The following is a 53,873-nucleotide window of genomic DNA, read 5'->3' as shown; positions in this document are numbered from 1 at the left end:
TCATGCGCCGCCAGAACTGCGACCCGTAGGTCCGCTCCAGTTCACCCTTGCTGTTGACCAGCTCGGTGATCCACTCGGTCCCGACGTTGTCCACATACTGGGGCTTCTGTTCCTGATTCCACATGACCTTGGCCCCGGCCAGCGGATCGTTGAGGTCGATATTGGGGAAGGGCACCCCGGCCACATAGTTGAACATCTCGCGCCCGTCGGGCGAGATCTCGACCTGGCCGGAGTATTTCTCGGTCGCTTCCTGGAACAGCTTGGGCAGCGGGATCTTGATCGTCTTGATGACCCTCAGCTCCATGCCCTCGTTGACGTACCAGGCGATCCCCGGGATGATCAGCTCGCCGGCTTCGGCCATATTGTCTTTGGTGAACACCTCGCCGGTATATTCGTGTTCAGGGCCGGTACATTCGACCAGGGTACATTGATCATAGGCGTTGACAGGAGCCGCCAGGCCCAACGCGCCAACGGCCAGCGCGGCGCAGGCGGTTCCCAAGAGTTTTTTCAGCTTCATGGTATTGCCCTCCCTGGAGGAGTCTGCGTCATTTCCTACAGCCAAGAGGAGGAGGAAGAGAGGTGACGACAGGGGAGGATAGAAGGCGAAGATCTGAAACGAGGAGATTGTGTCAAAGTCTTCTTACTTACGGGCTACCCTGTTCAACTTAGAGAGCGTGGTGGGGCGCGTTCCATGGCATCGTCTCCTTTCTGTCCAGACTGGACGGCTTCTTCGCTAGGCGGCCTGTTGGACCTTGTCTCTCAGCAGCTTGGCGATGATCTGGTCGATGACCTGGTCGGCCAGGCTGCGGACCTCGTCCCGGGTTTTGGGCTGGATCGGATGCTGGACCAGAATCGGCTCGTAGTCCGGCATGCCGAGCGCGGTGCACTGGGCGTGGGCCGCCCCGATGAATTCGGTGGTGGTTACATTGGCGGTCGGGATTCCCTGCTCTTCAAAGTAGACGACATCGTGCGAACTGCACGAAATGCAGCCCCCTCAATCGCTGAGGGCTTCGATGATGGCGTCACACTTCTGGCTGAGCTCGGCTTTCAGCGGCTCGGGCGCGGTCCGGGCGACCGTCGGCTTCATACGACGCAGGACGTCCTTTACCCCGTACTGCTCACGCAGGACTTCTTCCACTCGGTCGAGGAAGAAGGCGCCTTTAGCCTTGCTGATATCGAGCAGCCCGACCGTCTTGCCGGCCAGACTCTCCAGCCGCGGGGCGAAGGCTTTCCGCTCGCGTTCGACGACATCCGTCGGGTCAAGTAATATATCTCCCATTGAACACCTCCTTGTTCAGGTTTGAATTTCTTTGGTGGTGATACGGCTGCCGGCGTCAAACCCGGCCCAGCCCTGGACGGCTGCGGAAAAGCGACCGGCCGTGCCACCGGCCACAATGATAACAATGTTCTCCGGTTTGGGAAACTTGGGAAACAGCGTGTCGTCAGTCGGCGGCGGACGGTCTTTCTTGGGCGTCCTGAGCATGCTGACACCGGCTCCCTCGCCGCCATTCACGCCGGGGCGGAGTTCACGCAGCGGACGGCGGATGTTCTCGTACAGAAACTGGCGCAGATCGTGTTTTGACCAGCCGTCCTGGGCGAAGGTTTTGGCGTGCTCGGGGCAAACGACCAGAACGGTATCCGAAAAGAGCGGGTAGTTTTTATGGTTCCACAGTCCGGCCATGGTCCAGCCCAGGGACAGCGCCAACTGCTCGGCGCTGCGGCTGGCGTGATCGTTGATCTGCAACGGGGAGTGGCCGCCGAACAGGGTCACGGTGCTCTGCTCGGGGCGAAAGCCTTTTTCAACGTGCAGCGGCTCCCAGGGGCTCTCTTCCTCGTTTTCACCCACGCAGAAGGTGTACTGGGCGGGGTGGCCCATGGTTGCCTTGGTGATTTCGTGGGGCTTGGCGCCGCCGATGTTGATAATCATCAGCCGCAGGGCGCGGCCGATGGTCGCGTTGGCCCGGAAGCCGTGGCCCATTGCGTTATGCCCGCAGTTCACCCCGATCTGGTGACGAACCGGGCCGTTGATAATCGTCATTGGCGAGGCCGAGAAGGTCGTGACATTGATACCGTGAATGCAGAACTGCTCTTCACATATGGCCTCGACCGCAGCCAGAACCGTCGGAAAATACGACGGGTGACAGCCCGCCATGACCGCATTGATCGCAATCTTCTCCACACTTGCCCGGCCGTAATTGGGACCGATGGTGCCGATTTCCTCTTTCGGATCACGCGCTGTGGCGGCCAGCATGCGCGCCACCCGCTCCTGGGTGGGCGGGACAACCGGCAGGCCGTCCGTTACCCCCCGCCCATACAGCAGTTCAACTGGATCGTCTTCTTGGACCTCAATGCGTTGCGAGGCCAGGTGTGCTGAGGCTGCCATGCTGCGGGCCCTCCTTAGTTATTTGATGGCCTGGGGATTCACCGGCGAGCCGACCGCTCCGGTAATCGTCAGCGGCGGGGCGACAAACATGAACTCGTACATCCCGTCGGCCGCGCAGTCGTCGGCTAATTCTTCGAGGTCAAAAATCTCGCCCACCAGCATGCCGGCGTGCACAATCAGAATCATGTGCAGGGGTTGGAAGATATCGGGCGTTTCATTTGGAATGACCTCGGTGCCCCAGGTGTCGGTGGCATAGCCGGCGACCTGCTTGTCACACAGCCACGTCGCGCACGCCACACCCAGTCCCGGCGCATCGCCGCCGCTGTAGGTGCCCCAGTCGTTTTCGGCCCGGACCTGGGCAATCTGGCCGGTGCGAATAATGACGATGTCGCCGGTCCCGACACTCACCCGTCCCAGCGCGGCCGCGCCGTCGAGGTCTTCTGGTTGAATCGCTTCTCCGGGCTCCAGCCAGTTTTTGCCCTTATAGCGGGGGATATCAAGCAGCACGCCGCGAGAGATAATCTTGCTTTTGGCGTTTTCGATGCCGTTTCTTTTGGCTCCGCTGCTGGTCACGACCTCCGCCCCGTAGCCGTTGTACATCTTGTCTTTGTACAGGATATGGGCCAGGGCGTCCCACTGGGTGGCGCACTGGAGCGGCATGGTCACCGCGTCGTCGGTATATTGCAGATTGGGCAGATGTTTCTGGGCGCCGACCGCGATGTCACCCCCGTCCTGGAGCATGAAGTGAATGGGATTGAAGCGACCAAAGGCGCCGGTCTGGGGACCTTTATCGTCAAAGGGGATGGCCAGTGAAATGGTTTTGCCCTGGGTGACCAGTTGGGCGGCGCTGACCACTTTCTCGGGGGTGATGTAGTTCAGGGTGCCGAGCTGATCCTCAGAGCCCCATTTACCCCAGTTTTTGTACTTTTGGGCCAGGGCTTCGATGTCTGCCATTGAGTATTGTTGTCCCATATCCTGCGCTCCTTTTGCTCAACGCCTGTCTTCCCATATCTGACAGCCGTGCGTCAAGACACAGAGGCGCTCTGGGCGACCGGACAGACAGAGCATGCCGTCCGGCGGCTCAGGTGCCGAGCCGCGTACCGGGCGTTTGGGGCTGACCCTTGAGGAATTCGGTAATGGCCAGGCGTTTTTTTCCGGCCAGCTGCACTTCTTCGAGAGCCAGGACGCCCCGGCCGGTGGCGATCAGCAGCTGGTCCGGGGCGGACGGCACGACGGTCCCCGGCGCCACGCCCGAGACTGTAGACGGCATCACCCGGGCGGCGGAGATTTTGAGCAGCCTGCCCCGCAGGCTGGTATAGGCCGACGGCCAGGGATGGAAGGCCCGGATGCGTCGTTCGATGCTGAGCGCGTCCTGGGTCCAGTCGATACGGCCGTCTTCTTTTTTGATCGCCGCAGCGTACGTCACCTGGCTCTCATCCTGCGGTCGGGCGACGAGCCGGCCGTGCTTGAGCAGCTCCAGGGCCTGGTCGAGCGACTCGGCGCCGAGCACGGACAGTGTGTCGTGCAGGCTGCCGCCGGTTTCGGTGTCGGCGATGGGACAGGTCTTTTGCAGCAGAATAGCGCCCGCGTCCATGTGTTCATTCACCTGCATGATGGTGACGCCGGTCTGCCGCTCGCCATTGGCAATCGCCCACTGAATGGGTGCCGCCCCCCGGTACTTGGGCAGCAGAGAAGCGTGGACATTGATGCAGCCGTGGGGCGGCAGGTCGAGCAGACTCGTGGGCAGCAGCTTGCCGTAGGCCGCAATCACCAGCAGGTCGGGCTGCCAGTCGCGCAGCCGGGCCACGACCTCGGGCGGGCGCAGCTTGGCAGGCTGAAAAACCGGAATGTCGTGTTCGAGGGCGCAGGCTTTGACCGCCGAGGGACGTAGCGCCATGCCTCGACCGGCCGGTTGGTCGGGCTGGGTGACCACACCGACGAGGGTGTCTGGTCCCTCAATCAGAGCCCGCAGTGACGGCACGGCGAAGTCCGGCGTGCCCATGAAGACGAGACGCAGGGGTTTCACCGTGTCCGTAGAAGGGAACGATGCGTTCTGCCTGGCACGCTGGTCGTCATCGTTCGGTGTCAAATTGCTGCTTGAGCGGGCGACCTTCACGGATCAGCTTCTTGACCCGCCGGCTGTAGATGTCACGCTTGAGCCGGCTGATGCGGTCGATGAACAGTTTGCCGTCAAGATGGTCGATTTCGTGCTGCAGGGCCACGGCCAACAGGTCTTCGGCCTGCAGGGTGATTTCTTTCTGGTCAAGCGTCCAGGCGCTGACCTCGACTTTGGCGGCCCGTTTGACCTCGGCGGTATAATCAATGACGCTGAGACAGCCTTCTTCCCACACCACAGAGCCTTCCCTGGCGGTGACACGTGGGTTGACCAGCTTCAGCAGCTCCTTGCCGGGTTCTTCATGATTCACGTCGAGAACGACAACGCGCTGGGTTGTCCCGAGTTGGGGGGCGGCCAGACCCACACCCGGCGCGTCATACATGGTTTCCACCATGTCTTCGATCAGGCGCGCCAACTCGCCGTCCATGTGCTCGACCGCAGCCGAGGTTTTGGTCAGGCGCAGGTCCGGAAAATGCAGAATGTCTCGTATCATCAGGTCCCCATGGGTGAACGATGTTTGCTGATTTCTATAACATGCTATACGGATCGACATCAACGATTGTCCGTAGGCGTGGCTTGGCCGGACCGAATTCCTGGACGAGTGCGTGGCGAACCTGCCGGATCAGACCGTGCAGGGCGCGCGCCTGTTCACCCTTGAGCAGCAGCTGCCAGCGGACCCGGCCTTTCATCTTTTCAATCGGCGCTGGCGCCGGACCCAGCACCAGCGCCTCTGGAACGCGGTCTTGGATGAGAGCCTGCAGACACTCGGCAAAGCGCTCGGCATAGGCCACGACTGCTTCGCTATCGGCGCCCTCAAATCGAATATTCACCGCCCGGGCGAACGGCGGGTAGTCGAGCTGTCTGCGGTAGTCCAACTCCTGGTCGGCAAAACGGCTGAAGTCGTGTTGGAGCGCAGCCCGGATACTGTAATGGTCGGGCGAGTAGGTCTGGATGATGACCCGACCCGGCTCGTCTCCGCGACCGGCTCGACCCGCCACTTGAGCCAGCAGCTGAAAAGTCCTTTCGGCCGCTCGGAAGTCAGGCAGGTTGAGAGAGACATCGGCCAGCACGACGCCGACCAGGGTGACCCGTGGCACATCGTGGCCCTTGGCAATCATCTGGGTCCCGATCAGGACGTCCAGTTCTCCCGCCCGCCAGGCGCCTAAAATCCGCTCCAGCGCGCCGCGCCGGCGGATCGTGTCGCGGTCAAGACGACCGATCCGTGCGTCGGGCATCAGCTGGCCGAGGGCTTCCTCAACCTGCTGGGTCCCGACTCCGCTATCTTTCAGCGACGCACTCGAACAGCTCGGACAGCGCTCCGGTGGAGGTTTGGAGAAGCCGCAGTAATGACAGCGCAAGGCGTGGTGTGTGCGATGCCAGGTGAGCGTCACGCTGCAGTGCGGGCAGAGCAGCGCTTCCCCGCACTGCTGACACTGGAGGTAGTTCGCATACCCCCGCCGGTTCATGAACACCAGACTCTGCCGGCCGGCTTTGTGGTTTTCCACCAGGGCCTGCTGGAGGGGGGCTGAAAAAATTCGATCCGCACGGCTTGGCTGGGCGTCCGATTGCGGCCGACCCTGGCGGCGCAGGTCCACCACCTGCACCTCCGGGAGCGGACGTGAGGCAATCCGCTGGGGCAGACTCAGCAGGGTATAGCGCCCGGACTGGCTATGCAGGTAGCTTTCGAGCGATGGGGTGGCCGAGCCCAGGACCACCGGACAGGAGGATATCCTGCCACGGACCACGGCCAGGTCTCTGGCGTTATACCGGACCCCCTCTTCCTGCTTGTAGGCGCTGTCGTGCTCTTCATCGACTACGATCAGGCCCAGTTGGCTTACCGGAGCAAAAATCGCCGAGCGGGCACCGATAATGACCCGAGCCTCTCCGCGTGCGATGCGTTGCCATTCTGCCCGGCGCTGGCTGGACCGTATACTGCTGTGCACAACGGCGACCTGCGATCCAAAACGTTGTTGGGCGCGCTCGACCAGTTGGTGGGTCAGCCCAATCTCGGGGACCAGCATCAGCACCTGCTTGCCGCTGCGCACGACGGTCTGCGCGGCGTGGATATACACCTCGGTTTTCCCGCTGCCGGTTACCCCGTGCAGCAGAAACACCCGAAAAGTTTCGGATTCGAAGCCTGCGGTGATCTGTCTGCAGGCTGCCATTTGTTCGGCCGAAAGGCGTAAAAGAGGGGCGCTGGCCGCAGCCCCGGCCGGAGCCGCCGAAGCGGCTTTGGGCTGTCGTGTCCGCGGCATATGCTCTCGGACGGTGAGCAGTTGGTGGGCTTCGAGGCTGTGCAGAATTTTTCCTATCGGTAAGCCGGGAAAGCGTCGGCCGAGGGTCTTTGTGGTGACCCGTTTTTTGGCCAACACGAAATCCAACACCATTTTTTCTCCGCCACTCAGCTCTGGCGGGTTCGGCTCGGCAGCGGCTGAGGACCGCTCACGAACGTCCGAAGTATCTGAAAGGGCCAGGCTTTTGACTTTTGACGGTTTGACCGGGCTCACCACCCGGGTACTCTCGCTACGCAGGCCGCTGGGCAGCATCGTGCTCAGCATTTCCCCCAAGGCCACCATATAGTACTTGGCTGTCCACTGCCACAATTCCATCATCTCTTCAGAAAAAACAGGGACTTCATCAAGAACATCAAGAATATCCTTCAAGTCCTTGTCAGTTAAGTCATGCGACGTGCTGACCCGTGTCACCACCCCGGTCATTTTCCGACGACCAACCGGCACAAGAACCCGTATGCCAGGGGTGAGGCGAGCCCGAAACGCCTCGGGAATGGCGTAGGTCAACTCTTCGTGGTGACTGATCGGGGCGGTGACCACCACAAAAGCGAAAGTAAAAGATGAAGTTTTCGATTCAAGCATTTGACAATATGCTTTTTGTTTGCAATATTAAGTGCCTGAAAAGACTAGAACTTGGAACTTTTATGACGGCTCTTGTGAGCGGCATAGGGGATTTCTTTCAAAAAGTCCTCCGACCCGTTTCGGTTTCATTCCGAGGGGAGAAAACCTATCTGACCCTGGACATCGGGACAAGCGCGGTCAAAATGCTCGAAATACAGGACACCGATGGCGCCCTGCAGGTCATGCAGGCCGGTATTGAGCCCCTCCCGTCAGACACCGTCCAGGCCGGCCTGATTCACGATCCGGCCAGACTTTCCGCTTCTCTCCAGGGCCTGATAGAGGCGCATCAGATCAAAACCACCGATGTGGTCACGGCCCTGCCTGGCTCTGTCGTGGTCAGTAAGCGTCTGACTCTTCCAGCCCAGGAACCGAGCGAGCTGCACCAGAGCATTTTGTTCGAGGCCGGCAACGTCATCCCCGAGAGCCTCGAAGATATGAGCCTTGATTACCAGGTACTGAGTCGGACCGAAGACGCCCAGACTGTCGATGTTCTGCTCGTTGCAGTCCGCAAAGACGTGCTTGAGGGGTATGTGACGGCGATGCGTCAGGCCGGCCTCGTGCCGCGTATCGTTGATGTTGACTATTTTGCCCTCGAAAACGGGTTTGAACTTAACTACCAAGCCGAGCCCGACGAGACGATTGGCCTGATTGATATTGGCGCGCAGTCCGCTGCCATTCATATCGTCAAAGATGGGCAGTCGGCGTCTACCGCCGAGGTGCCAGTTGGCGGGCAGCACCTCACTCACTTCCTCACCCAGGAGTTGGGTATTGACCACGGGCAGGCCGAGAGGCTCAAGCTGGGTGCTGAAGATCAGGACGCCGTCCAGCCCCTTCTCGCCCGAGCAGCCCAGCACTTGGTGGATGAAGTCCAGCGTGGACTGCGCTTTGCCTGGTCGGACACGGGCCAGGACCAACTGCATACGATTTATGTCAGCGGGGCCAGCGCCCGTCTGCCGGGCCTCGTTCCGACCATGGCGGCACGTCTGGGGGTAAAGACCGAGATTTTTGCACCCTTCCGCCTGCTGGACGTGCATCCACACGTTGATGACGTATGGCTCGACCGCCATGCCGCCAGCTTTGCCATCAGTGTTGGGCTGGCCACCAGACGACCGGGGGACAGGTGAGTATTCGGATCAATCTTCTCGCCGATGTCGGCCAAGAGATCAGCCCTTCACACCGAACGGAGGGCGTCCTTGCCGGCGCGCTGCTTGTGGCAAGCCTGGGCACCTTTGGCTCAATGTACACCGCACAGTCGAGCCAAGCCCAGGCTCTCATCGCGCAGCAGGGCCGTCTGGAAAGCGAATTGGGTCCTCTGCGTGAGCATGCCGCGGCTCTCCTCAGCCACCGGCAAGAGCAAGCCCGGATGGAGGAGAAAATCAATCTTATTCAGGAACTTCTGTCCTCTCAAAGCCGGGCCAGGGCGGTGCGGATTCTGGACGATCTGAGCGTCCATACGCCTGAATTTGCATGGTTGACGGAGTTCGCCGAGCGCGCTGGCTCGGCCAGGCTTGAGGGGCGGGCGGTTGACAACCAGACGGTTGCCTCCTTCGCCCATAATCTGGCCCAGTCGGCCTACTTTGAGAACGTTGAGATCCGCGAAACGGTCCGAGAGCAGGTGCCGGCCGGAGCGCCGTCGCTCACCCGCTTTGTGATTGAGAGTGGGGTGACCGATGGGCGCAATACCTCGGCCGGGCTGGCAGCCGAGGCTGCTGAGCGGCCATTGACACAGGAAAAAGCCGATCAGCTGCGGGAGTTTATCGAACAGACACGCTGAGCGTGATGGGGCCATATGTTGGACGATTTTTTTGATCTGCGCCTGCAAACCCGCCTCTTGGTGTACGGTTTAGCCGTTGCCCTGCTGGCCGGGGGGTACCTGTCTGGCCTCCATTTCCCGCAGGCAGACCAGATCGCCCGTTACCACACGAAGCTCGCCGCCCTGCGGGCCGAGCGGCACCGCCTCCAGATCCAGGTGGCCCAGGACGGGACAATCCGGGACAATGTCGCCGCCACCGAGCGCCGCTTGACCGAACTCAGGACCCGGTTGCCCGAACACACTCAGACCGCACAGCTGCTGCGTCAGGTTGCGGGCCTCGTCCAGGCTGCTGGCCTGGAGGTGGTTCTGTTTCGGCAGCAGCCCGAGGTCAAAAAAACCGTATATGTCGAGATTCCTGTCGAGATGTCGGTCAGAGGCGGCTACCACCAGACCGCGCTGTTCTTTGACCGGGTCAGGCAGCTCGACCGGATCGTGCATATCGGCAGCCTGAGCATGAAAAAACCGGATCAGGAGACGGCTGGGGCCGGCGGTCAGGTTGAAACGTCCTTTTTTGCCACAACCTATCGCCTGCTCAGTGAAGACGAACTGGCCGAGCAGGCCACGCATGAAGAGCGGGCATAAGAGGGGGAAGGACAAAGTCGCCATGTGTGTGTCTTGGACCGAACCCGCCGTCGCCCGGAGCGTTGCGTGCCTGGGCGCAATCCTTGCCATGCTGATTTGCCCCGGTTGGGTGTGGACGCAGGTGGAGCCCCGACCGGCAGAACCCGCAGATGCGCAGGACGCTTACGATCCAAGGGGCAAACGCGACCCGTTTTCTTCCCCTTTTTCGCAGCTGAGCGAGTCTCCAGAGCCGAGTGCCGAGCTCCACAGCCCGCTGCAAGGGATTGAACTGGAGCAGGTCCGGCTGGTTGGCATTGTCATGAATACCGAACACGCCAGAGCCCTGGTCGAAGATCATACCGGCTCTGCCTACGTTGTGAGTCCGGGAACGCAGATCGGGCCACGGGGAGGCGTGGTGAAAACGATTGAACCACGCCGGATCATTATCGAGGAGTACGAGGCCAACGTGTCCGGCAAGCCGCAGCGCACCCAGCATGAACTCACACTGATGGCGGCTACGGCTGCCCCAGCCCGGGAGACACAGCGCTAGGCTGGCGGTGCCAGGGCGGCCACGGGTATGACGATGCGACAGGGATGGATGATACAGGCGTCAAGGACAGCGGTCGGAGTCTGTCTGGCTCTCGGCCTGGGCGCGTGTGCGGCCCAGGTGCCCGGCCCGACGCCGGCTGCTGTCCCAGCCATCACCGCGTCTGCCCGCCAGGTTGAACCGGCCGACCCGCTCCTGATCCAGGAAGTGCGCCTGACCGAAACGGCCGGACAGCGCCGCGTGCAGTTTCAATTTTCCCAACCGCCCCACGGCATCGATTATTTCCCCTTACGGGACCCGAGTCGTCTGGTGATTGATGTCCAAGGGCCGATTGCGTCCCAGCCCCAAGTCGAAACCTATGATACGCTGGACCAGCTGGTTTCAGCCGTGCGGATCAGCACCTACCAGGGCCGAATCCGTCTGGTCATCGATATGGAGAGCGAAGAGGTCCCCCCCTTTTCGGTCGACCAGCGCGAGAGTGTGATCACGGCCTATCTCGGCCACAAGCAGGACGTGTCTGCCACGCCCCAGATGTCGAACACCCAGGTGCTGATGGCTGCCGAAGACACCTCTGCCGATATTCCTGGAACGCCCGCCCCAGCGCGACAGCAGCCCCAGCCCTCCCAGCTGCCGGCCGATGCGGTACCCGAATCCGGACAGCGCAGCTCTGCCCTAATCGCTCGTGCCGAAGTCCCGGAACCGGCCTATACCGGAACACACATCTCGCTCGACTTCAGAAACGCCGATATTCACGATGTTTTCCGTATCCTGGCTGATGTCAGCGGTTTCAATATTATTGCCACCGATGATGTGCAGGCGCGGGTGACCCTGAAGCTCGTTGAGGTGCCCTGGGATCAAGCGCTCGACGTGCTGTTGCAGGCCAACGGGCTGGAGAAGATGCAGTCGGGCAATGTCGTGACGGTTTCTACCTCACAACGCCTGGAACAGGAACGCACTGCGCGTTTGGCGGCCAAACAGGTGGAACAGCAGCTCGCTGATCTTGAGACGGTCTATCTGACGATCAATTATGTCAAAGCGACCGAAGTGGTTGAATTGATCAGCCACGAAGCCGACTCCGACGGGGGTGGGGTGGCGCTGATGTCCCCACGCGGCACAATTGCTGCGGATTCCACCTCAAACGTTCTCATTCTGCGCGATACACCGGAGCATATTGTTGCCGTTCAGGAGTTGATAAAAAACATCGATATCCAGACGCCCCAGGTCATTATCGAATCGTATATTGTCACCGCCAGCGAAAATCTGGCGCGCGACCTCGGGATTCAGTGGGGCTCTCGTTATGCGACCGGTCCGGCGAGCGGCAATCCCACAGGTGTCAATTTTCCAGGTACCCTCGGCGTGGGTGGAGTTGGGGCGCTCGGAACCGGTGGCGTGCCGTTTATCGCCGATTTTCCGGCCGCGCTTGGTGCGCCGGCGCTGGATCTGTTCCTGGGTTCGCTCGACGGTTCGCAAGCCCTCAATCTGCGCCTCAGCGCGCTTGAAACCCAGGGTAAAGCCCGGGTCATTTCCCGCCCTCGGGTAGTGACGATCAACAACACCCCGGCCCAGATCCGGAATCGGCGCGAAGTCCGGGTTCCGATCATCTCCGGCAACACGGTGGTCGGCGGACCGGGGACGACTGGCGGAAGCGACGCGTTTGAGGAGTTTGATGTGGGTATTACCCTCGAAGTCGTGCCTCAAATTTCTTCGGATGGATATATCCTGCTGGAAATCAACGCCGAGAGCAGTGAGCTTGCCACCCCCAGCATTCCGGCCGGGTCGGGGTTTCCTCAGATCCCGGATGTGCTGACGCGGACGGCGAGTTCGAACATTCTGATCAAAGCCGGAGACACCTTTGTCTTGGGCGGCATTCTCCAGGATGACCTCAGACAGGACGAAACCGGGATTCCATACCTGCGCAATCTGCCTGGCTTTGGTTGGCTCTTCCGTGGCAAAAACCGGAGCAAAACCAAAGATGAACTGCTGGTTTTTACCACCCCGCGATTGACCGCTGGGGTGTCACCCGTCGGCTTGCCGACGGCTCAACAGCTGTGGGAGAAACGTTCCCGAAGACCGGGCGCGACTGCTTCGGATAGGCTGCCGCCGGCCGCTGGAACGGCCGCGGAGGGAGTGTGGCGGGAAGGAGGGCTGAGCGAAAGAGAGCGTGGCTGGGACACTCGGAGGCTTGACTGTTAGTGGTGAGGTGGGGCGGCGGAGTGGCGGAAGCGGGGGCAACACGCTTCTTAACTTCGAGCCTCCGAGTGTCCCTGTCGATGTGGTGGTTGGGTAGTGGTGGTTGTGGAATGACAGGGATGAGATAGGGGTGAGGAGGGGGAAACTTTCCCTTAAGTGTTGTCCTCACCCCTATCAGAAAAATTGCCTCAAGGCAAGATTACGACACAGGTGTGCCTACTCAAGAGGAAGGAAAACATCAGTGTTGAGGGGGAGTGGAGAGGTGGAACAGACCTCAGGTCAGGACGGTGGGCTGGCAAGGAATGGTGGTTGGGATTCCTGACCTGAAGGTCTGTCTGTATGCCGGACAACATCATACTGACCGGCTTCATGGGGACTGGCAAGACCCAGGTCGGCAGACGTCTGGCCAAGCGGTTGGGGTGGCGGTTCATCGACACAGACCTCATTATCGAGCAGGAACTCGGCACCTCTATCCGACAGCTCTTTGCAGAAAAGGGAGAAGCCTATTTCCGTGGGCAGGAACGGCGGGTGATCGCCCGGGTGTGTCAAGACCAGCGGTGCGTGATCGCCACCGGCGGTGGGGCAATTGTCGATCCGGCCAACGCCCAGCAGCTGCAAAACAGCGGTTTGCTGATATGCCTGACCGCGACGCCTGAGGTCATTTTCGCCCGGGTACGAGGGAACACCGACCGTCCGCTCTTACAGGCCGAAGATCCCCTGTCGACAATTCGGAGCCTGCTGGCACGTCGGTCCGATGCCTATGCCAGGGCACAGCTCACTATTGACACCTCACAGCAGAGTGTGGAACAGGTTGTTGCGGTCGTGCTGAACGCATATCGGGACTACGCCCGAGTCTAAGACAGTCCGGCCATCCACACGGCTGCATATGGAGAGCATTACGGTTGATCTCGGCCAACGCTCCTACCCCATCGGAATTGGGTCCGGAGTCCTGGCCAACCTTGGTTCGCTGCTGAGCGAGCGGGGCCTGACCACCAGGCGCGTTGCGGTGGTGACGGATAGCAATATCGCTCCGTATTACCGCGAGCCGCTGGTCACCGGCCTGAGCGAGGCCGGGTATGAACCGTGGGTGATCGTGCTGCCGCCCGGTGAACAGCGCAAGGACCTTGCGACGCTGTCCCTGGTGTATGACAAGCTGATCGAGGGACGGATTGAGCGCCGTTCTGCGCTGATCGCTTTGGGCGGCGGGGTGATTGGGGACCTGACCGGGTTTGCTGCCGCCACGTTTCAGCGCGGCGTCCCTTTTATCCAGGTGCCGACAACGCTGTTAGCCCAGATTGACGCCAGCGTAGGCGGAAAAACCGCCGTCAATCATCCGGCCGGCAAGAATTTGATCGGAGCCTTCTACCAGCCGCGTCTTGTCCTCATTGATGTTGATACGCTCACAACCCTGCCCCAGCGTGAGTTTGTGGCCGGCCTTGCGGAAGTGATCAAGTACGGCGCGATTCTGAGCCCGGACTTGTTTGTCCTCCTGGAAGAGCAACTCGACCGCCTGCTCGGACTGGAGCCCGTATTGTTGACCTCGATCATCAAGACCTGCTGTCAGCTCAAGGCGCAGGTCGTCGAGGCGGACGAGCAAGAGGCCGACTACCGGGCAATCCTGAACTTCGGCCATACGCTGGGCCACGCCGTTGAGAGTGCGACCGGCTATGGACGGTTCTTGCACGGTGAGGCGGTCGCCATCGGTATGGCGTTCGCCGCCAAGCTGTCGCTGCAACGTGGTCTGTGCCGAGCGGAAACCCGCGACCGTCTGGTGCGCCTGATCAGACGGGCCGGCTTACCGGTTGATATCCCGCCGGATATTGCCGAACAGTACCTCCGCACCGCCATTGAGGCAGACAAGAAGGTCTCGGCCGGCAGCGTCAAATTCGTGTGTCTCGAACAGCTCGGAAAGACTCGCTTTGAGTTGCTGAGCGCCACCGACATCGTCCGTCACGTATCTCAGTGAGCGTCCCCATTCATCATCCGCTTGGCCTGTGTACAGGCCGATGTTGATTACAGGAATGAGACGTTATACCCTGAGATGGACCACACGCTCAGGCCCCCATAGGTGTTGTATGAACGTATCGAAGCAGGCAGCAGTGTCTCATCTCTGTCTCGCCCTCATGCTCTCGGGATGCTCCTCAATGAGCACACAGAATTCAACGCTGACCCCCGGACCGCCACCGGCTTCAGCCCAGGCCCAACCGCCCGCCATCACCGAACCGGAACTCCAGGCCAGCTCCCAGAACGATCCATCGCTAACCCAGGGAGAGAACGTCGAGCGCATGGACCAGGCGCTGGCCCGTTCGCTTAATAAATATGACGCTCGCCGGAATGCCCACAGCCAGGCTGGTGGGGAATCGTCCCCTGCCGCCGCCGGCGGTGTGGCCGATACAGTCCCAGGGGCTGGTGGCGGCGCTTTTCCCGAGCTGGGAGCGGGCGGCTCAATCGCCTCTTCTGAGGTATCGGGAACCGAGACGAATCCGCAGGTTCCTGCTGGGGCGCTTGGAGGCTCAACCCAGGTCTCCGACGTGACGGAGCTAGGCCCGGCCCTGGGGAGCCCGCCTGGGGGTGGCGAGGAAGAAACGCCGGACAGGACCGCCGGACGGGTGCCGATAGGACGGCGGCCGGTTCTTGGCAGCGGCAGGCTCCCGGAAGACATTCCTGCTGCCGATAACGACAGCGTCCTCGAGGCGCAGATCCGGGCGGCAGCCATGCAAGAACAGGATCCGCACATGCGGGAACGGTTATGGAACGAATACCGTCGCTACAAGGGGCTGCCGGTACAAGAATAGGCGCGCTGAGGTGCCAGGTGGAATTGGTGAAAACGTGTACCGTCTACCTGGTGTGTGTCGCCCTGACGCTCTCAGGCTGCGCCGCCAGCCCAGGATTGAGGCCGACTCACAGCGTCGGATTGCCACCCTCGTCTGCCTCAGCCCGCGCTCCCGCGCCCAAGCCGATCAGCAATGCACCCAGACTGGACATTATTGTTCCGGTCTTTGATCCCGGTCTCTCCGAGGGTGTCGCCGAGGACGGGGTATGGCCGGAACTGCGACGGGCCGAGGCCAACCGCTTTGCCCACAAACTGAAACTGGCGCTCGAAGAGACTGGCGCCTTTGGGGCCGTTCGGGTCACCCCCGATGCGACCGCAACCGGCGACCTGTACGTGATAGGCACAATTCAGGAATCAACCGGCGAGGAAGTCGCCATCAACCTGGAAGTCCGGGATATCTCCGGCGCCGACTGGTTTGCCCAGTCCTTCAGCCATACGGTCGCCTCCAGTTTCCACACAAACATCCGCAACACGGGCTTGGACCCCTACGACCCGGTGTTCAGGAACGCCGCCTCTTACCTGGTCGAACAGCTCAAGCAGCGGCAGGCCGCCTCCCTGGAACAGCTGAAAATGCTGACCGACCTCCGCTTTGGCGTCAGCCTCACCGAGGAAGCCTTCTCCGAACATCTCAAAATGGAAGCCGGTCAATTCGCTCTGGCCAGTTATCCCAGCAGCGATGATCCGATGCTGCTGAGGACTAAGGCCGTTCGTGTCCGCGATCAGCTTTTTGTCGATGATCTGCAGGACAACTACCGGGTGTTCAGCGATAAGATGGACGCCAGCTACCTGGTCTGGCAGGAACACAGCTTGGCCGAACGTGAGGCGGAGAGACAGACCAAGCGGAAAGCCCTCGTTCAGGGGATCGCCGGCGCCCTGCTCGTCGGCCTCGGCATTGCCGGTATGGCCATGGCGCCCCAAGGCAGCCTTGGCACGGTCGCGACAACCGCAGGACTCGCCAGCGGCGTGGCCGGTGCGGTCATGCTCGGCAAAAGCTTTCAGACGAACAAGGAGGCCAAAGTCCACCGCGATGCGCTCAACGAGCTTGGCGAGTCCATCGACGTTGAACTCGCTCCCCAGGTTGTCGCGTTTGAGCAAGACACCCAGAAGCTGACCGGGACGGCAAAAGAGCAGTTCGGTCAGTGGCGCGCCTTTCTCAAGAAAATGTACGAACAAGAGCGGACACCGGAGGTGGAACTCTAACAAGGGGAACGATGATCGTTTCTTGATGAGATGGTCATCATCGTTCCCCTTGCCCGGAGCGCAGGAATGCTGGATGAGCGGCTCGCTGGCGCGAATCGGCACGCGTGGAACAAGTGGCTCAAGGCTGCCGCAGTCGTGGCCATCGGCATATCGGGCTTCGGGCTGTGGCTGGCGGAGCTGGTGATACCCCGTGAGCCGGCAGGCGAAGTCGGCCGTTCCGCCCCCGAAATGCCGAGCAACGCTGCAATCCTGGGCTTGGACGCGCTCTCGGAGGCCGAGCCGTCAATCAATGCAGACCCGCGCGAACGCTTTAAGCAGACCTTGGGTGAGTATGTGCGCGAGGTTGAGCCGCTCATCCACAGCCCGGCCTTTGCCAGCTGGGATGCGGTCGCCCAGCGCGATCTGACGGCTATGAAGGCCGCCGCCCTGCAGGCCTTCAGCGAGGGAAACCACGCCGACGCCCTCTCACTGCTCACCACCGCGCTTAAAAAGGCACGCACCGCACTGGAGCGACGCGAGGCGGCGTTCACCACCGCGCTTGCGGCTGCGGACGCCAGCCTTGAGCAGGACGACTATGATGCCGCCAGCCTGCATATCACCGACGCCCTGCGCATCAGACCGCAGTCGCCCGATGCCCTGCGCCTGCAGGCCAAGATCGAGGCATTACCAGAAGTGCTGGTCCACGTAGAAGCCGCGCGGATAGCCAGGCTGGAAAACAATACCCAGGCTGAGCTGCAAGCGCTGGAGGAAGTCGTCAAGCGAGATCCCTCCCGGCCGGCCATCCGTCAGCGTCTGGCCAGCCTGAGGGCAACGATTCAAGATGACCGCTACAGCCGTCATATTGCCCGCGGGTTTGCCGCCCTGGAAAAGAACGATCTTGGCAGTGCCCAGGAGTATCTCAGCCATGCGCGCCAGCTCTTTCCTGATCGGTCCGAAACCGCCCTGCTGGCCAAACAGGTGCGTGAGCTCGATCATGGGTTGCAGGTCGAAGGTCTGCTCCACCAGGCTCGCTCTGCCGAGCAGGCGGACGACTGGTCTTCGGCGCTTGATGCCTATCGGCAGGTCGAGGCGATCCGGCCCGGACACGCACCGGCCATCCAGGGCCGTCAGACTGCCGAGCGCCTCCTCGCCCTGCTCGGTGCCATCACGGCTCAGCTCGATGCCCCGCACCGGCTGACGTTGCCAAGCGTTGCCGCCCAGGCCCGAGAGCTGATCGCCCACGGCAGGGAAGCCGGACAGGCCAGCCCGCAATTGGCCGCCCGGGCTGCCGAACTCCAGCACACGCTTGAGCGCTACTCCAGACAGGTTCCGGTTCGGATCGTCTCCGACGGCAAGACAAAAATATCGGTCAGGGGAGTCGGTCGGGTCGGCGCGGTCGTCTCGAAGCTCATTCACCTCAAGCCTGGTGCGTACCGCTTCGAGGGCAGTCGGAGCGGATACAAATCGGAGATCGTACAGGTTCGGGTCCCACCGGACGCATTTGACGTTCAGGTTGAGATTGTTTGCGATGAACCGATTTGAGCAACGCATTAAAAGCGCCCGACACTACCAACGCAGCCGCTACGGGACCATCGCAATTGCGCTGGTGGGCGGCGTGCTGGTTGTCGCACTGACTGTCGTCTTCATGACCGGAACCTCGGTCAAGATCGCACCCGCGGACGCGGCCCAGACCGGCTCCGTCAGCGCTGAGGCCGGCATTGCAGTCGCCGTCTCGGGCGTGGTGTATGCCCTAAGCTCACAGCCCGTGGTTGCCGTGAGCGCGCCCGGCTTTCAAACCGCCAGCCGCCAGATTCAGCCCCACGAACGGGGCGGTGTGATCAGCGTCACGCTTCAGGAGTTACCCGGCCACTTATATGCACGGTGCACGGTGATGACCACCTCGTCAGGAAGCGATCATCGTGTACCGTGTTCAACCAGCCCGGCGGGTGAGACCACCCGCTGGTCGCTGAACGACGACCGGCTGGCCACAGGCGCCGAGTTCGAGCGCGAACTCCTGCCGGGCGAATACCGGCTTGGCGTCAATCATCCCTATTACCAGACCGTTGAACAGCGGATTACCATTGGCCGGGGCGAACGGCTTGAACTCGACATTCCGCTCCAGCAGGTGGAGGGCGAGGTCTTCATTCAGTCTCTTCCGACCGGCGCCTCGGTCAGCCTCAACGGCGTGGCGGCCGGAACAACGCCGCTGCGCACCCGTCTGGCCGGCGGCACGCATCGGCTCGATGTGGCACTCGACGGCTATGCACGGGTTTCCGAAAGCCTGGAGCTGACCAACGACGTGGCCCTGGTCGAGCGCTCCTACCGTCTTCGGCGGCCAACCGCGACCCTGGCCTTTGAGGTGAGTCCGCCGAACGGGAGCCTGCTGGTCAACGGCAAACGGGTTAACCCCGCTCAGAACCATAGCGTGGCGGCCAATACCCAGGTCAATGTCACCTATCTCAGCCCAGGCTATACCAGCCTGAGCCGTAAGCTGGTCGCTCCAGCCCAGCAAACCACCCGCGTGCGACTGCACTTGCAGCCCGAGTTCGGCCGGGTAGAGGTGCGGGCTCGGCCCCAGGCCCGCGTGTTCATCGACGGCGCGGAACACGGCGCGACGCCGCTAAGCCTGAGTCTGGCGACCAAACCCCAAACGATTTCCCTCAGGCGCCCGGGCCACCGGACGATTGACAAACAGATTACGCCGTCGCCCGCCCATACAACGGTGATAGACGAAAGCCTGGCTACCGAGTTTGCGGCGCGTCTGGCAGAAGCGCCCAAGCGGTATGCCAACGCTGCCGGTGTGGAACTGATCTTATTTCATCCAACCCGTTTCACCATGGGCGCGCCACGTCACCAGAAGGGCCAGCGGGCCAACGAGTTTGAGCGGCAGGTGACCCTCAGGAAACCGTTCTATTCGGGCAAATACGAAATCACCAACGCCCAGTTTCAGAAATTCAAGCCCGACCACCGCGGCACGGCCGAGTTGCCCGTGACCGCTATTGGCTGGCTGGATGCGGCGATGTTCTGCAACTGGCTGAGCCGCCAGGAAGATTTGCCGCCGTTTTACCGCATCAGGAACGGCGAACTGGTCGGCCTTGACACGACCTCGGACGGCTACCGGCTGCTGACGGAGGCCGAATGGGAGTGGCTGGCGCGCCGGGCGGGACGCAAGGCCGAGACCGTTTTCCCGTGGGGCGACGAAGCCGTCCTGCCGCCCCGGACCGGGAATGTTGCGGATGAGAGCACCCAGGGCAGCACACGGTTCTACGTCCCGAATTACACCGACGGACACGCCGGTTTGGCTCCGGTCGGGAGTTTTCCGGCTGAGTTGTCCGGACTCCACGATCTGACCGGCAACGTCAGCGAATGGGTCCATGACTATTATGCGATTGTGGCCGACCCGACGGCTGCCGGCACGGTCGATCCGCTCGGCCCGGCTTCCGGCCAGTCGCACGTCATCAAAGGCTCAAGTTGGCGCTCGGGCTCTCTGACCCCCCTGCGCGCGGCGTATAGAGACGGCCTGCGCGAGGGGCGCGACGATGTTGGGTTCAGAATAGCCAGATACCTGTACGCCGATGAGGAAAACGCGACAGGCGCACGCTAATAATCGTCCGATGAGGAAAAGAGCATTGTTCACTGTGAAGAACCGCATGGAGAGCCGTCGGCTTATCATCATCCTGGTCGTAGCCGGCCTGATCGGCGCCGGCCTGCTGGCGGTTGCCGTTGCCCAGTCGGGCCGAGCCTCGTTCAGTCTGAATGCTCCGGCCTCATTCCCGGTGGATATCTGATTATGACGAAAACCCTGTCGAACATTATCGCCCTGGTGGTGTCTGTGGTGGCCGTGCATATCACCTATATCGGCTACATCCGGCCACAGGCGTCGCTGGTGCTCGAAGCGTCCAGACAGGCCGGCCAGTCGGCTCCCCGCCATCTCGTCGTCATCCTCAAGGATTACGAGCAAGAAATTTGTCTGATCCTGATGCTGTGGGGGATGTTTCTCATTCTCGGCAAATGCCTTGCCATTCTGCGCGAGCAGTACCTGTTTTCCGTTGACCTGCTCGAAGAACCCGCCCAAGAACCCGAAGAGGCGGCCGAGGGTGAGGCGGCCGAAGACTCCCCGGGCGAATTCCACGGCTTGAGCAGCGCCCTGAAAACGCTCGAAACTCTGCCCCCCGATATCCGCGAAACGCCGCTGGTCAAGACCCTCATGACGAGCCTGCGCCGCTTCCTGATCACCCAGGATGTCCAGAACACGTCTGACGCCATCGAGTCCAGCGTTGAGGCCCTGGCGCTCAAACAGGATGCCGAGAATTCCATGATCCGCTATCTCATCTGGGCCATCCCGTCGATCGGATTCATCGGCACCGTGCGGGGCATCGGCCAGGCCCTGTCTCAGGCCGATCAGGCGCTTGCCGGTGATATCGCCGGGATGACCGAGAGCCTGGGCATTGCGTTCAATTCCACCTTGGTCGCGCTGCTGATCAGCATCGCCCTGATGTTCATGCTGCATCAGCTCCAACGGCTGCAAGATAATCTGGTTGTCGATACGCAGGACTACTGCGAGGCGTTCCTGCTTAATCGCATCAGCAAAGGTGGTGATGATGCCCACCCGGTCAAGCTGGAATCATCACCATCTTTGTCGGTAGGTCGAAACTGAAACGACGACGTGTCACACCCGGGCTCAATATCGCCTTCCTGGACATCATGTCCTGTGGGTTGGGCGCGATTGTGCTCGTGTTCATGCTGGTCAAGGATAACCCGGAGAGAGCCGAGCCCGAGACCGCGCTGCTGCAGGCCGACCTGAGCCGCCTCGAACAACTCCACCAGGAACTCCGCAGCGGTATCCAGGCGCTCAGCGACCAGAGCCGGGCGGCTGACAGCCGCCTGCAGTCCGTCTCCCAGGAGCTGTCGCGTCTGCAGGACGAGGCGAACAAAACCCGCGACGCGGCAGACGCCAAGCGACAGCGGCTGGCGGCGCTCGAAGAGACGATTACCCAAACGAATATCACCACCCAATCGGATGTCATCGAAATTCCCAAGGCGGGCCAGGAAACCTACCTGATCGGTCTCAAGGTCGAAGGCCAGAAGATCGGTCTGCTCATTGATGTCAGCGCCTCGATGACCGATGAGACCCTGCTGGCGGTCATTCGCCGCAAAAATTCTTCGGACCTGGACAAAAAAGCCGGCCCCAAATGGCGCCGCACCAAGGAAATCGTCAGCTGGCTGCTGGCCCGCCTGCCCGACCGCTCGCAAGTGAGCGTCGTGACCTATAATGAGAAGGCCGGGCATTTGGGCGGACAGCAGTGGAAACCGAGTCGTGACCCGAGTAGTCTGGAGGGCATTCTGCGCGATCTTGAGGCGGTTGTTCCCTCGGGTCCGACCAATCTCCAGGCCGGCCTCAAAGCCATCTATGCGATGAGCCCCACCCACCTGTACCTTGTCACCGATGGCCTGCCCACGCAGGGCAGTTCGGGCTACAGCAGCCTCAACCCGTTTGCCGCCTGTAGCGCGCTGTGGGGCCGGTCCAGCAACATCTCCGGCGCATGTCGGGCCAAACTCTTCCGACATACGATTCAGGACACCTGGCAGACCGACCGCCTGCCGGTCAACGTCATCCTGCTGCCGATTGAGGGCGACCCCGGGGCGGCGTTCGAGTACTGGCAGTGGGCGGCCCTGTCGGGCGGCCTGCTCATCACGCCTGCGGAGACCTGGCCATGAAGCCCCAGCGTCGGACCTTTGATATTTTCAGCCTGTCGTTTCTGGACGTGGTGTCGTGCGGCTTCGGCGCGGTGATCCTGCTGGTCCTGATTTCGGATTTTTCAGAAGCAGTTACGCCCCAGCTCCAAGCCCGGACGGAGGCCCTGTTGCGGGCTATTCTGGGTGCCGAGGCCGAGGCTGACGACCTGCGGGCCGATCTCTCCGACCGGCAGGCCGAGGCGGCGGCGCGTGCCGCCGCGCTGGCAAGATTGCGGGCGGCTGCCGAGGCGGCACGCGGGAGCGTCAGGACGAGCAAAGACGAAAACCGTGTCCTGGACAAAAATCTGGCCGGGCTGACGCTGGTCGAACAATCCGTCAAACGCGCCGCCGTTCAACAGGATACGACTCAGGAAAGCGACGAGGAGGTGGGCGGCATTCCGGTCGACAGCGACTACGTCGTCTTTATTGTTGATACGTCGGGAAGCATGCAGCAAATCTGGGGGCGGGTGACGCGGGAGCTTGAGAATGTCATGACCATTCATCCCAAGATCACCGGATTCCAGATTCTGAACGACAACGGGGCGCATCTGATCTCTGGCTATGCCGGACGCTGGATTCCTGATACCCCGAGGCGCCGTCAGAACGTCATCCGGCTGTTCAGAACCTGGAACAGCACCTCAAACAGCAGCCCTGTCGAAGGACTCCACGTTGCCTTGCGGCGCTACGCCCGGCCGAACATCAAGCTGTCCATCTACATTTTCGGCGACGATTACACCGGTGGTTCCTACGACCCGGTCATTGAGGCCCTCCACCGACTCAATACCGACGCCGCCACCGGCAAACGCCTGGCCAAGGTCCACGCGGTCGGCTTTGTGTCTCCCCACACCCAGGGCCATTTTCCCATCCTGATGCGCGAGCTGACTCGCCAGAACGGCGGCACCTTCGTCGCCCTGCCGGTGCAGTAAGCCCCCATGCCCCGTATTTTGACAATATCGAACAGCGTCTTCTGCCCGCGTTGGCGGAAACCATAGGGGAATATATTGCAGACTTGCGAAGGAACAGCACGATGTTCGTTCGGAATCAAAAGAAGACTGGAAGGACAGAAACGCAATCTTTCAAAGTTCAGAAATCCAAGCCTATCATCGACCGGATAGACAGAGTCCTGGCGCCTCACTACGGCTTCACAGACGAAGAACTGGACTTCATCATCAACTACGACATCAAATACCGCATGGGCCTGGACAATCTGGACCGTGATGAGGAGTGATGCTACGCCATCCGAAGCGATAAAGCTGGAATTTACCAAGCATGCGGCTCACGTAATGGCAGAACGAGCGGTCTCAGTAGAGTGGGTCAAGCGAGCGGTAGCCAAGCCGGCACTGCGCGAGCCCGACCCGAACGACCCCGAGGTAGAGCGTTTTTTTGTCCCGTCCCGGAGCGGGACGACCGAGTGCTGCGTGTAGCTGTCAACACCCGCGTTTCGCCTTGGCGGGTAGTAAGCGTATTCTTTGATCGCAACATGAAAGGAGAATTATGAAACTCCACGTCGATAAGGAAGCCGACGCCCTTTACCTGCGTCTCGACGATTCCTCCATCGTCGAGTCCAAAGAGGTCTCGCCGGGTGTAGTACTCGATTACAACGAGGCGAACGAAGTGGTGGGTGTAGAAATGCTCCATCTCTCAAAACGCTCCCCCAATCTGAATCTCTCCGCCCTGGAATTTGAGACGGCGTAACCACTGAGGAGGTGGACTTTATCATCAACTCCGACATGAAATACCACATAGGTCGAGAGAGTTTGGAAGGAGAGGCTATCGGAGGAGAAAAGCCATGGGTCAGATCACACTAACCTGCCGAACGAACAATACTGAAATTCGCTGAACACGCGGTTCATACAATGGCGGAACTGAAATGCGAAGGCGCGTAGTGCAATGCCCATAGTACTGAGAGAAGGGCCATACCGTTTCTTCTTCTATTCGAGTGACCGTGATGAGCCCCAACACGTACACGTTACACACGATAATCGAGTAGCAAAGTTCTGGCTGGACCCGGTGAGATTACAGAGGAGCGGCGGACTGAGACGGTCGGAGATACACCGGATTCAACAGATAGTTGAGAAACATCACAGATTACTTATGGAGGCTTGGAATGATTACTTCGACGATTGAGGTCCGAGTCCCGGAAGCGAAAGAAGTGAGGGTTACGGAGGACACGCTCAGGGCTGAGCTCTCGGATGGGCGCACCATCTCTGTACCCCTGGCCTGGTATCCAAGGCTCGTCCACGCCACTCGGGAGGAGAGGGACAACTGGGAGCTAATAGGCGAGGGCCAGGGAATCAGATGGCCCGACTTGGACGAAGATCTCAGTGTCGAGGGACTCATTGCGGGGCGTCCGTCTGGAGAAAGCCAGCGCTCCTTCAAGCGATGGCTCGAAGCGAAACAAGCGGGCCGCAATGTCGCGCTGTACGACTTGATGGATGCCGACCGGAGCGTTGACGGCGAATAATCCATGCGACGCCCTGGAATTCGAGACAGCGGAACCACCAAATCACTGTTCCTGCCCGCACGCTGAGGACGAAACCGGATGGGAACGATTGAAGATCAGACACTACGAACTGAAAGCCCCGGACGCTCCGGCAGCATTGCGGCGTTGTGCTGAGATGGGAAGCGCATCTGCGGTCACATTACAGGGTGGCCTCGGCATACTCGATAAAAGGCTGCTTGGCTTCTTCTGCTCCGTGCGCTGTCCGGGCGACGTGATCCTCAAGACCTACGATCTTGCGCGAGCGCTGCGCGAAACCGACGTAACGATTGTCGGCGGTTTTCAATCGCCGATGGAGAAAGAGTGTTTGGACCTGCTATTGAGAGGTTCGGCGTCGGTTGTGGTCTGCCCGGCGCGGGGACTCGACGCCCTGGGGCGGGTCTCGACGCTCGACCAAAAGCACCCCCTTTTCAAGTTCCAAAACCGTAATGACCGATAAGAATAGGCTTGCCGCCGAGACGCTGTCGGCCCACGCCAGGACGTTATGATCGACTCTGGGCGACTTCGCTTTTCTCAATTCGGTAATGACATTGGTGTCGAGCAAATACATCAGGATAAGTCTGCCGTTCTCCCCATTTCGTCGTCCAGACGGGGCGGCTCAAAATCAATATCCGTAGCTTCCGGCATGGCCAGTAACTCAACAATGCTTTCTTCCGTTTTGGTGATCTTGAGATAGTCCTCAATCGTCAGCAAGACATGCGCTGTCCGGCCACGGTCGGTGATAAAAACCGGTCCCATCGCGGCGTCCCGCTTGGCTTTACTCACGTCTTGATTAAACTCCCGGCTGGTCAGGGTTGTGACCCTCATAGGCTGAACCTCCGTTTCTGTGTCCGATTGTAGGTAAATTACTACAAGTCACAACCCGCAACGGTCAAATCCTTGGAAGGGAGGGCTGAGCTATGCTCCATTCGGATCAGAACGGACTCAACCGGCTTGGCCGAGGGCTTGCCTCTTTCCGCCGGTGAAGTCGTTGACGCCGGCTGAGCAGCTTTGTAGGCTGCACAGGTGGCATCCCGACGACCCCCCTCAGCGTCTCGGCGGGGGAACTCGCGGCCAGGCGGCCCGGGTTCTTCCGCTTCTCATTCTCAGCCGTCCGGTACAAAACCGGGCCACGGCAACAAAGGCAATCGTGATAACAGAAGAGGTCAGAAGGAGAACACGATTGCCTCTGAAAGGAAGAACTCATCGTTCCAGGCGCAACCTCTCCGAAAAAAGTTTCGGGACGAGGCTCGACCCAGGTCCGGCTCGGGCGATAACGCACCTCGACACGAACAGCCCGGCCGCCCGGCATCAGCCGCCCGCCGCCCGCCCTGCCCGCATTACCCGGACTGCTATGGCTGTCCGTTTATCGGCATCCCCTACGAGCAGCAGCTGGACAAAAAACAGGCCCAGGTCGCGGCGGCGTTTGCCGACTATGCGTCTCTGCGGTCGGTCACCATTCCCGCTCCGGTGGCGTCCGTTCATCGCTTTGGCTATCGCGCCCGGGTCAAGCTGGCCGTGCAACGCATCAAAGGCAAGCCGGTCATCGGGCTGTATCGCCCAGAGTCGCACCGGGTCATCGACGCCTCGGTTTGCCCGGTCCATCCACGGCCGGTCAACGCGTTGGTCCAGACCCTGAAACAGCTGATTGAGCAACTCGGCATCACGCCGTATGACGAGCGGCACGATATCGGCCAGCTGCGCTATCTCGACATTCGGTACAGCTTCTGGCAGCGACGCCTCCTCCTCACCCTGGTCACCCGTCATATGGATTTTCCGCAGGTTCGGGATCTCACCCGTGAGCTTCGCCGACTCTGTCCACAGCTGATCGGAGTGGTGCAGAATATTAACGACACCCCCGGTCGCGAGGGGAACAGTATTTGGGGACAACGCTTCCATCCGCTGCGCGGACGCGACTCGCTCCTCGAGCGGATGGGCCATCTGCAGCTGCACTCCCCGGCCGATGCGTTTACCCAGATCAATCCACCGGTCGCCCACCTGCTGTACCAGACGGTCGTGGACTGGGCCGAGCTGAGCAAGGAGCGCATTGCGCTCGATCTGTACTGCGGGATCGGGCCGATTGCCCTGTATCTGGCCGGCCAAGCCAGTCTCGTGGTTGGAATTGACGATAATACGCGGGCGATCCGGGTGGCCAAAGAAAATGCGCGCCGCAACGGCTATCACAACACTCGCTTCTTCGCCGGCGATGCGGCTCGTCAACTCAGACAGACGGCCAGCCAGCTGGCTCGGATCGACTGCATTGTCGTCAATCCTCCCCGCGCGGGCTTGAGTTCCCACGCCTTTGCCGCACTCGAGGCGGTAGCTGCGCCGCGTCTGGTCTATGTCTCGTGTGAGCCGCTGAGCCTCGCCCGTGACCTCGACCACCTCGGACAGGCCGGCTATCGGGTGGTCAAGGTCCAGCCTTTTGACATGTTCCCCCAAACCGACAAGGTGGAAACGCTGGTCCTGATTGATCGGACAGGCCGGACAGGATGATGACCGCTCTCTGCCCCAGATGGCATCATCGACCACTGTGGAGACGGATGCATGAGCCGGATGAACGCTGAGGGCCGTCCCACCAACAAGAGATCGTCGTTTCCCTGGTACGCTGCCGCCGCCTGGGAGCGGATTCCCCATCTCATTCATGGCTTTTCCGGTCGGCTATCCGATCAGGCCGCAGCCCTGTCCGTCCTGTCCGCTACCGAGCTGCCGCTCCACACGCTCACCCAGGTCCACGGCAACGCGCTCCGGGTTGTCGGCCCGGACACTTCCGTTGAGGAACGACCCCAGGCGGACGGCATGCTGAGCGCCGCAGCCGGTCGGCTGCTAGGTATTGTCACTGCGGACTGTGTGCCTGTCCTGATGGTTGCGCCCCGGCAGCGCATCGTTGCCGCCCTGCACGCCGGCTGGCGGGGAACGGCCAAAGACATCTGTGGGCGCGCCATCCAGGCGCTGAAAACAGACTGGGGTGTGTCTCCCGCCGACCTGTTGATCGCCTTGGGTCCGTCCATTGGCGGCTGCTGCTACGAGGTCGGTCGCGACATCGGAGAAAACCTGAGCCGACAGGTGGGGACACGCGGCCGGCTGGCCTGGCGACAAGAAGGAAACGTATCAACATCTCAGCATGTATCGGATGATACGTTTCCTCCTTCGACCGGCAAAGGCAATCGTAATACCAAAAGCGCCCACAAGGAGACCACGATTGCCTGTGGTGACACCGGCTTTCTGGATTTACGTCTGGTCAACCGCCTGCGGTGTGAACAGCTGGGCGTTCTCCCCCAACACATACAACACGTCGGGCCGTGTACGTTTTGTTCAGGAGCGGCACTGTCCTCGTATCGGAGAGACGGAAGTCGCGCCGGCCGTCAGCTGAGCGTCATCGGCTGGGACAGGGAATGACCATGGCCACCGCTCACCGGGCAGATGGCCCCGTTTCCTTTTGCGCCTGCACGCCTGCTCAGGGTCCTGGTGGGCGGTATTGGTGAGACGAAACCGTTATGCGTATTGGTGTCATCGGCGCGGGTGGATGGGGGACGGCGCTGGCGGCCTTGCTGGTACGCGCCGGCCATACGGTATGCCTGTGGGCACGCAAACCTGAGCGGTGCGCCGAACTGCAAAAGACCGGCGAGAATACCCGCTATTTGCCCGGCATCCGGCTTCCCGCAGAGCTGACCTATAGCGCGTCTCTGGCTGCTGTGGCTGGCGAAAAAGAGTTACTGGTCCTGGCCGTTCCGTCCCAGGCCATGCGGGCCGTGGTGTCCGAGCTGGTCCCGTTCACAACTGCGTCCGCCTCGGTCGCTCCGCTCCTCGTCAGCGCCAGCAAAGGGGTCGAGGAAAACACCCTGCTGACGATGAGCGGGGTGCTCCGAGAGGTGTTGGGACCCGAGGTGCAGACCCGGCTGGCCATCCTGTCCGGTCCCAGCTTTGCGGTCGATGTGGTGCGTGGCTTGCCGACTGCGGTCACTGTTGCCGCCACAACCCAAGCCCTGGCCCGGAAAGTCCAGCAGGTCTTTGCCACCGCCCAGTTCCGCGTCTACACCACGACCGATGTGACCGGGGTGGAGATTGGCGGGGCGGCCAAGAATGTCATTGCCCTGGCGGCCGGGGTCAGCGACGGCCTGGGCTATGGCCAGAGCGCCCGCGCCGCGCTCATTACCAGAGGATTGGTCGAGATGACGCGCCTGGCCGACCGTCTGGGCGGCCTGCCCCAGACCCTATCGGGCCTGTCGGGCCTGGGAGACGCCGTTCTCACCTGTACCAGCACCCTGAGTCGCAATTACCGGGTCGGGGTGCGTCTCGGCAAGGGCGAGTCGGTCGGAGATATTCTGCACAGCATGTCCAGCGTGGCCGAGGGCGTCCCAAGCAGTCGTTCCCTCTTTGCCCTGGCCCAGCGCTACGGGGTTGAAATGCCGATCATCGAGCAGATCCACACTCTCCTGTACCGTAACAAACCCGCCCGTGAGGTGGTCGCTGCCCTGCTCGCACGCGAGGTCAAACCCGAGTTCGGCAACCGAAATTGACATATCCGGCCCGAAAAGGTAAACGATGATGACTACCTACCTCATCAGGAAGAGATCGTCGTTTGTCTTTCATGGTGGGATAACAGCCCTGCCGGTTGAATTAGACATATACGGATGAAGGTCAATGAAAAGAACCTACCAACCCAGCAATGTCCGCCGCAAGCGCACACACGGCTTTCTGAGCCGGATGAGCACGCCGGCTGGTCGCGCCGTCATACGCAGGCGCCGCAGCAAGGGACGCAAACGTCTGAGTGTCCAAATCCCCCCCAAACAGGCGCGACGCTAGACACTGGCCGGTATACGTTTCCCAAAGCGGTTCGTATCCTGGTCCGCCGTGAGTTCCTAGTCCTGCAGCGTAAGGGTCGGCGCCGGCACACTCCGCACTTCGTGGTGATCACGCGACCGAGACACACCGGCTGCTCCCGTCTGGGGATTACAGCCACCCGCCGTTTTGGCAATGCGGTGATGCGAAACCGGATAAAAAGACAGCTGCGCGAATTTTTTCGCCGTCACCGGGCCGACCTTGCTCCCAGCCAGGATATCCTGATCATTCCCAAGTCGGGAGCCGGACGGCTGTCTTTCCACCACATCAGCCGAGAGCTTGGCCGGGCGCTGTCTCTTGCTGAGAAAACCCGCCTCGGCGTACACCAGGAATAGCCAATGACGTATCCCGTCGTATTCCGCCCGCCCACTCTTCCAGCCCGGATTCTTCGGATAAGGTAGCGACGACACTATGGATAAAAGGAGTCTGCTCGCAATCGTCCTGTCTCTGATCATCCTGATTGGCTATCAGGAGTTTATCGGCTATCTGTATCCGACCCCGCCTCCGCGCCAGGCGCCCTCCGTCCCGTCCGAGCAGGTCGTCTCCTCCCCCGTCCCGCCTCCGCCCGCCCCCGTGCCTGAAGCCGCCCCCCGGACGAGTCCTGAGGTTTCGTCCGTCGCCCCGCCCCAAGAGCAGGAAATCACGGTCGAAAATGCTGTCTACCGCGCTGTATTGAGTTCGCGTGGGGCGCGCTTGAAGAGCCTGATCCTCAAAGACTACCCCGGAGACGCGGGTGAACACAGTCCGCCGCGTGAAATGGTCCGTCAGGGTCCTGGAGATGCCGCTCCGCTCGAGGTGCGCCTGGAGGGCAACGGCACGCCTCTGGATGATACAGAGGTGATGTACACGGTTGAGGGCGGCAACATCGAGTTTGCCGGGAGCTTTCAAGACCAGGCGACGCTGAGCTTTCACGGCAGCCTGTCCGACGGGACGCCGATTACCAAAGCGTTCACCTTTGCTGCGGACAGCTACGGCATACAGCTGGCCGTTCGGGTCAGGCAAGCCCCGCCGGACATCTCGGCTCTGTCTCTGGTGTGGATTGAGGCCCTCGATCCGACCCAGACCGATGATTTCTACACCACCTACGGTCCGGTGGCGCTGGTGGGCCGTAAGTTCGTCTATGAGGGCGCGTCGGGCTTGGATGAGCCGGAAAACCTCGGACCGGGCCAGATCCGCTGGGCCGGCTTCACCGATTCCTACTTTCTGGCCGCCATGATGCCTCCACCCGGGGATAATTACCGCTCGACGTTCAGGCTGGTGAATAATACGGCGCGGACCAGCCTGATCCTGCCCTGGACTGGGGAGAGCGTCACCTACACCCTGTATGTCGGTCCCAAAGAAACGCAGGCGCTCAACGCTGTTGATCCGGTCTTCGACCGGGCGATTGATTTTGGCTGGTTCCATTTCATCGCCCGTCCGCTCATCTCCCTGCTGCGCCTGTCGCACAGCCTGACCGGCAATTACGGGCTTGACATCATTCTGCTGACCGTCCTGGTCAAACTCCTCTTTTTTCCCCTCAGCAATAAGAGCTTTCAGTCCATGGCGGCCATGAAAAAGCTGCAACCCCAGATGGAGCGGCTCCGGGAGCGGTATAAGGACGACCGTCAGAAGCTCAACCAGGAGACGATGGAGCTGTACAAGCGCAACAAGGTGAATCCCCTGGGCGGCTGTCTGCCCATGCTGGTCCAGTTTCCGGTCTTCATCGGCCTGTACCAGGGCTTGCTGTACGCCATTGAGCTGCGTCAGGCGCCGTTTTTCGGCTGGATCAGCGACCTGTCCAGCCCCGACCGACTCGGCAGCCTGGCGATTCCCTTTGTCGATCCTCCTGGCCTGCCCATCCTGACCCTGTTCATGGGCGGATCGATGCTGCTGCAGCAGTGGATGATGCCCATGACAACCGGAGATCCGATCCAGCAGAAAATGATGATGCTGATGCCGGTGATCTTCACCGTGATGTTTGTTAATTTTCCTTCTGGACTGGTGCTGTATTGGTTGGTGAATAATGTGCTGAGTATCACCCAGCAGTACTGGTATAATGCTCAGCACGCCTCGTCGTAGGGATGCAGTCCCTACCTGGGAAAGGAAGAAGCCGGTATGAATGCGGTAGAAGCTGAAGGACGGACGGTTGAGGAAGCCGTTGCCGTTGCGCTCAGGCAGCTCGGCGTGGAGCGGGAGCAGGCCGAGATTGAGGTGATGTCACAGTCGACCAAGGGCTTTCTCGGTATTGGTGGCAGACGGGCTCGAGTCCGGGCCAGCCTGCGCAGCCCGGCCGAGGTCGCGCCCAAGCCGGCGCCCGCCTCTGGCGGCCGGCGCCAGAAGCCCCGACAAGAGCCCCGGCAAGAGCCCCGGCAAGAACCCCGACAAGAGCCCCGAAAGGAGGCTCGGGAAGAACCCCGGCAAGAGCCCCGAGCCGCCCGCCGACAAGATTCCCGACAAGACGACCCCTATGTCCCGTCAGGTCGCACGGTGACCGCCCCTCCCCAGGCTGTGCGAGAGGCGAACCACGACCTCGCTCCAACTGCGGCTCCATCGCCCGAGCTGGTCGAACGCGCCAGCCAGTTGCTCCAGGAGATCCTGGCCCAGATGGGCATGCAGACGGACGTGTCGTCCACCGTCCAGGACAGCGAAGTGGTGCTCAGCTTCGAGGATGCCACCGACGGGCTGCTGATCGGACGCAAGGGGCAGACGCTCGACGCCCTGGAGTACCTGGTGAATCGCATTATCGCCAGAAATGATGACAACGAGACCCATCTGTTGCTCGATGCGGCCGGCTACCGCGACCGGCGCCGCCAGAACTTGGAGAGTCTGGCCATGCGCCTGGGTGAGCGGGCCAAGCGGCGCCGCCGGCCGGTTACCCTGAGTCCGCTCAATCCGCGCGACCGGCGTATCATCCATCTGGTGCTGGAGGACGATCCGCTGGTGACCACGAAAAGCCTGGGCCGGGGCTATCTGCGGCGGCTCAGCATCGTGCCGGAAGAGGCGGCGCGCCGCGGCCGAGCCGGATCGCGCGCGTCGGTTGAGTAAAGTGAGTGTACGAACACGATACGATAGCGGCAATTGCCACGCCGGCCGGTTCGGGGGGCGTGGCCATTGTCCGTATCAGCGGTGAGCGGGCTGAACCTGTTGTCCGGGCGGTGTTTCAGCCCGACCAGCCCTGGGCACACCTCCACTCCCACCACCTGTATGTGGGGCGGGTGACCGATCCACTGACAGGCCAGACCCTTGACCAGGCGCTGCTGGCGCTGATGCGTGCTCCTCACAGCTATACCGGCGAGGATGTGGCCGAAATCCAGTGCCACGGCGGCAGTTTTCTGGCCCGGCGAATTCTGGAAACCGTGCTCAAGCACGGGGCGCGGCTGGCCCTGCCGGGCGAGTTCACCCGGCGCGCCTTTCTGAACGGTCGGCTCGACCTGTCGCAGGCCGAGGCGGTCCTTGACCTGATCCAGGCCAAGAGTGCGGGCGGCCTCCGGCTGGCCTGGGAACAGGTGTCGGGCCGTCTGTCCGAGCAGTGCGGACGGCTGCGTGAGCAGCTGCTCGGTCTGACCGCGCATATCGAGGCCTTCCTCGATTTCCCGGACGAGGATATTCCGGCTCGCACCCAGGCCGAGATCGGTCGCGACCTGTCCGGGCTGATTGAAGCGGTCGGCCGCCTCCACGCCAGCTTCGCCCAGGGCAAGGTCTATCGAGACGGACTGCGGACGGTCATCGTCGGCAAGCCGAACGTCGGCAAGTCGAGTCTGTTGAACGCCCTGACCGGAACCGACCGGGCGATTGTCACCCCGGTGCCGGGTACGACGCGCGACACGCTGGAGGAAACAGTCACTATTGGTGACATTCCTTTGGTCGTCTGGGATACCGCCGGCCTGCGCGCCAGCCGCGACGAGGTGGAGCGGCGGGGCATTGAGCGCACCCGGGCCGGGATTGAGCAGGCCGAGCTGGTGCTGGCCGTGTTTGACGCCAGCCGTGCCTTCGACGCCGAAGACAAAACTGTTTGTGAATACATCGACGGCAAACAGGTGGTTCCCATTCTCAATAAAATCGACCTGTCGGCCCAGACGACTCCTGACGAGCTTGAGGCCCGGCTGAGGGTCGGCCCGCCAGTCGCCATCTCGGCCCAAAACGGGACCGGCCTTGCAGGTCTGGCCGACCGCATCACCGGCCTGGTCTTCGGCGCTGGTCCGGCCGGGCAGAACGGTCCGGCCCGGCCCGCCGAGCCGGCTGAGAACGGAGGTGGCCTGCTCGTCACCCGCCTCCGCCACCGGGACGCGTTGATAAAAGCCGAGCAGTGTCTGACAAGCGCGCGTGACAGCCTTCGCAGCGGCCTGCCGCTCGACCTCGTGGCGGTGGACCTGCGGGCGGCGCTGGATCATATTGGGGAAATCACCGGTCAGGTGAGTAGTGAGGATATCCTGGACCGCATCTTTGGTGAATTCTGTATCGGAAAGTAGCGCGGAAACACCCTGAACGAGGAGTTCCCATGGACTATGACGTTATCGTTGTTGGGGCTGGTCACGCCGGTATTGAGGCGGCCCTGGCTACCGCCCGTTCAGGCGCAAAAACGCTGATGTTGACGCTCAACCTCGACCACGTTGGGCACATGTCGTGTAATCCCGCCATTGGCGGCATCGGCAAGAGCCATCTGGTTCGCGAGATTGACGCGCTGGGCGGCGAAATGGCCCGGGCTATTGACGAGACAGGCATACAGTTCCGGGTGCTCAACACGCGCAAAGGTCCGGCGGTCAGGGCGACTCGCGCCCAGGCCGATAAGGCGCTCTACCGTCAACGCATGAAACGACGGGTAGAAACCACGCCGTCGCTCACCCTGCGGCAGGGCAGTGCCGAACGTCTGCTCGTGGAAGACCATCAGGTCCGGGGCATAGAGACCCAAATCGGCGAGATTTTTTTGGCGCCCAAGGTCATTCTCACCACCGGCACCTTTCTCAAGGGCCTGATTCATGTGGGACTCAAACACTACGCCGCCGGCCGGGCGGGGGATTTTTCGGTCGAGGGGCTGAGCGGCCACCTCGCCACGCTCGGCTTTCAGCTCGGTCGCCTGAAAACCGGCACCTGTCCGCGACTCGACAGCCGGACGATTGATTACAGCCGGCTCGAACCCCAGTACGGGGACGAACCGCCGCCGCCGCTGTCGTTTTCGAGCGATACTATTCGCCAGAGTCAGCTGGCGTGCCATCTGACCTATACCAATCGGCAGACCCACGCGGCCATTCGCGCCGGCCTCGACCGCTCACCGATGTACGCGGGCGCCATTCAGGGCCGCGGGCCGCGTTATTGCCCGTCTATTGAAGACAAGATTGTCCGTTTTCAGGACAAACCGCGCCACCAGATTTTTCTTGAACCCGAGGGGCGGGATACCGTCGAGGTGTATCCCAACGGGCTGTCTACCAGCCTGCCTCTCGACGTGCAGCTGCAAATGGTCCGCTCCATAGTCGGCCTGGAAGAGGCGGAAATCATGCGGCCCGGCTATGCGATTGAGTATGATTATGCCGACCCCACCCAACTCTTTCCGAGTTTGGAGACCAAACTGACGGCCGGCCTGTATTTTGCTGGTCAGATCAACGGCACGACCGGCTACGAAGAGGCCGCAGCCCAGGGTCTGATGGCCGGTATCAACGCGGTTTTGAGCCTGCGGGGTGAAGACCCGCTTATTTTGGGCCGAGATCAGGCCTATATCGGGGTTTTGATAGACGACTTGGTGACCAAAGGGGTAGGCGGCGAGCCATATCGCATGTTTACCTCACGAGCCGAGCATCGTCTGTTGCTGCGTGAGGATAATGCCGACCTCAGGCTGCGCGAGTACGGGCAGCGGTTGGGTCTTGTTGACGCCGCCGCTGCCCAGCACACCCAAGACAAGAAAGCCGCCATTGCCGCCGAAATCCAGCGTCATGACCAGACGATGGTCGCACCGACCGCCGAGACCAACGCCACCTTGACCGAGCTTGGCACCGCTCCACTCAAAAATCCGGTCTCGCTGGCCCAACTGTTGCGCCGGCCCCAACTGTCCTACGCCGTGCTGGCCACTCTGGTTCCCCCTCCGCAGGCGTATGCCCGTGAGGTTGGCGCCGAGGTAGAGATTGCGGTCAAATACGCCGGCTATATTCGTCGCCAGGAGGAGGGAGTCGCCCGGCTGCACCACCTCGAACACACCCGGATTCCAGCCAACCTGAACTATACCGGTGTGAGTGGGCTGTCGGTCGAAATCCAGGAAAAGCTGAGCGCGCTACGCCCCCGTTCGCTGGGTCAGGCGGCTCGCATCCCGGGCGTGACCCCTGCGGCCGTGTCGCTGTTGGCTATTCATCTGAAAAAGGGCAGCCTGCAGGCTCACACGGCCTGACTCGGAACAAAGAGGCAACGTGTCGTCCGTCCGTATGAGTAAAGTTGACACGTTGCCTCTTTCCGGCGCAATTACGCTGCCTGCACGGTAAAGGTGAACGCTGATGGCTGCTTCTCATCAAGACGCCATCGCTCATGTGCTGGGCCAAGGAGCTGCCCGCCTGGCCGTGCCCCTGGCTCACACAACGCTCGACAGCGTGTGTGTCTACCTCGACGAGCTTCAGCGCTGGAGTCGTATCGTCAACCTGGTGTCTGTTCCCGACCCCCAGACCGTCATCCGTAAACATGTAGTGGATTGCTTCGCCCTGGCCTCCCAGCTCTCTTTCGAGGGACGCCTGGTCGATCTGGGCAGCGGAGCCGGCTTTCCGGGCCTGATCCTGGCCATGCTTGACCCCGAGCGTCCGATCGATCTGATTGAAGCCCGCCGGAAACGGGCGCATTTCCTCAAAGCGGTGGTCAGGCGGCTGGAGCTGCGAAATGTGGCGGTGTATGAGGGCCGAGCCGAAGCTCTCGTGCAACAGGAACGGTTTCGGGCCGCATATCGGGTTGCGGTATCGCGGGCGACCTGGAATCTGGCGCGGTTTTTGTCCGTCGCCCAGGGATTTGTTGAGCCCGACGGCTGGGCGATTGCGATGAAAGGCCCGGGTGTCGGAGACGAGTTGCGTCACCTCCCGGCTCAGGCGGGTCCGTTTGTCCTGTACTCCCGCTACGACTACACCCTGCCGTTCGGCACCGAGAGGCGGACCCTGCTCACCTTTGCCGGACAATGTTTCACGTGACACACCGAGCCCCGATCCATTACTTCGACCGGATCTGGAGCCGGCATATCGGCCATGTTTAACGTGAAACAAAGCAGAGCCGAAAATGTTTTACGTGAAACATTTTCCAGCTCAAGTGCTATTTTTTGTGGGGAAGCTATGCTAGGAAACCCGCAGTGGGAAGGGTTATCTGTATAGCCAACCGGAAGGGTGGGGTGGGGAAGACGACAACCGCGATCAATCTTGCCGCCTGCCTCGGTGTTGTCAAAGCGCCAACCTTATTGGTCGACTGCGATCCTCAGGCCAATGCCACGAGCGGTCTTGGGGTGCGCATTGAACAAGACAGCGCGACCCTGTACGAGGTGCTGTTGGGGGAGTGCCCGCTCCAGGACGCCCTCGCCAAAACCACAATCGAGCATCTTGATGTCCTGCCCGCCACGCATGATTTGATCGGCGTGGAAGTTGAGCTGCTGAATATCGACAACCGCGAGTACGTGCTGCACGGCCTGCTGCGTCGTCTGGCCCAGTATGAGTATATCCTGCTCGACTGCCCGCCGTCCCTGGGTCTGCTGACGGTCAACGCCCTGACCGCCGCCGATAGTGTCCTGATTCCGCTCCAGTGCGAGTACTACGCCCTTGAGGGGCTACGCTCGCTGTTGGAGACGATTGATCTGCTGCGCGCCCGTCTCAATCCTGACCTGGTAATTGAGGGCCTGCTGCTGACCATGTTTGACCAGAGAAATCGCCTGTCCCGACAGGTCGAGGAAGAGGTTCGGCAATTTTTTCCCGATCAGGTCTTTCATACCGTTATCCCGCGCAATGTGCGGCTCGGCGAGAGCCCGAGTCATGGCTTGCCCATTATCCTGTACGATCCGTCATGCCGGGGTGCACAGAGCTATGTGGCCTTGGCCCAGGAAATCCGCACACGGACGTCGACGCCCGTCGTCGCCCAGGCTGCTTCTGAGGAAAAGGCGAACGCTGATGAATCTCTGTCCGAGAAGAACCCAGCGTTCGCCTGTGTGGAAACGACACGGGGAGGAATAGATGAGTGAAGTAGCGGTCAACACTGGTGCGAGTCCCAAGTCAGTCCCAAAACGTCGCGGCCTCGGCCGCGGGCTGGGCGCGCTGATACCCGAAGGCGTGTCCATGGCGCCGCCGGCCGCCGAACGGCGCGTGCATGTGTCCGAAATCCGCCCCAACCCACGTCAGCCTCGGCGCTATTTTGACGAGCAGCGGATTGCCGAGTTGGCCGACTCCATTCGTCAGCAGGGCGTGTTACAGCCGCTGGTAGTGCGCAAAGCCGACTCCGGCTACGAGTTGATTGTCGGCGAGCGTCGCTTCCGCGCGGCGCAGCGGGCCGGCCTTGAGCGTGTGCCGGTCATCGTCAAGGAGGTCAGCGACGCCGAGAGCCTGGAGATGGCCCTGGTGGAGAACATTCAGCGCGAAGAACTCACCCCGATTGAGGAGGCGCTGGCCTACCGTCAGCTGATGGACGAGTTTCAGCTGACCCAGGAGGATGTGGCCAAACGGGTCGGCAAGAGTCGGCCGGTCATCGCCAATCTGCTGCGGGTGCTGAATTTACCCGAGGAAATCAAGGAAGACGTGGACCGCGGCAATCTTTCGGTCGGCCATGCCCGCTCCCTGCTGGCCCTGGAAACGCCCGACAGGCAGATTGAGCTGGCCCGTCAGATCATCCGCCAGGGCTTATCGGTCCGGGAAACAGAGACCCTGGTCGCCCGCTCTTTGGAGGGCATCGAACAGACAGCGGCTCACGACCGGCCGCCCGGCCCGGAAAAAATGGCCGACCAGGCGCATATTTACTTAAAGGCAGTTGAAGAGGAACTAATGCGTCAGCTGGGCACCAAGGTCCGCCTGCATCCCCGAAAAAAGGGCGGTAAGATTGAGATTGAGTACTATTCCAACCAGGAGCTTGACGGTCTGCTGGCCCGCCTGAGAGGCGCAAATCACAAGCCGCTTGTCTGATCTCCCCCGAGACGCCCTAGCCCTAATGCGGAATTCCCTCTATATTACACGCCGACTTCGTTCGGACACAGGAGGCTCCGGGTCGTGCTAGCATTTCCTCCAGATTGGACCTTCTTCTGCCAGATTGTTCTGTTTCTCGTTCTGTGGGCTGTTTTGCGCCGCGTGCTGTTTGAGCCCAACCTGGTCCTGTTGGCCAACCGGGAACACAACAGCGCCGGGGCGCTCCAGGAGGCGACCCAGATCAAGGCCGACGCCGAGGTCAAGGGCCAGGAGTATCGCACCCAGCTGGCCGAAGCGCGCTCGGGCGCCATGCAGGAGGTTGACGCCGTCTACCGTGAGGCCCAGGAGCAGTCGCGGGAGCTGATCGAACAGGCCCGCGAAGAGTCCAGTCAGACGCTTGCCCAGCTGCGGCAGAGCCTCGAACGTGAGATTGCCGAGGCGCGCCACGACCTTGAACAACGCATTCCTGACTTTTCCAACGAGATTGCGGCGCGTCTGCTGGGAAGGTCTCTGACGTAACCATGCGCAAATATGTAGCCAAGACGGTCTGGAAGGTGAACGCTGATCTCTTCTTGATGAGATGGCCCTCATCGTTCACCTTTCTCCTCGCCGTCCTCTTTCCGTTGCTGCTGACGACCGCTGTCTGGGCGGCCGGAGAGGGCGCAGGCGATGAGCACCACGGGGTGACTGGAGATCAGCTGCTCGGTCTCCTCTTTTTTACCATTAATTTTGTTCTGTTCGTCCTGGTCCTGCGAAAATTCGCGCTGCCGTTTGTCAAAGAAGCGCTCCGTAAGCGCAAGGAGACGATTGTTCAGGCGCTCAACGAGGCAAAGCTGGCCCAGGCCGAGGCCGAGCAGGTCCGTCGCGAGTACGAAGAGAAGCTCGCCGGCTTGGAGGCCGAGCAGCAAGCCCTGCGCAGCCAAGCCCTGGAATCCGCCCAACGCGAGAAAGAGCGCATTCTGGAAGAGGCCGGCCGTATGGCCGAGCGTGCCCGACTCGAGGCGCAACAGATAGCTGAGCGGGAGGTGGAACAGGCCAGACGAACCTTGCGTGAGGATGTCGCCGAGCAGGCGGTGGCCATCGCCACCGAGCTGATTCGCGCCCAGCTGCGTCCCGATGACCAGCGCCGTCTGGTCAACGAGCTTGTTGATAAGGTGGGTGATGATGACCTCAGCCGAGCAGAATGAGATCATCACCCACCTGCATGAGGTAAGCGATGCCAGCAGCCGCCAGACGATACGCCAAAGCCCTGCTCAGCCTGGCCCAGGAGGCGGGCCAGGAGGAAGCGATAGGAGCCGAACTCACCCACATCGCCGGGGTACTGGCCGAGCCAAGCCTGGCCCGTACCCTGGCCCTGCCGACCCTGTCGCCCAGAACACGGAGTGATATTGTCGAGAGCCTGATCGGTGCCGCCGCACCCCAGGCGCTGGTGGCCAATTTCCTGCGTGTCCTGGCCGCGAACGACCGTCTGAATGTCGTGGCCGATATTGAAAGCAGCTATCACAGCCTGCTGGAGAAACTGCTGGGCCGGGTAAGGGTGCGGGTGACATCGGCGGCCGAGCTGTCCGAGGACGAACTGCAAGCCATTGTTGACGCCTTCAGCCATAAGACGAACAAGACCGTCATCCCCGTCGTTGAGCATGATCCTGGACTATTGGGTGGGGTGACCGTCGAAATTGAGGGTCAAGTCTACGACGCGAGCCTCAAGTCCCAGCTCCAACGCATCGCTCAGGCGCTGGCCGAGCGGTTGTAGAGGCCACGCGGGGACGCATCAGCAGACGTTTGGCAGACGTGTGAAGGGAAACGAGAAACGCAACATGAAGAGGGTGTAATGGAACTGCGTGCGGCTGAGATCAGCGAAATTATCAAGCAACAGATTCAGGGTTATGACGCCCAGGTCGAGCTGCGCGAGACGGGAACCGTCCTGTCGGCCAGCGATGGCATCGCGCGGATTCACGGCCTGGATCAGGTCGCGTCCGGCGAATTGCTCCAGTTCCCGGACGACATGTTCGGGCTGGCCCTGAACCTTGAGGAGGACAACGTCGGGGCTGCCGTGTTTGGCGAGGTCCAGGCTATCAAGGAGGGCGACGAGGTGCGCCGCACCGGGCGTATCGCCGAGGTGCCGGTGGGCGACGCCATGCTGGGTCGGGTGGTGAATGCCCTCGGTCAGCCCATCGACGGCAAAGGACCCATCACCAGCGCCGAGTCGCGACGGATTGAGGTCAAAGCCCCGGGCATCGTGCTGCGCCAGCCGGTCAAAGAGCCGGTCCAGACCGGTCTGAAGGCTATTGACTCCATGATCCCGATCGGTCGCGGCCAGCGCGAACTCATCATCGGCGACCGCCAGACCGGCAAAACCGCTATTGTCATTGATACGATCATCAACCAGAAGGGCGGCGACATGCAGTGTATCTATGTCGCAATCGGACAAAAGCAGTCCACCGTTGCCCAGGTGGTCGAGCGGCTGACCCGGGCCGGCGCGCTGGAATACACGACCATCGTGGTCGCCAGTGCTTCGGACGCCGCCCCCTTGCAGTTCATCGCCCCGTATGCCGGGTGTGCGATAGGCGAATACTTCCGCGATAACAGCAAGCACGCGCTCGTTATTTACGACGATTTATCCAAGCACGCGGTGGCCTATCGCCAACTGTCTCTGCTGTTGCGGCGTCCACCCGGCCGTGAGGCCTTCCCGGGTGATGTGTTCTACCTGCACTCGCGTCTGCTCGAGCGGGCGGCCAAGATGAGCGAAGCCGAAGGCGGCGGGTCGTTGACCGCCCTGCCGATTATCGAAACCCAGGCCGGGGACGTATCGGCCTATATTCCGACCAACGTGATTTCGATTACCGACGGTCAGATTTTTCTCGAAACCGACCTGTTCAACTCGGGTATTCGCCCGGCGGTCAACGTTGGGATCTCGGTCTCTCGGGTCGGCGGTTCGGCCCAGATCAGAGCCATGCGTCAAGTCGCCGGCTCATTGCGGCTCGACCTGGCCCAGTATCGGGAGATGGCTGCCTTTGCCCAGTTCGGCTCCGACCTCGATGCCGCCACCCAAAGGATGCTGTCCCGCGGCACGCGCCTCGTCGAGGTCCTCAAGCAGGGTCAGTACGAGCCGCTACCGGTCGAAAACCAGGTGGTCATGATTTACGCTGGCACAAACGGTTTTCTGGACCAGCTGCCGGAGTCGGCGCTGAAAAAATACGAGACTGAGCTGCTCCGGTTTGTGGAGACCAGCCATCCCGACCTCTTGCCGGATCTGCGCAGCAAGCGTGAATTGACGGACGACATCAAGGAGCGCCTCGAGGCGGCCCTGCGGGAGTTCAACGACACTTTCACGGCGTAACGATGGCTACCCTCAAAGCGATTCGTCGGCGTATTGCTTCGGTCCGCAACATTCAGCAGATTACCAACGCCATGCGGATGGTCTCCGCAGCCCGGCTGCGGCGAGCCCAGGAGGCGGCCGAGGCGGCTCGACCGTATGCGGAAAAACTCGAAGCCGTACTGCACAACCTGGCCGACCAGAGCCAGACTCTGGCCCATCCGCTTCTCACAAAACGTGAGGAGCGCAAAATTGACCTGATGCTGTATACCTCCGACCGCGGCCTCTGCGGGAGCTTCAACTCGTCTCTGATCCGCGAGGCCGAGGCCTTCGTCAACACCCATCCGGCCCAGGAGGTGACGATCTCGTGTGTCGGGCGACGCGGCTTCGACTATTTTCGGCGTCGCCAGACGCCGATGGCCGAAGAACACATCAACCTCGGCGGCAAATACACCTCGGCCCTGGCCCACGACATCGGGCTGCGGATGACCGAGCGCTTCCTCAGCGGCGAGTCGGACGGCTTCTACATTCTGTACGCCCGCTTCCGCTCGGCCCTGGTCCAGGTTCCGACCCTCGATCAGGTCCTGCCGATCGTCCCTCAGGAGCAGGACGACGCTGACGCAGCGTCGCTCGACTATCTGTATGAGCCGACCGCCCAGGGGCTGCTGAGCCGTCTGCTGACCCGCTATGTCGATATGCTGTTGTACCGGGCCATGCTGGAATCGGTCGCCAGCGAACACGGGGCGCGGATGACGGCGATGGAAAACGCCACCAATAATGCGGTCGAGATGATTGATACGCTGACCCTGGATATGAACCGAGCACGCCAGGCGGATATCACCCGCGAGTTGCTGGAAATTGTGGCAACCGGCGAATCCTTGAAATGAGGGATATGACATGAATGAGGGAAAGATTACCCAGGTGATGGGCGCGGTGGTTGACGTTGAGTTTGAGAACAGCGACCTGCCGCCGATCTACAACGCGCTCCAGGTCACCAATCCAACCATCAGCGACAAAGAATGGAATCTCATCCTCGAAGTTGCCCAGCACCTCGGAGAAAACACCGTGCGCTGCGTTGCCATGGATAGCGCCGAGGGCCTGGTACGGGGTATTCCGGTCCGCGATACCGGCGACGTGATTACCGTCCCGGTCGGCGAAAAGACCCTGGGCCGCATTCTGAATGTGGTTGGCGAGCCGGTTGACCAGGGCGAATCCCTGGAAGGTATCCACCGCTCACCCATCCATCGTCCGGCCCCGTCTTTCACCGACCAGGCGACCGAGGTCGAAATCCTGGAAACCGGCATCAAGGTCGTTGACCTGCTCGCCCCCTATCCGCGCGGCGGCAAGATCGGCCTGTTCGGCGGCGCAGGAGTTGGCAAGACCGTTATTCTGATGGAGCTGATCAACAATGTCGCCAAACAGCACGGCGGTTATTCGGTCTTCGGCGGTGTCGGCGAACGTACCCGCGAAGGCAATGACCTGTGGCTGGAAATGCAGGAGTCGGGCGTGCTCGACAAGACCAGCCTGGTCTACGGCCAGATGAACGAACCGCCCGGCGCCCGCGCCCGGGTCGGACTGTCGGCGCTGACCATTGCCGAGTATTTCCGGGATGAAGAAAACCGGGACGTGCTGCTGTTCATCGACAATATCTTCCGCTTTGTCCAGGCCAACTCGGAAGTGTCAACCCTGCTCGGACGTATTCCGTCGGCGGTCGGCTATCAGCCCACCTTATCGACCGACATGGGTGATCTGCAGGAGCGTATCACCTCGACCAAGAACGGGTCGATCACCTCGGTCCAGGCCATTTACGTGCCGGCCGATGACCTGACTGACCCCGCCCCAGCCACCACCTTCTCCCATCTGGATGCCACCACGGTGTTGTCACGCCAGATTGCCGAGCTGGGCATCTACCCGGCGGTCGATCCCCTCGACTCAACCTCGCGGATGCTCGATCCGAACATCCTCGGCGGGGAGCACTATCAGGTGGCGCGGGATGTTCAGGAAATTTTGCAGCGCTACAAAGACCTGCAAGATATCATCGCCATTCTGGGCATCGACGAGCTATCCGAAGAGGACAAGATCGTCGTCGCCCGGGCGCGCAAGATCCAGCGTTTTCTGTCCCAGCCGTTCAGCGTGGCCGAGCAGTTCACCGGTACGCCGGGTGAGTATGTTCAGCTCACGGAGACCATCAGGAGCTTCAAAGAGCTGGTCGACGGGCAGCATGACGATCTGCCCGAACAGGCCTTCTATATGGTCGGGACGATTGAGGATGCGCAGAAAAAGGCCGAGGCGCTGTCTGCGGAGTAACGGTTATGGCAGAAACCCTGCGTCTGTTGCTGGTCACCCCCGAACGCACCCTGCTCGACGAAGAGGTCGATGAGGTCAGGGCGCCCGGTACGGTCGGGGAATTCGGCGTCCTGCCCAACCATATTACCTTCCTGTCCTCCCTGCAGGCCGGTCGCCTGGAATATATGCGGGGCAATCAGCCCACCCGTTTGGCGCTCAGCGGCGGTTTTGCCGAGGTAGTGGACAACGTCATGACCGTTCTGGCCGATAGCGCAGAATTGGCCGACGAGATTGACCTTGAGGCTGCCCGCACGGCCCTGAGCCAAGCCGAAGAGCAACTGAAAACACTGGGTGAGACTGACCCGGACTATGCCGAAACCTCCCAGACCCGCCGGTGGGCGCAGGCGCGGGTTGACGTGGCTGGGGGGCAGTAGGTAGCTTCAACTAGGCTTTTTTCCTCTTGAAGCCTTCTCAGGTGAACCTGGGAAGGCTTTTTTCATTGTGTGGCGAAGAGCGAGCGTACTCTCTCAGCTTTCTTCAGCCTCGTTGCAATATATGCACAATATACATATATTGAGGTCGTGAAAGTTGTCTTCGATCCCAAGAAAAACGCTACGAATATTCGTCAACATGGTGTTTCTCTCGCAGATGGGGATGGTGTCTTGAACGACCCCTTGGCCTTGACGATTGAGGATGATGTGGCAGAAGGAGAACAGCGTTTTGTTTCGATGGGTGCAAACTTCTTTGGGACATTGATGGTTGTTGTCTACACCTACCGGAACGACGAAGTCCGCTTGATTTCGGTTCGGAAGGCTGAGCCAAAAGAAAGACGAGTATATGAAAAAGGAATATGACTTTTCAAAAGGGAAGCGCGGGACTGTCGTTCCTTTGACCGGCAAGACGCGAATCACCATCTATCTTGATGAGACGATTGTCCAACATTTCAAGGCTCAGTCCGAAAAGACAGGGAAGGGCTACCAAACGCTCATCAATGAGGCTCTGCACGCCCATCTAGGACGGACCGAGCACCCTTTGACGCCGGATCTCATTCGTCAGATCGTGCGGGAAGAACTCTCCGCCCATCAGTGAGGGCGGTCGTCATGTTGTCGTGTGACGAGATAAGAAAATTCCAGCCACGTCTGTGACCGATCATCATCCAGATGAGATCACTGAGCAGCGCAAGGTACGGCTCGTGGCTGGGGCGATTATCTTCAACCCTATCGTGCGCTACTTCCGCTGCGAGGTTGAGCCGCACGTACCGGATGCCTGGATTGATAGAGATAAAATCCGTGCCGCTTACAAAATCAACTTCAATCGACACTTCTACAAGCACACTCCTCAGCACTCGTTAGCGAAAATAGACGCCAATCTCAAGCAAATGGAAGGAAACTTGTCCGTCTGCTGAGGGAGATGACAGAATAATTTGGCGGGAAAATGTCACTGAAGGAAGTTTTACGCCTCTGTATGGTTATGTGCTTCTCTTACAGAAGGTAAATCTGAAGTTTATGTCAAGTTTTTCGGCTCTAATGTGCCGTATCCAACTTTTTCACAAGCAAATACTCGAGATTCCGTAGTCATAATAGGGAGGAAAGGTTCATATGAGAGGTAAATTGGACGAAAGAGACGTATTTTGTGTCTGATACAACCTGTTTTGTCGATAATATCATAGTAAAACAACGTTTTCATATTGTTTTTATACTCTGAATCTCGATAAAGGCACGTATGAAGCAGCAGTTCCGGGACTCAATCGAGACAATGCTTATAAAAAGAAGGTTTTTGTCCCCTCTTTTGAATGTATCGGCGTCCTGCCTACCGGGCGGCGCGTCCAGAACGTCCCTGAGGGTTGTCCTAAGGGAACGCTGCGCGTGTCCGGCAGGTGGACTGTACCGATACCGATGCGGCTCCATTGCAGATTGAGAATTTCGGCTTAGAACTTCTCCTTGAACGGCCGTACTTCCAGCTCGGTGGTCCAGGCGCTGGCATCCTGGTGGGCCAGATGCCAGTAGGTCTCGGCAATGGCCTCGGGTTTCAGCATGTCCTCCGCCGTGAACCCGGAGATGTCCCGACCGGGGATGTCGATCACCCCGTCAACATTGATCCAGGCGACGTGAATCCCTTTGGGCCCCAGGTCGCGCGCCATGGATTGCACCAGCCCGCGCAGGGCAAACTTGGCCGGACCAAAGGCGACCGACCGAGCGCCGGCCTTGACACCTGCGGTCGCACCGGTGAACAGCATGCTGCCGCGGCCTTTGGCAATCATGTCCGGCGCCACTTCCTTGGCACTCAGAAACGCCCCATAGGCATTCACCCGCCAAGTGGTCTCGTACTGTTCCGGCGTGACATCGGTGATTGTGCCCCACGAGCCGTTGCCGGCGTTGTAGAGCAAGACTTCGGGTGGGCCGAGCTGTTCCCGAATCGTCTTGAACACGGTCTCAACCTGAGCCTGGTCGCCGATATCGGCCGGAACCTCTAAGACCTGGCCACCGCTGGCCCGGATGTCGGTGGCCAGCGAGCTGAGATACGCTGCCCGGCGCGCGTTAATGGCAACCGCGTAGGTCTGGGCAAAGCGGCGGGCCAGGGCGGCGCCTAAGCCCGGTCCAACGCCGAGCACGGCGGCAACCGGAAGGGATGGTGAGTCTGCCATAATGGTGTCCTCCTGTTGATGTGCGATCTTCCCCCCGTTCTAGAGCGGAAAACGGGCTGTATGACAATGGGGGGTGGGCTGGAGAACGTTGCGCGCCCTCCGAATCGTGCTAGAAAGAAGCCCGTATGAGACAACTGAGCGACTGGCTGCCCACCACCCGCAAAGAGGTCGAGCTGCGGGGCTGGGACGCGCTTGATGTCATTCTTATCTCGGGCGATGCGTATGTGGACCATCCGGCTTTTGGTCATGCGGTGGTGGGTCGGCTTCTCGAATCGGCCGGCCTCAGGGTCGCGATTGTTCCCCAGCCCAACTGGCGCGACGATCTGCGCGACTTCACAAAGCTGGGCCCGCCGCGCCTCTTTTTCGGCATCTCGTCCGGCTGCATGGATCCCATGGTCAACCACTACACCGCAGCCAAGCGCCGCCGCTCGACCGACGCATATACGCCCGGCGGACAGGCCGGTTTTCGCCCCGACTACGCCGCCAGCGTGTATTGCCGCATTCTGAAACAGTTCTACCCCGACGTACCGGTCGTGCTTGGTGGTATTGAGGGCTCGTTGCGGCGGGTGACCCACTACGATTATTGGTCCGATCAACTCAAGCCCTCGATTCTGGTTGACAGCGGCGCCGACCTGCTGGTGTATGGCATGGGCGAACAGTCTCTCCGGGCTCTGGTCCGTCTGCTGGCTAAAGGCGTGCCCTTTTCGTCCTTAAAGACTATCCCGCAGACGGCGTTTTTGCAGACCGGATCTCACGCCCTGCCCAAGAATAAAAACTGGCAGACCCTGCGCTTGGCCTCGCACGAAGCGTGTCTGGCCGACAAGAAAACCTTCGCCCGGAACTTCAAACACATCGAGCAGGAGTCCAACAAGCAGTTTGCCAGGCGTCTCGTTCAGCAGGTCGGGGACCAGACCGTGGTCATTAATCCGCCGTTTCAGACCATGAGCGAGGCCGAGATTGACGGCGCGTTCGATCTGCCCTACACCCGTCTGCCCCATCCCAAATACATTAAACGCGGTCCGATACCAGCCTTTGAAACGGTGAAATTCTCGGTCACCCTGCACCGCGGCTGTTTTGGCGGGTGCAGCTTTTGCACCATCTCGGCCCATCAGGGCAAGATGATTGCCAGCCGCTCCAAAGCCTCGATCATGAAGGAAGTCGAGCAGGTCACCCACATGCCGGGTTTCAAGGGCTATATCAGTGACCTGGGCGGCCCCTCGGCCAATATGTACAAAATGAAGGGCAAGGATCAGTCCATCTGCGACAACTGTGTCAGCCCGTCGTGTATTCATCCCAGCGTCTGTTACAACCTCGAGACCGATCACGCGCCTTTGATCGACATCTACAAAAGCGCGGCCGCCCATCCCGAAGTCAAGAAAGCCTTTGTGGCCAGCGGCGTGCGTTACGATCTGCTGGTGGCGAAAAACGGGCAAGAGGAAAAAGACAAGCATTACGAGGAATACACCCGTCAGCTGGTGACCCAGCACGTCTCCGGTCGGCTCAAGGTGGCGCCCGAGCATACCTCGGATGCGGTGCTCAAGGTCATGCGCAAACCGTCGTTTCGGCTGTTCAAGGAGTTTCAGCAGAAATTTGAGCAGTGGTGCCACAAGGCCGGCTTGGCCCAGCAGCTGATTCCGTATTTTATCTCCAGCCACCCCGGCTCAGGCCTGGAAGACATGGCTGAGTTGGCCTGTCAGACCAAGGAATTGGGTTTTCAGCTCGAACAGGTGCAAGACTTCACGCCCACCCCGATGACGGTTGCCACGGTCATGTATTATTCGGGCTACCACCCGTATAGCCTGGAGCCGGTCAGCACCCCCCGCACGGCCCAGGCCAAGAGAGACCAGAACCGCTTTTTCTTCTGGTATAAAAAAGAGAATCGGGCCTGGATTCGCCGCACCCTTGAGCGCCTCCACAAACCCGCCCTGGCCGCCGTCCTGCTGGGAAAACCCCCGGCCAGAAGAAAGTGATCTTATATTTTGCCGTGCTTTTTGAGGTCATTGAGCAGGGCTTCGTAGCTGATTTTGGGCTCCTTGGCTCTTTCTGCGAAGGTGGCGAGGTCTTCCTGGTCCTCACGCATCAGGAGACGCACGGCTTTATCAACGATGGCAGAGATTGAAAGGTCTGATGTAGCAGCCTTCAATTTTGAGGCTTGATGAATGGACGGTTCAAAGTAGACAGTTGAGCGTTTTGATAATTTGCTTATAGCCGCCTCCGTGTATATGACTGACACCATCATGACGTTGTCATGTCGTGGTGTCGATTTCGGCAACTACCCTAAAATGTGCACTTGCTGCGGGAGCTTGGCCGCCAGTTCCTGCACTATGGCGAATCGTTACGATCCTCGCTTTCCCGAAAAGCCTTGTATGGGAGTGTACGGCTTCGGAACCCCTTCGTCCCGGCATCTTCTTGAGAAAGGTCCTGCTCCGTACACATCCTGCCTTTGACCTTGAAATAGCCGAGCGCCCGACTTCTCCGCCCAGGCGGCTGTCTTGTGTTGCCAAGCCGCGCACTTTTGGCCATGATCTGGAGATCGTGACAGGAGAGCAGCTCCCATGAGTACGTGCATTGAGTGTGTCGCCCCTGAAAGCCTGGGCCTGAGTTCTTCCCGCCTGGGGCGGATTGCCGTCTACCTCAAAGACTATGTCGAGAGCGGCAAGCTGCCCGGCTATCTGGTAGTCGTCGCCCGACGCGGCCAGCCGGTCTATCTCGACCGGTATGGGTGGCGGGATGTTGAAGCCCGGGTTCCAGTCGAAGACGATACCATTTTTCGTATCTACTCAATGACCAAACCCATCACCAGCGTCGCCCTCATGAGCCTGTACGAGCGGGGCGTCTTTCAGCTCGATACCCCGGTCTCGGCCTTCATCCCGGCCTTTAAGCACCTCGAAGTGTTCGAGTCCGGCGACCGCGATGACTACCGCAGCGTTCCGGCCGAGCGTAAGATGCGCATCAGCGATCTGCTGACCCACACCTCCGGCCTGACCTACGGTTTCATGAACCTCCATCCCGTTGACGCCATGTACCGGGCGCGTGGGGTGGAAGGCTCCCGCTCCAGCGGAACCTTGCACGACATGGTCGAAACGCTGGGCGAGCTGCCGCTGCTGTTCTCGCCGGGCACGCGCTGGAGCTACAGCGTGGCGACCGATGTCCTGGGCTACCTGGTGGAGGTCCTGTCCGGTATGAGCCTGGACGCCTACTTGGCCGAACACATTTTCGCCCCGCTGGGCATGACCGACACGGGGTTTTTCGTGCCCGAGGATAAAGTCTCCCGCTTCGGCGCCAACTATGAATACGACGCAGGCGGGCTGCGGCTGGCCGACAGCCCGCCGGACAGTCCGTACTGCCGCAAACCCAGCTTTCTGTCGGGTGGCGGCGGGCTGGTGTCCAGCGCTGCCGACTATCTGCGCTTCATGCGCATGTTGCGAAATAAAGGCGAGTTGAACGGCGAGCGTATTCTGGGTCGCAAGACGGTCGAATTCATGACCATCAATCACCTGCCCGGCAATACCGATCTGGCCGGCATCGGTCAGAAGGTGTTCAGCGAAATGCCGTTTGACGGAATCGGCTTTGGGCTCGGTTTTTCGGTTGTGCTCGATCCGGCCAAGAGTGGCATTGTCGGCTCGCCCGGGGAATATGCCTGGGGCGGGGCGGCGAGCACGGCGTTTTGGATCGATCCGGTCGAAGATATGAGCGTCCTCTTCCTGACCCAGCTGATGCCTTCGTCCTCCTACCCGATTCGTCGTGACCTGCGTGTGCTGAGCTATCAGGCGCTGGTGGATTAAAAGAAGACACACCATGGACAAGGAGTTCGATAGTCTGTTTGACAAAGGCAATCGTGATAACAGAAGAGAGCAAAAGGACATCACGATTGCCCTTGAAGACGAGGGTGACGGCGATGAGGAGGCCGAAGAACGGCGTCGGGTCGCGTTGCTGGCCGAGCTGGAGCGCTTGGGCGCATTGACGTGTATGAGCTGTGGGCGCGTCTTATGCAGCCACGCCTACGTCATCTGTGTGGCGTCCGGATTCAAAACCACCCCGCGCTGTGTCGCCTGTATTGCCGCCGGCTATGAGCGGCCGGTGCCGGAGTTCCTGGCCGACGCCGTGCGCTACATTCGGCGTCACCCGTGCTACTGGAGCGGCTGGCGGTGGGCCAACCGACACGAGGGCCAGGCCCGGAACCTGGAGCGGCCCGCCTGTCTCTGGTCCGACGGCAGTCCGCCCGAGACGGCGCTTGGACCAGAGGAGGCTGAGCCTCAGCCTGAAACCGAGCTGAAACCCGACGCGGTGTGGGATGCCGGGGACATGAGCTGTGGCGACCTGGTCTTGGAGCTTCGGCTGCGGATGAAGCGACTCCAGGCCGACCAGCTGCTGGCCTTGACCGCCCGCGACCCCGGCGCGCCCCAGGATATCCCGGCCTGGTGTCGTTTGACCCGCCACAGCCTGGTCGCAGCCGCGCATCCCTACTATTGGATCCGGCGCCGAAGGCAATCGTGATGTCCTTTTGCTCTCTGTTGTTATTACGATTGCCTTTGCCGGGCGGACTGACTTGAAAACGCTTGAAAAAGAGCAAAAAAGTTGAGGTCAATGCTCCCATATATCTCAATGGAGCATCTCATGCCTGGAAATCTACACGTCCGAAATCTCGATGACGACCTCATCATTCGTCTGAAACGGCGCGCTGCACGACACGGGCGGTCGGTTGAGGCTGAGCACCGGGAGATTTTGCGTCAGGCTCTTTTCAGCGAGCTTGAACCGACATTTGGAGAACTCGCGGCACAACTTCGCCAGCTGACCCAGGGGCGCGCACACACGCCCGCAGAAGAGTTGATGCGTGAGGGGCGCGACGAATGGTGAATCACTTGACCCCCTTAGGGACGTGGCACGTCGGGCGAGGCCGAGGGCGGGCCGTACACAAAGCGGGGCCGGAACCTGTTCAGGATCGCCGGCAGCACCGTCATTGAGACGAGCAAACACGCCCCCATGTTCAGCGACAGCATGGCGCCGAGGTAGAAGTTGGGGCGGAAGCTCGAAGTCAGAAAGACCAGGAAGCCGCCGATGACGACCACCGCATTAAAAAAGATGGCTTTGCCCGAGGTGGCCATGGTCGCGGCCGTAATGTCTACCGGGTCGGTCAGGCCGTCCCGGACTTTGACCCGATACTTGTTGAGAAAGTGAATCGTGTAGTCAATGCCGATGCCAATGACCATGGACGCGGTCAGCGATTTGCCGACCTCCAGCGGGATGTTGAGCAGCCCCAGCAGACCGAAGCTGAACACCATGACCAGGCTGATCGGAATGACGTTGATCAGGCCCGCGACCCACGAGCGGAACATCAGGGTAGTCAGCACAAAGACCGCGCCCAGTGAGGTGACCAGACTCGCCAGCTGGCCGGACACAACCAGCTCGTTCATGCGGTTCAGCATATAGCCGTTGCCGGCAATGCCGATCCGAAAACCGCTGTCGGTTTCCCAGCCCAGGACGGTGGGCTGAATGCCGGCCAGCCAGCGGCCAAAGCGGATCATCGGTGCGTCGTGGGCGGCCGCGTCGGTGTCTCCATTATGGCCAAATTCCTGGATGGCAAAGTCTCGGATCGTCCCCACCACCCGCTCGACATCCCGGGTTGTATCGGACCGCAGATAGACCGTGACATTGGCGTGCCGGTAGTCATAGTCGACGATCTCATCAAAGTCGTCGGGGTCGCCGGAGAACGAGTACAGCAGCAGATACTGGGCCACCAGGTCACGTGAGCTGGGGACGACTTCCATCTCGGGCCGGTCCTCGTTCATGACCCGGTTCATGCGTTTGATGTATTCGGCCAGCGACAGCGAGCCGCCAACCTGGGGGTCTTGCTCGACCGTGGCCTGGAGGCGGTCGAGTTGAGCCAGCAGCTGTGGGTCTTTGAGGCGGTCCGGTTGCTGGCCCTCAATCGCCACATAGATGGGCACGGTACCCTGAAATTTGTCGCGCAAGATGGTGTCGCCGACGCGCAATTCGTGGTGCGCGTCAAACATGCGGATGACAGACGCTGCGCTGGGCGCCGAACAGGCACAGCCCGACGACGAGCGCGGTCGGGACCCACACCGCTGCCGGACGACGGGCCACGCCTCGCCCCAGGCGTGACAGCAGGCTGGCCGCCCAGCCGGTGGCGGTCAGGTCGCCGCTGCGGAGCATCTGCTGGCGCAAGCCGCGGCTGACGGTCGGCGGCAGCAGACTCAGCAGGGCCGGCAGCAGGGTCAGCGAGAAGACCATCCGACCCCGGTAAAGACGCCAAAATAACGCACCGGGACCATGGCCGCAGTCAGAAAGGATAGGAAGCCGGCGGCGGTGGTCAAGGAGGTCAGAATGACGGGTTGCCACATCTCGCGCATGGCGGCGATTACGGCTTCGGACGAGGACGTGTCCGGGTGTTCCAACAGTTCGTCGTAATAGCGGCTCAGAATATGAATGCCGTCGGCGACTCCGACCGCCATCAGCACGACCGGCATCATTGAGGTGACGAAGAACATCGGGAAGCCGGTGGCGGCCATGATGCCCAGGGTCCAGATCACCGCCGCCACGACAACAGCCAGGGGCAGCAGGACGCCGCGCAGGCTGCGATAGGTGCAGTACAGGGTGGTGACAATCACCACCAGAATCAGGGGCAGGAAGGTCTGCAAGTCGCGCTGACCCTCTCGTTCAAAGTTGACCTCAAGCGCGCCGCGACCGGCCACGTGGAAGGATTCAGGCACACCGGCCGCTTTTTTTTCCTGAACCATGTCACGGATTGTGGTATACACCGCTATGCGTTGGGCCGAGCTTTCCTGCGTGCCTTCCCCTGGCTCCATCTTGGCCATAATCAGCAGCCCGGTGCCGTCCTGGGACACGACCCAATTGACGAACATGCTGTTGGCGAACAGGCTGCGTTTGAGACTGTCCAGGGCGCTTGGCGTGTCGGGCACGGC

General features: G+C 60.8%; 60 protein-coding genes. 46 read left to right on the top strand and 14 right to left on the bottom strand.

All coding sequences use genetic code 11. The annotated features are described in order from the left end of the window. The 8 genes from J4F42_02630 to priA all read right to left on the bottom strand — a co-directional run. Positions 1 to 517: DUF1329 domain-containing protein (locus J4F42_02630; protein MCE2484384.1), on the bottom strand; the 517-nt coding region annotated here is incomplete at its 3' end. Between the two features lie 216 nt (positions 518 to 733). After that, positions 734 to 871: a hypothetical protein gene (locus J4F42_02625; GenBank protein ID MCE2484383.1), complete on the bottom strand. Its 138-nt coding sequence runs from the start codon at positions 869 to 871 to the stop codon at positions 734 to 736. A 123-nt stretch (positions 872 to 994) separates the two neighbouring features. After that, positions 995 to 1,279 carry a hypothetical protein gene (locus J4F42_02620; protein ID MCE2484382.1) on the bottom strand — a complete coding sequence of 95 codons (285 nt, stop codon included), beginning with the start codon at positions 1,277 to 1,279 and terminating at the stop codon, positions 995 to 997. A 15-nt stretch (positions 1,280 to 1,294) separates the two neighbouring features. Continuing rightward, positions 1,295 to 2,383: a hypothetical protein gene (locus J4F42_02615; GenBank protein ID MCE2484381.1), complete on the bottom strand. Its 1,089-nt coding sequence runs from the start codon at positions 2,381 to 2,383 to the stop codon at positions 1,295 to 1,297. 18 nt (positions 2,384 to 2,401) lie between these two features. After that, positions 2,402 to 3,355: a cyclase family protein gene (locus tag J4F42_02610; protein MCE2484380.1), complete on the bottom strand. Its 954-nt coding sequence runs from the start codon at positions 3,353 to 3,355 to the stop codon at positions 2,402 to 2,404. Between the two features lie 109 nt (positions 3,356 to 3,464). Next, on the bottom strand, positions 3,465 to 4,409 hold the full coding sequence (gene fmt, locus J4F42_02605; GenBank protein MCE2484379.1) for a methionyl-tRNA formyltransferase: 945 nt from the start codon (positions 4,407 to 4,409) through the stop codon (positions 3,465 to 3,467). A 46-nt stretch (positions 4,410 to 4,455) separates the two neighbouring features. After that, positions 4,456 to 4,992 (bottom strand): peptide deformylase, encoded by a 537-nt coding sequence (def, locus tag J4F42_02600; protein MCE2484378.1) that lies wholly within the window; start codon positions 4,990 to 4,992, stop codon positions 4,456 to 4,458. A 34-nt stretch (positions 4,993 to 5,026) separates the two neighbouring features. After that, positions 5,027 to 7,372 (bottom strand): primosomal protein N', encoded by a 2,346-nt coding sequence (gene priA, locus J4F42_02595; GenBank protein ID MCE2484377.1) that lies wholly within the window; start codon positions 7,370 to 7,372, stop codon positions 5,027 to 5,029. 62 nt (positions 7,373 to 7,434) lie between these two features. Between priA and pilM the strand changes: the two genes are divergently transcribed. The 21 genes from pilM (at position 7,435) to J4F42_02490 (ending at position 25,209) form a co-directional block, all read left to right on the top strand. Beyond that, on the top strand, positions 7,435 to 8,535 hold the full coding sequence (gene pilM / locus J4F42_02590) for a type IV pilus assembly protein PilM (protein ID MCE2484376.1): 1,101 nt from the start codon (positions 7,435 to 7,437) through the stop codon (positions 8,533 to 8,535). Next, positions 8,532 to 9,185 carry a PilN domain-containing protein gene (locus tag J4F42_02585; GenBank protein MCE2484375.1) on the top strand — a complete coding sequence of 218 codons (654 nt, stop codon included), beginning with the start codon at positions 8,532 to 8,534 and terminating at the stop codon, positions 9,183 to 9,185. Before pilM ends, J4F42_02585 begins: the two co-directional genes overlap by 4 nt. Positions 9,186 to 9,200: 15 nt before the next feature. Continuing rightward, entirely contained in the window at positions 9,201 to 9,806 is a 606-nt protein-coding gene (pilO, locus tag J4F42_02580) for a type 4a pilus biogenesis protein PilO (protein MCE2484374.1), read from the top strand. Positions 9,807 to 9,828: 22 nt separating this feature from the next. Beyond that, complete coding sequence (locus J4F42_02575) at positions 9,829 to 10,335, top strand: pilus assembly protein PilP (GenBank protein ID MCE2484373.1); 507 nt, start codon at positions 9,829 to 9,831, stop codon at positions 10,333 to 10,335. Positions 10,336 to 10,362: 27 nt separating this feature from the next. Beyond that, a complete protein-coding gene (gene pilQ / locus J4F42_02570) occupies positions 10,363 to 12,525 on the top strand; it encodes a type IV pilus secretin PilQ (protein ID MCE2484372.1) in 2,163 nt (720 codons plus the stop codon). Between the two features lie 336 nt (positions 12,526 to 12,861). Further along, entirely contained in the window at positions 12,862 to 13,380 is a 519-nt protein-coding gene (locus J4F42_02565) for a shikimate kinase (GenBank protein MCE2484371.1), read from the top strand. 28 nt (positions 13,381 to 13,408) lie between these two features. Next, the gene (gene aroB, locus J4F42_02560) at positions 13,409 to 14,488 is read left to right on the top strand and encodes a 3-dehydroquinate synthase (protein ID MCE2484370.1); all 1,080 of its coding nucleotides are present in this window, start codon (positions 13,409 to 13,411) and stop codon (positions 14,486 to 14,488) included. Between the two features lie 178 nt (positions 14,489 to 14,666). Further along, the gene (locus J4F42_02555; GenBank protein MCE2484369.1) at positions 14,667 to 15,317 is read left to right on the top strand and encodes a hypothetical protein; all 651 of its coding nucleotides are present in this window, start codon (positions 14,667 to 14,669) and stop codon (positions 15,315 to 15,317) included. Between the two features lie 26 nt (positions 15,318 to 15,343). Next, the gene (locus J4F42_02550) at positions 15,344 to 16,555 is read left to right on the top strand and encodes a hypothetical protein (protein ID MCE2484368.1); all 1,212 of its coding nucleotides are present in this window, start codon (positions 15,344 to 15,346) and stop codon (positions 16,553 to 16,555) included. 66 nt (positions 16,556 to 16,621) lie between these two features. After that, a complete protein-coding gene (locus J4F42_02545) occupies positions 16,622 to 18,076 on the top strand; it encodes a hypothetical protein (GenBank protein MCE2484367.1) in 1,455 nt (484 codons plus the stop codon). Further along, positions 18,063 to 20,138 carry an SUMF1/EgtB/PvdO family nonheme iron enzyme gene (locus tag J4F42_02540; protein MCE2484366.1) on the top strand — a complete coding sequence of 692 codons (2,076 nt, stop codon included), beginning with the start codon at positions 18,063 to 18,065 and terminating at the stop codon, positions 20,136 to 20,138. The genes J4F42_02545 and J4F42_02540 overlap by 14 nt, the downstream gene beginning before the upstream one ends. Positions 20,139 to 20,163: 25 nt before the next feature. Continuing rightward, complete coding sequence (locus J4F42_02535; GenBank protein ID MCE2484365.1) at positions 20,164 to 20,322, top strand: hypothetical protein; 159 nt, start codon at positions 20,164 to 20,166, stop codon at positions 20,320 to 20,322. A 2-nt stretch (positions 20,323 to 20,324) separates the two neighbouring features. Next, entirely contained in the window at positions 20,325 to 21,191 is an 867-nt protein-coding gene (locus tag J4F42_02530) for a MotA/TolQ/ExbB proton channel family protein (protein ID MCE2484364.1), read from the top strand. A gap of 47 nt (positions 21,192 to 21,238) precedes the next feature. Then, positions 21,239 to 22,252, top strand: a complete 1,014-nt coding sequence (locus J4F42_02525; protein MCE2484363.1) for a VWA domain-containing protein — start codon at positions 21,239 to 21,241, stop codon at positions 22,250 to 22,252. Continuing rightward, positions 22,249 to 23,196: a VWA domain-containing protein gene (locus tag J4F42_02520; GenBank protein MCE2484362.1), complete on the top strand. Its 948-nt coding sequence runs from the start codon at positions 22,249 to 22,251 to the stop codon at positions 23,194 to 23,196. The genes J4F42_02525 and J4F42_02520 overlap by 4 nt, the downstream gene beginning before the upstream one ends. Before the next feature lie 101 nt (positions 23,197 to 23,297). Beyond that, positions 23,298 to 23,498, top strand: a complete 201-nt coding sequence (locus J4F42_02515) for a hypothetical protein (GenBank protein ID MCE2484361.1) — start codon at positions 23,298 to 23,300, stop codon at positions 23,496 to 23,498. A gap of 55 nt (positions 23,499 to 23,553) precedes the next feature. Beyond that, entirely contained in the window at positions 23,554 to 23,694 is a 141-nt protein-coding gene (locus tag J4F42_02510) for a hypothetical protein (protein ID MCE2484360.1), read from the top strand. A gap of 70 nt (positions 23,695 to 23,764) precedes the next feature. After that, positions 23,765 to 23,965, top strand: coding sequence for a DUF2283 domain-containing protein (locus tag J4F42_02505; GenBank protein ID MCE2484359.1), 201 nt, complete (start codon positions 23,765 to 23,767; stop codon positions 23,963 to 23,965). A 195-nt stretch (positions 23,966 to 24,160) separates the two neighbouring features. Continuing rightward, a complete protein-coding gene (locus J4F42_02500; GenBank protein ID MCE2484358.1) occupies positions 24,161 to 24,397 on the top strand; it encodes a DUF4160 domain-containing protein in 237 nt (78 codons plus the stop codon). Then, complete coding sequence (locus J4F42_02495; GenBank protein ID MCE2484357.1) at positions 24,378 to 24,734, top strand: DUF2442 domain-containing protein; 357 nt, start codon at positions 24,378 to 24,380, stop codon at positions 24,732 to 24,734. The genes J4F42_02500 and J4F42_02495 overlap by 20 nt, the downstream gene beginning before the upstream one ends. Next, positions 24,706 to 25,209, top strand: a complete 504-nt coding sequence (locus J4F42_02490; GenBank protein ID MCE2484356.1) for a hypothetical protein — start codon at positions 24,706 to 24,708, stop codon at positions 25,207 to 25,209. The genes J4F42_02495 and J4F42_02490 overlap by 29 nt, the downstream gene beginning before the upstream one ends. Positions 25,210 to 25,319: 110 nt before the next feature. Here the strand turns inward: J4F42_02490 and J4F42_02485 are convergent, their stop codons facing one another. Continuing rightward, the gene (locus J4F42_02485; protein ID MCE2484355.1) at positions 25,320 to 25,577 is read right to left on the bottom strand and encodes a type II toxin-antitoxin system Phd/YefM family antitoxin; all 258 of its coding nucleotides are present in this window, start codon (positions 25,575 to 25,577) and stop codon (positions 25,320 to 25,322) included. A 198-nt stretch (positions 25,578 to 25,775) separates the two neighbouring features. Here J4F42_02485 and rlmD point away from each other — a divergent pair, with 198 nt between their 5' ends. From rlmD to J4F42_02375, 22 genes are all read left to right on the top strand, one after another. Continuing rightward, on the top strand, positions 25,776 to 27,245 hold the full coding sequence (gene rlmD, locus J4F42_02480) for a 23S rRNA (uracil(1939)-C(5))-methyltransferase RlmD (GenBank protein MCE2484354.1): 1,470 nt from the start codon (positions 25,776 to 25,778) through the stop codon (positions 27,243 to 27,245). Between the two features lie 51 nt (positions 27,246 to 27,296). Beyond that, positions 27,297 to 28,148, top strand: coding sequence for a polyphenol oxidase family protein (locus tag J4F42_02475; protein ID MCE2484353.1), 852 nt, complete (start codon positions 27,297 to 27,299; stop codon positions 28,146 to 28,148). Positions 28,149 to 28,246: 98 nt separating this feature from the next. Continuing rightward, on the top strand, positions 28,247 to 29,269 hold the full coding sequence (locus J4F42_02470; protein ID MCE2484352.1) for an NAD(P)-dependent glycerol-3-phosphate dehydrogenase: 1,023 nt from the start codon (positions 28,247 to 28,249) through the stop codon (positions 29,267 to 29,269). 124 nt (positions 29,270 to 29,393) lie between these two features. Then, the gene (rpmH, locus tag J4F42_02465; protein ID MCE2484351.1) at positions 29,394 to 29,555 is read left to right on the top strand and encodes a 50S ribosomal protein L34; all 162 of its coding nucleotides are present in this window, start codon (positions 29,394 to 29,396) and stop codon (positions 29,553 to 29,555) included. 35 nt (positions 29,556 to 29,590) lie between these two features. After that, entirely contained in the window at positions 29,591 to 29,926 is a 336-nt protein-coding gene (gene rnpA / locus J4F42_02460; GenBank protein ID MCE2484350.1) for a ribonuclease P protein component, read from the top strand. Between the two features lie 76 nt (positions 29,927 to 30,002). Then, positions 30,003 to 31,649 (top strand): membrane protein insertase YidC, encoded by a 1,647-nt coding sequence (yidC, locus tag J4F42_02455; GenBank protein ID MCE2484349.1) that lies wholly within the window; start codon positions 30,003 to 30,005, stop codon positions 31,647 to 31,649. A gap of 36 nt (positions 31,650 to 31,685) precedes the next feature. Continuing rightward, positions 31,686 to 32,615 carry a Jag N-terminal domain-containing protein gene (locus tag J4F42_02450; protein MCE2484348.1) on the top strand — a complete coding sequence of 310 codons (930 nt, stop codon included), beginning with the start codon at positions 31,686 to 31,688 and terminating at the stop codon, positions 32,613 to 32,615. 5 nt (positions 32,616 to 32,620) lie between these two features. Next, positions 32,621 to 34,039 carry a tRNA uridine-5-carboxymethylaminomethyl(34) synthesis GTPase MnmE gene (gene mnmE, locus J4F42_02445; protein ID MCE2484347.1) on the top strand — a complete coding sequence of 473 codons (1,419 nt, stop codon included), beginning with the start codon at positions 32,621 to 32,623 and terminating at the stop codon, positions 34,037 to 34,039. A gap of 29 nt (positions 34,040 to 34,068) precedes the next feature. Beyond that, on the top strand, positions 34,069 to 35,943 hold the full coding sequence (gene mnmG, locus J4F42_02440) for a tRNA uridine-5-carboxymethylaminomethyl(34) synthesis enzyme MnmG (protein ID MCE2484346.1): 1,875 nt from the start codon (positions 34,069 to 34,071) through the stop codon (positions 35,941 to 35,943). A gap of 103 nt (positions 35,944 to 36,046) precedes the next feature. Next, the gene (gene rsmG / locus J4F42_02435; GenBank protein ID MCE2484345.1) at positions 36,047 to 36,721 is read left to right on the top strand and encodes a 16S rRNA (guanine(527)-N(7))-methyltransferase RsmG; all 675 of its coding nucleotides are present in this window, start codon (positions 36,047 to 36,049) and stop codon (positions 36,719 to 36,721) included. A gap of 155 nt (positions 36,722 to 36,876) precedes the next feature. Further along, positions 36,877 to 37,752: a ParA family protein gene (locus J4F42_02430; GenBank protein MCE2484344.1), complete on the top strand. Its 876-nt coding sequence runs from the start codon at positions 36,877 to 36,879 to the stop codon at positions 37,750 to 37,752. Continuing rightward, positions 37,745 to 38,683 (top strand): ParB/RepB/Spo0J family partition protein, encoded by a 939-nt coding sequence (locus J4F42_02425; protein ID MCE2484343.1) that lies wholly within the window; start codon positions 37,745 to 37,747, stop codon positions 38,681 to 38,683. The genes J4F42_02430 and J4F42_02425 overlap by 8 nt, the downstream gene beginning before the upstream one ends. A gap of 84 nt (positions 38,684 to 38,767) precedes the next feature. Next, positions 38,768 to 39,202: an ATP synthase F0 subunit B gene (locus J4F42_02420; protein MCE2484342.1), complete on the top strand. Its 435-nt coding sequence runs from the start codon at positions 38,768 to 38,770 to the stop codon at positions 39,200 to 39,202. Between the two features lie 56 nt (positions 39,203 to 39,258). After that, a complete protein-coding gene (gene atpF / locus J4F42_02415; protein MCE2484341.1) occupies positions 39,259 to 39,870 on the top strand; it encodes a F0F1 ATP synthase subunit B in 612 nt (203 codons plus the stop codon). A gap of 29 nt (positions 39,871 to 39,899) precedes the next feature. After that, the gene (gene atpH, locus J4F42_02410) at positions 39,900 to 40,436 is read left to right on the top strand and encodes an ATP synthase F1 subunit delta (protein MCE2484340.1); all 537 of its coding nucleotides are present in this window, start codon (positions 39,900 to 39,902) and stop codon (positions 40,434 to 40,436) included. A gap of 78 nt (positions 40,437 to 40,514) precedes the next feature. Next, positions 40,515 to 42,023 (top strand): F0F1 ATP synthase subunit alpha, encoded by a 1,509-nt coding sequence (gene atpA / locus J4F42_02405; protein ID MCE2484339.1) that lies wholly within the window; start codon positions 40,515 to 40,517, stop codon positions 42,021 to 42,023. A gap of 2 nt (positions 42,024 to 42,025) precedes the next feature. Beyond that, a complete protein-coding gene (gene atpG / locus J4F42_02400; GenBank protein MCE2484338.1) occupies positions 42,026 to 42,886 on the top strand; it encodes an ATP synthase F1 subunit gamma in 861 nt (286 codons plus the stop codon). Between the two features lie 10 nt (positions 42,887 to 42,896). Next, positions 42,897 to 44,306: a F0F1 ATP synthase subunit beta gene (gene atpD, locus J4F42_02395; GenBank protein MCE2484337.1), complete on the top strand. Its 1,410-nt coding sequence runs from the start codon at positions 42,897 to 42,899 to the stop codon at positions 44,304 to 44,306. A gap of 5 nt (positions 44,307 to 44,311) precedes the next feature. Further along, the gene (locus tag J4F42_02390) at positions 44,312 to 44,719 is read left to right on the top strand and encodes a F0F1 ATP synthase subunit epsilon (GenBank protein MCE2484336.1); all 408 of its coding nucleotides are present in this window, start codon (positions 44,312 to 44,314) and stop codon (positions 44,717 to 44,719) included. A 69-nt stretch (positions 44,720 to 44,788) separates the two neighbouring features. Beyond that, on the top strand, positions 44,789 to 45,139 hold the full coding sequence (locus J4F42_02385) for a BrnT family toxin (GenBank protein ID MCE2484335.1): 351 nt from the start codon (positions 44,789 to 44,791) through the stop codon (positions 45,137 to 45,139). Further along, positions 45,123 to 45,374 (top strand): BrnA antitoxin family protein, encoded by a 252-nt coding sequence (locus J4F42_02380; GenBank protein MCE2484334.1) that lies wholly within the window; start codon positions 45,123 to 45,125, stop codon positions 45,372 to 45,374. The genes J4F42_02385 and J4F42_02380 overlap by 17 nt, the downstream gene beginning before the upstream one ends. A 52-nt stretch (positions 45,375 to 45,426) precedes the next feature. Further along, on the top strand, positions 45,427 to 45,690 hold the full coding sequence (locus J4F42_02375) for a hypothetical protein (protein ID MCE2484333.1): 264 nt from the start codon (positions 45,427 to 45,429) through the stop codon (positions 45,688 to 45,690). Positions 45,691 to 46,212: 522 nt separating this feature from the next. Here J4F42_02375 and J4F42_02370 read toward each other — a convergent pair. Next, complete coding sequence (locus J4F42_02370; protein MCE2484332.1) at positions 46,213 to 46,929, bottom strand: SDR family NAD(P)-dependent oxidoreductase; 717 nt, start codon at positions 46,927 to 46,929, stop codon at positions 46,213 to 46,215. Positions 46,930 to 47,054: 125 nt separating this feature from the next. On the opposite strand from J4F42_02370, the gene J4F42_02365 reads away from it, so the two are divergent. Beyond that, positions 47,055 to 48,899: a YgiQ family radical SAM protein gene (locus J4F42_02365; protein MCE2484331.1), complete on the top strand. Its 1,845-nt coding sequence runs from the start codon at positions 47,055 to 47,057 to the stop codon at positions 48,897 to 48,899. Between the two features lie 2 nt (positions 48,900 to 48,901). On the opposite strand, the gene J4F42_02360 is transcribed toward J4F42_02365, so the two are convergent. Beyond that, a complete protein-coding gene (locus J4F42_02360) occupies positions 48,902 to 49,168 on the bottom strand; it encodes a hypothetical protein (GenBank protein MCE2484330.1) in 267 nt (88 codons plus the stop codon). 316 nt (positions 49,169 to 49,484) lie between these two features. Here J4F42_02360 and J4F42_02355 point away from each other — a divergent pair, with 316 nt between their 5' ends. Both J4F42_02355 and J4F42_02350 read left to right on the top strand, forming a co-directional pair. Further along, on the top strand, positions 49,485 to 50,714 hold the full coding sequence (locus J4F42_02355) for a beta-lactamase family protein (GenBank protein ID MCE2484329.1): 1,230 nt from the start codon (positions 49,485 to 49,487) through the stop codon (positions 50,712 to 50,714). 13 nt (positions 50,715 to 50,727) lie between these two features. Beyond that, positions 50,728 to 51,426: a sulfurtransferase TusA family protein gene (locus J4F42_02350; protein ID MCE2484328.1), complete on the top strand. Its 699-nt coding sequence runs from the start codon at positions 50,728 to 50,730 to the stop codon at positions 51,424 to 51,426. Positions 51,427 to 51,800: 374 nt separating this feature from the next. Here the strand turns inward: J4F42_02350 and J4F42_02345 are convergent, their stop codons facing one another. The 3 genes from J4F42_02345 to J4F42_02335 all read right to left on the bottom strand — a co-directional run. Then, on the bottom strand, positions 51,801 to 52,943 hold the full coding sequence (locus J4F42_02345; protein MCE2484327.1) for an MMPL family transporter: 1,143 nt from the start codon (positions 52,941 to 52,943) through the stop codon (positions 51,801 to 51,803). After that, on the bottom strand, positions 52,936 to 53,181 hold the full coding sequence (locus tag J4F42_02340) for a hypothetical protein (GenBank protein MCE2484326.1): 246 nt from the start codon (positions 53,179 to 53,181) through the stop codon (positions 52,936 to 52,938). The genes J4F42_02345 and J4F42_02340 overlap by 8 nt, the downstream gene beginning before the upstream one ends. Further along, positions 53,166 to 53,873: MMPL family transporter (locus tag J4F42_02335; GenBank protein MCE2484325.1), on the bottom strand; the 708-nt coding region annotated here is incomplete at its 5' end. The genes J4F42_02335 and J4F42_02340, both read right to left, overlap by 16 nt.

The sequence above is a fragment of the Desulfurellaceae bacterium genome, assembly GCA_021296095.1.
Classification (GTDB): domain Bacteria; phylum Desulfobacterota; class Binatia; order Bin18; family Bin18; genus JAAXHF01.
The sequence above is the reverse complement of the archived record's forward strand: the minus strand, read 5'-3'. Positions and strand labels throughout refer to the sequence as shown.

What these genes read in the sequence shown, in the direction of transcription:
- J4F42_02625 (MCE2484383.1), bottom strand. Translation starts at nt 871, where the DNA reads ATGCCGGACTACGAGCCGATTCTGGTCCAGCATCCGATCCAGCCCAAA.
- J4F42_02620 (MCE2484382.1), bottom strand. Translation starts at nt 1,279, where the DNA reads ATGGGAGATATATTACTTGACCCGACGGATGTCGTCGAACGCGAGCGG.
- J4F42_02615 (MCE2484381.1), bottom strand. Translation starts at nt 2,383, where the DNA reads ATGGCAGCCTCAGCACACCTGGCCTCGCAACGCATTGAGGTCCAAGAA.
- J4F42_02610 (MCE2484380.1), bottom strand. Translation starts at nt 3,355, where the DNA reads ATGGGACAACAATACTCAATGGCAGACATCGAAGCCCTGGCCCAAAAG.
- def (MCE2484378.1), bottom strand. Translation starts at nt 4,992, where the DNA reads ATGATACGAGACATTCTGCATTTTCCGGACCTGCGCCTGACCAAAACC.
- priA (MCE2484377.1), bottom strand. Translation starts at nt 7,372, where the DNA reads ATGCTTGAATCGAAAACTTCATCTTTTACTTTCGCTTTTGTGGTGGTC.
- pilM (MCE2484376.1), top strand. Translation starts at nt 7,435, where the DNA reads ATGACGGCTCTTGTGAGCGGCATAGGGGATTTCTTTCAAAAAGTCCTC.
- pilO (MCE2484374.1), top strand. Translation starts at nt 9,201, where the DNA reads ATGTTGGACGATTTTTTTGATCTGCGCCTGCAAACCCGCCTCTTGGTG.
- J4F42_02575 (MCE2484373.1), top strand. Translation starts at nt 9,829, where the DNA reads ATGTGTGTGTCTTGGACCGAACCCGCCGTCGCCCGGAGCGTTGCGTGC.
- pilQ (MCE2484372.1), top strand. Translation starts at nt 10,363, where the DNA reads ATGACGATGCGACAGGGATGGATGATACAGGCGTCAAGGACAGCGGTC.
- J4F42_02565 (MCE2484371.1), top strand. Translation starts at nt 12,862, where the DNA reads ATGCCGGACAACATCATACTGACCGGCTTCATGGGGACTGGCAAGACC.
- aroB (MCE2484370.1), top strand. Translation starts at nt 13,409, where the DNA reads ATGGAGAGCATTACGGTTGATCTCGGCCAACGCTCCTACCCCATCGGA.
- J4F42_02555 (MCE2484369.1), top strand. Translation starts at nt 14,667, where the DNA reads ATGAGCACACAGAATTCAACGCTGACCCCCGGACCGCCACCGGCTTCA.
- J4F42_02545 (MCE2484367.1), top strand. Translation starts at nt 16,622, where the DNA reads ATGCTGGATGAGCGGCTCGCTGGCGCGAATCGGCACGCGTGGAACAAG.
- J4F42_02540 (MCE2484366.1), top strand. Translation starts at nt 18,063, where the DNA reads ATGAACCGATTTGAGCAACGCATTAAAAGCGCCCGACACTACCAACGC.
- J4F42_02530 (MCE2484364.1), top strand. Translation starts at nt 20,325, where the DNA reads ATGACGAAAACCCTGTCGAACATTATCGCCCTGGTGGTGTCTGTGGTG.
- J4F42_02525 (MCE2484363.1), top strand. Translation starts at nt 21,239, where the DNA reads ATGTCCTGTGGGTTGGGCGCGATTGTGCTCGTGTTCATGCTGGTCAAG.
- J4F42_02520 (MCE2484362.1), top strand. Translation starts at nt 22,249, where the DNA reads ATGAAGCCCCAGCGTCGGACCTTTGATATTTTCAGCCTGTCGTTTCTG.
- J4F42_02515 (MCE2484361.1), top strand. Translation starts at nt 23,298, where the DNA reads ATGTTCGTTCGGAATCAAAAGAAGACTGGAAGGACAGAAACGCAATCT.
- J4F42_02510 (MCE2484360.1), top strand. Translation starts at nt 23,554, where the DNA reads ATGGCAGAACGAGCGGTCTCAGTAGAGTGGGTCAAGCGAGCGGTAGCC.
- J4F42_02505 (MCE2484359.1), top strand. Translation starts at nt 23,765, where the DNA reads ATGAAACTCCACGTCGATAAGGAAGCCGACGCCCTTTACCTGCGTCTC.
- J4F42_02500 (MCE2484358.1), top strand. Translation starts at nt 24,161, where the DNA reads ATGCCCATAGTACTGAGAGAAGGGCCATACCGTTTCTTCTTCTATTCG.
- J4F42_02495 (MCE2484357.1), top strand. Translation starts at nt 24,378, where the DNA reads ATGATTACTTCGACGATTGAGGTCCGAGTCCCGGAAGCGAAAGAAGTG.
- J4F42_02490 (MCE2484356.1), top strand. Translation starts at nt 24,706, where the DNA reads ATGCCGACCGGAGCGTTGACGGCGAATAATCCATGCGACGCCCTGGAA.
- J4F42_02485 (MCE2484355.1), bottom strand. Translation starts at nt 25,577, where the DNA reads ATGAGGGTCACAACCCTGACCAGCCGGGAGTTTAATCAAGACGTGAGT.
- J4F42_02475 (MCE2484353.1), top strand. Translation starts at nt 27,297, where the DNA reads ATGAGCCGGATGAACGCTGAGGGCCGTCCCACCAACAAGAGATCGTCG.
- J4F42_02470 (MCE2484352.1), top strand. Translation starts at nt 28,247, where the DNA reads ATGCGTATTGGTGTCATCGGCGCGGGTGGATGGGGGACGGCGCTGGCG.
- rpmH (MCE2484351.1), top strand. Translation starts at nt 29,394, where the DNA reads ATGAAAAGAACCTACCAACCCAGCAATGTCCGCCGCAAGCGCACACAC.
- yidC (MCE2484349.1), top strand. Translation starts at nt 30,003, where the DNA reads ATGGATAAAAGGAGTCTGCTCGCAATCGTCCTGTCTCTGATCATCCTG.
- J4F42_02450 (MCE2484348.1), top strand. Translation starts at nt 31,686, where the DNA reads ATGAATGCGGTAGAAGCTGAAGGACGGACGGTTGAGGAAGCCGTTGCC.
- mnmG (MCE2484346.1), top strand. Translation starts at nt 34,069, where the DNA reads ATGGACTATGACGTTATCGTTGTTGGGGCTGGTCACGCCGGTATTGAG.
- rsmG (MCE2484345.1), top strand. Translation starts at nt 36,047, where the DNA reads ATGGCTGCTTCTCATCAAGACGCCATCGCTCATGTGCTGGGCCAAGGA.
- J4F42_02425 (MCE2484343.1), top strand. Translation starts at nt 37,745, where the DNA reads ATGAGTGAAGTAGCGGTCAACACTGGTGCGAGTCCCAAGTCAGTCCCA.
- atpF (MCE2484341.1), top strand. Translation starts at nt 39,259, where the DNA reads ATGAGATGGCCCTCATCGTTCACCTTTCTCCTCGCCGTCCTCTTTCCG.
- atpH (MCE2484340.1), top strand. Translation starts at nt 39,900, where the DNA reads ATGCCAGCAGCCGCCAGACGATACGCCAAAGCCCTGCTCAGCCTGGCC.
- atpA (MCE2484339.1), top strand. Translation starts at nt 40,515, where the DNA reads ATGGAACTGCGTGCGGCTGAGATCAGCGAAATTATCAAGCAACAGATT.
- atpG (MCE2484338.1), top strand. Translation starts at nt 42,026, where the DNA reads ATGGCTACCCTCAAAGCGATTCGTCGGCGTATTGCTTCGGTCCGCAAC.
- atpD (MCE2484337.1), top strand. Translation starts at nt 42,897, where the DNA reads ATGAATGAGGGAAAGATTACCCAGGTGATGGGCGCGGTGGTTGACGTT.
- J4F42_02390 (MCE2484336.1), top strand. Translation starts at nt 44,312, where the DNA reads ATGGCAGAAACCCTGCGTCTGTTGCTGGTCACCCCCGAACGCACCCTG.
- J4F42_02380 (MCE2484334.1), top strand. Translation starts at nt 45,123, where the DNA reads ATGAAAAAGGAATATGACTTTTCAAAAGGGAAGCGCGGGACTGTCGTT.
- J4F42_02370 (MCE2484332.1), bottom strand. Translation starts at nt 46,929, where the DNA reads ATGGCAGACTCACCATCCCTTCCGGTTGCCGCCGTGCTCGGCGTTGGA.
- J4F42_02365 (MCE2484331.1), top strand. Translation starts at nt 47,055, where the DNA reads ATGAGACAACTGAGCGACTGGCTGCCCACCACCCGCAAAGAGGTCGAG.
- J4F42_02360 (MCE2484330.1), bottom strand. Translation starts at nt 49,168, where the DNA reads ATGATGGTGTCAGTCATATACACGGAGGCGGCTATAAGCAAATTATCA.
- J4F42_02355 (MCE2484329.1), top strand. Translation starts at nt 49,485, where the DNA reads ATGAGTACGTGCATTGAGTGTGTCGCCCCTGAAAGCCTGGGCCTGAGT.
- J4F42_02350 (MCE2484328.1), top strand. Translation starts at nt 50,728, where the DNA reads ATGGACAAGGAGTTCGATAGTCTGTTTGACAAAGGCAATCGTGATAAC.
- J4F42_02345 (MCE2484327.1), bottom strand. Translation starts at nt 52,943, where the DNA reads ATGTTTGACGCGCACCACGAATTGCGCGTCGGCGACACCATCTTGCGC.
- J4F42_02340 (MCE2484326.1), bottom strand. Translation starts at nt 53,181, where the DNA reads ATGGTCTTCTCGCTGACCCTGCTGCCGGCCCTGCTGAGTCTGCTGCCG.